Origin of the sequence: Streptococcus sp. HMSC074F05 (genome assembly GCF_001808725.1) — a bacterium.
GTDB lineage: Bacteria > Bacillota > Bacilli > Lactobacillales > Streptococcaceae > Streptococcus > Streptococcus parasanguinis_I.
In genome coordinates this window covers 19,866-77,536 of sequence record NZ_KV794404.1, presented here as the reverse complement: position 1 = coordinate 77,536, position 57,671 = coordinate 19,866, and the positions used below count along the sequence as shown (strand labels likewise).

Annotated in this window: 51 protein-coding genes, 1 other RNA gene and 4 pseudogenes (1 of these 56 only partly in view); 44 read left to right on the top strand and 12 right to left on the bottom strand. The window is 41.6% G+C overall.

The features are described 5' to 3' along the window. Both accD and HMPREF2685_RS01800 read left to right on the top strand, forming a co-directional pair. Positions 1-238 carry the 3' end of an acetyl-CoA carboxylase, carboxyltransferase subunit beta gene (accD, locus tag HMPREF2685_RS01805; RefSeq protein WP_061591172.1) on the top strand. The gene continues 629 nt to the left of window position 1, outside the view, so the window shows 238 of its 867 coding nt (coding positions 630-867); its start codon lies beyond the left edge, outside the window; the stop codon is at positions 236-238. Then, complete coding sequence (locus HMPREF2685_RS01800) at positions 231-1,001, top strand: acetyl-CoA carboxylase carboxyl transferase subunit alpha (protein ID WP_023920222.1); 771 nt, start codon at positions 231-233, stop codon at positions 999-1,001. Before accD ends, HMPREF2685_RS01800 begins: the two co-directional genes overlap by 8 nt. Positions 1,002-1,043: 42 nt before the next feature. On the opposite strand, the gene serS is transcribed toward HMPREF2685_RS01800, so the two are convergent. The 7 genes and pseudogenes from serS to HMPREF2685_RS01765 form a co-directional block, all read right to left on the bottom strand. Beyond that, positions 1,044-2,321 carry a serine--tRNA ligase gene (gene serS, locus HMPREF2685_RS01795; protein WP_070464915.1) on the bottom strand — a complete coding sequence of 426 codons (1,278 nt, stop codon included), beginning with the start codon at positions 2,319-2,321 and terminating at the stop codon, positions 1,044-1,046. Between the two features lie 217 nt (positions 2,322-2,538). Next, a complete protein-coding gene (locus HMPREF2685_RS01790; protein ID WP_003003958.1) occupies positions 2,539-2,907 on the bottom strand; it encodes a DUF956 family protein in 369 nt (122 codons plus the stop codon). 80 nt (positions 2,908-2,987) lie between these two features. Then, positions 2,988-3,888: pseudogene (locus HMPREF2685_RS01785) on the bottom strand (PTS system mannose/fructose/sorbose family transporter subunit IID). 18 nt (positions 3,889-3,906) lie between these two features. Beyond that, positions 3,907-4,710, bottom strand: coding sequence for a PTS mannose/fructose/sorbose transporter subunit IIC (locus tag HMPREF2685_RS01780; protein WP_048789380.1), 804 nt, complete (start codon positions 4,708-4,710; stop codon positions 3,907-3,909). Between the two features lie 27 nt (positions 4,711-4,737). After that, positions 4,738-5,727 carry a PTS sugar transporter subunit IIB gene (locus HMPREF2685_RS01775; protein ID WP_003010431.1) on the bottom strand — a complete coding sequence of 330 codons (990 nt, stop codon included), beginning with the start codon at positions 5,725-5,727 and terminating at the stop codon, positions 4,738-4,740. Between the two features lie 374 nt (positions 5,728-6,101). After that, entirely contained in the window at positions 6,102-7,124 is a 1,023-nt protein-coding gene (gene adhP / locus HMPREF2685_RS01770) for an alcohol dehydrogenase AdhP (protein ID WP_003003874.1), read from the bottom strand. 188 nt (positions 7,125-7,312) lie between these two features. Beyond that, positions 7,313-8,125, bottom strand: coding sequence for a Cof-type HAD-IIB family hydrolase (locus HMPREF2685_RS01765; RefSeq protein WP_070464912.1), 813 nt, complete (start codon positions 8,123-8,125; stop codon positions 7,313-7,315). A gap of 175 nt (positions 8,126-8,300) precedes the next feature. Between HMPREF2685_RS01765 and HMPREF2685_RS01760 the strand changes: the two genes are divergently transcribed. The 4 genes from HMPREF2685_RS01760 (at position 8,301) to brpA (ending at position 12,084) form a co-directional block, all read left to right on the top strand. Then, positions 8,301-9,722, top strand: coding sequence for an NCS2 family permease (locus HMPREF2685_RS01760; protein WP_070464909.1), 1,422 nt, complete (start codon positions 8,301-8,303; stop codon positions 9,720-9,722). Positions 9,723-9,898: 176 nt separating this feature from the next. Continuing rightward, positions 9,899-10,354, top strand: a complete 456-nt coding sequence (gene tsaE, locus HMPREF2685_RS01755; RefSeq protein WP_045760248.1) for a tRNA (adenosine(37)-N6)-threonylcarbamoyltransferase complex ATPase subunit type 1 TsaE — start codon at positions 9,899-9,901, stop codon at positions 10,352-10,354. Further along, on the top strand, positions 10,347-10,877 hold the full coding sequence (locus HMPREF2685_RS01750) for a GNAT family N-acetyltransferase (protein WP_045760249.1): 531 nt from the start codon (positions 10,347-10,349) through the stop codon (positions 10,875-10,877). The genes tsaE and HMPREF2685_RS01750 overlap by 8 nt, the downstream gene beginning before the upstream one ends. 13 nt (positions 10,878-10,890) lie before the next feature. After that, the gene (gene brpA, locus HMPREF2685_RS01745; protein ID WP_049490982.1) at positions 10,891-12,084 is read left to right on the top strand and encodes a glycopolymer--peptidoglycan transferase LytR; all 1,194 of its coding nucleotides are present in this window, start codon (positions 10,891-10,893) and stop codon (positions 12,082-12,084) included. Positions 12,085-12,105: 21 nt separating this feature from the next. Here brpA and HMPREF2685_RS01740 read toward each other — a convergent pair whose 3' ends face one another. Together HMPREF2685_RS01740 and HMPREF2685_RS01735 are read right to left on the bottom strand one after the other, a co-directional pair. Further along, positions 12,106-12,396, bottom strand: a complete 291-nt coding sequence (locus HMPREF2685_RS01740; protein ID WP_049472476.1) for a hypothetical protein — start codon at positions 12,394-12,396, stop codon at positions 12,106-12,108. 12 nt (positions 12,397-12,408) lie between these two features. Next, positions 12,409-12,822, bottom strand: coding sequence for an HIT family protein (locus HMPREF2685_RS01735; RefSeq protein ID WP_003012582.1), 414 nt, complete (start codon positions 12,820-12,822; stop codon positions 12,409-12,411). A 67-nt stretch (positions 12,823-12,889) separates the two neighbouring features. Between HMPREF2685_RS01735 and HMPREF2685_RS01730 the strand changes: the two genes are divergently transcribed. The 20 genes and pseudogenes from HMPREF2685_RS01730 to HMPREF2685_RS01640 all read left to right on the top strand — a co-directional run bounded on the left by HMPREF2685_RS01730 (position 12,890) and on the right by HMPREF2685_RS01640 (position 36,282). Further along, a complete protein-coding gene (locus HMPREF2685_RS01730; RefSeq protein ID WP_021154515.1) occupies positions 12,890-13,621 on the top strand; it encodes an ABC transporter ATP-binding protein in 732 nt (243 codons plus the stop codon). Beyond that, a complete protein-coding gene (locus HMPREF2685_RS01725; RefSeq protein WP_031575219.1) occupies positions 13,618-14,673 on the top strand; it encodes an ABC transporter permease in 1,056 nt (351 codons plus the stop codon). The genes HMPREF2685_RS01730 and HMPREF2685_RS01725 overlap by 4 nt, the downstream gene beginning before the upstream one ends. 40 nt (positions 14,674-14,713) lie before the next feature. Further along, positions 14,714-15,508, top strand: coding sequence for a cell cycle regulator CcrZ (gene ccrZ / locus HMPREF2685_RS01720; RefSeq protein ID WP_023920250.1), 795 nt, complete (start codon positions 14,714-14,716; stop codon positions 15,506-15,508). Next, on the top strand, positions 15,505-16,140 hold the full coding sequence (trmB, locus tag HMPREF2685_RS01715) for a tRNA (guanosine(46)-N7)-methyltransferase TrmB (protein WP_023920251.1): 636 nt from the start codon (positions 15,505-15,507) through the stop codon (positions 16,138-16,140). The genes ccrZ and trmB overlap by 4 nt, the downstream gene beginning before the upstream one ends. Before the next feature lie 97 nt (positions 16,141-16,237). Continuing rightward, positions 16,238-16,717 (top strand): ribosome maturation factor RimP, encoded by a 480-nt coding sequence (gene rimP / locus HMPREF2685_RS01710; protein WP_070449014.1) that lies wholly within the window; start codon positions 16,238-16,240, stop codon positions 16,715-16,717. Positions 16,718-16,761: 44 nt separating this feature from the next. After that, positions 16,762-17,904 carry a transcription termination factor NusA gene (nusA, locus tag HMPREF2685_RS01705; RefSeq protein ID WP_031575236.1) on the top strand — a complete coding sequence of 381 codons (1,143 nt, stop codon included), beginning with the start codon at positions 16,762-16,764 and terminating at the stop codon, positions 17,902-17,904. 14 nt (positions 17,905-17,918) lie between these two features. Further along, positions 17,919-18,215 carry an RNase P modulator RnpM gene (gene rnpM, locus HMPREF2685_RS01700; RefSeq protein WP_003010401.1) on the top strand — a complete coding sequence of 99 codons (297 nt, stop codon included), beginning with the start codon at positions 17,919-17,921 and terminating at the stop codon, positions 18,213-18,215. Beyond that, positions 18,208-18,507 carry a YlxQ-related RNA-binding protein gene (locus tag HMPREF2685_RS01695; RefSeq protein WP_045760253.1) on the top strand — a complete coding sequence of 100 codons (300 nt, stop codon included), beginning with the start codon at positions 18,208-18,210 and terminating at the stop codon, positions 18,505-18,507. The genes rnpM and HMPREF2685_RS01695 overlap by 8 nt, the downstream gene beginning before the upstream one ends. Before the next feature lie 16 nt (positions 18,508-18,523). Next, positions 18,524-18,647 (top strand): annotated as a pseudogene (locus HMPREF2685_RS10945) (translation initiation factor IF-2 N-terminal domain-containing protein); the annotation flags it as partial. A gap of 95 nt (positions 18,648-18,742) precedes the next feature. Then, positions 18,743-21,238: pseudogene (gene infB / locus HMPREF2685_RS01690) on the top strand (translation initiation factor IF-2); the annotation flags it as partial. A gap of 73 nt (positions 21,239-21,311) precedes the next feature. Further along, entirely contained in the window at positions 21,312-21,662 is a 351-nt protein-coding gene (gene rbfA / locus HMPREF2685_RS01685) for a 30S ribosome-binding factor RbfA (protein ID WP_003003976.1), read from the top strand. A gap of 177 nt (positions 21,663-21,839) precedes the next feature. Then, entirely contained in the window at positions 21,840-23,471 is a 1,632-nt protein-coding gene (locus tag HMPREF2685_RS01680; RefSeq protein WP_049498095.1) for a Na/Pi cotransporter family protein, read from the top strand. A gap of 153 nt (positions 23,472-23,624) precedes the next feature. Further along, a complete protein-coding gene (nagA, locus tag HMPREF2685_RS01675) occupies positions 23,625-24,782 on the top strand; it encodes an N-acetylglucosamine-6-phosphate deacetylase (RefSeq protein WP_037608475.1) in 1,158 nt (385 codons plus the stop codon). Positions 24,783-24,954: 172 nt separating this feature from the next. Further along, complete coding sequence (locus HMPREF2685_RS01670) at positions 24,955-25,173, top strand: hypothetical protein (RefSeq protein WP_003018530.1); 219 nt, start codon at positions 24,955-24,957, stop codon at positions 25,171-25,173. After that, positions 25,170-26,012, top strand: a complete 843-nt coding sequence (locus HMPREF2685_RS01665) for an aldo/keto reductase (RefSeq protein WP_070464903.1) — start codon at positions 25,170-25,172, stop codon at positions 26,010-26,012. Before HMPREF2685_RS01670 ends, HMPREF2685_RS01665 begins: the two co-directional genes overlap by 4 nt. A 269-nt stretch (positions 26,013-26,281) precedes the next feature. After that, positions 26,282-30,700 carry a S8 family serine peptidase gene (locus HMPREF2685_RS01660; RefSeq protein ID WP_070464901.1) on the top strand — a complete coding sequence of 1,473 codons (4,419 nt, stop codon included), beginning with the start codon at positions 26,282-26,284 and terminating at the stop codon, positions 30,698-30,700. Between the two features lie 509 nt (positions 30,701-31,209). Then, entirely contained in the window at positions 31,210-32,127 is a 918-nt protein-coding gene (gene glyQ / locus HMPREF2685_RS01655) for a glycine--tRNA ligase subunit alpha (RefSeq protein WP_002886077.1), read from the top strand. Positions 32,128-32,409: 282 nt separating this feature from the next. Further along, positions 32,410-34,446 (top strand): glycine--tRNA ligase subunit beta, encoded by a 2,037-nt coding sequence (gene glyS, locus HMPREF2685_RS01650; protein ID WP_070464898.1) that lies wholly within the window; start codon positions 32,410-32,412, stop codon positions 34,444-34,446. 32 nt (positions 34,447-34,478) lie between these two features. Continuing rightward, positions 34,479-34,736, top strand: a complete 258-nt coding sequence (locus HMPREF2685_RS01645) for a DUF896 family protein (RefSeq protein ID WP_003010384.1) — start codon at positions 34,479-34,481, stop codon at positions 34,734-34,736. A gap of 163 nt (positions 34,737-34,899) precedes the next feature. Continuing rightward, positions 34,900-36,282: an amino acid permease gene (locus HMPREF2685_RS01640; RefSeq protein WP_049485559.1), complete on the top strand. Its 1,383-nt coding sequence runs from the start codon at positions 34,900-34,902 to the stop codon at positions 36,280-36,282. Between the two features lie 101 nt (positions 36,283-36,383). Here HMPREF2685_RS01640 and HMPREF2685_RS01635 read toward each other — a convergent pair whose 3' ends face one another. Further along, positions 36,384-36,563 carry a hypothetical protein gene (locus tag HMPREF2685_RS01635; protein WP_042759811.1) on the bottom strand — a complete coding sequence of 60 codons (180 nt, stop codon included), beginning with the start codon at positions 36,561-36,563 and terminating at the stop codon, positions 36,384-36,386. Between the two features lie 150 nt (positions 36,564-36,713). Here HMPREF2685_RS01635 and rsmH point away from each other — a divergent pair, with 150 nt between their 5' ends. The 13 genes and pseudogenes from rsmH to pepC all read left to right on the top strand — a co-directional run bounded on the left by rsmH (position 36,714) and on the right by pepC (position 50,368). After that, complete coding sequence (gene rsmH, locus HMPREF2685_RS01630) at positions 36,714-37,664, top strand: 16S rRNA (cytosine(1402)-N(4))-methyltransferase RsmH (protein ID WP_024054758.1); 951 nt, start codon at positions 36,714-36,716, stop codon at positions 37,662-37,664. An 11-nt stretch (positions 37,665-37,675) separates the two neighbouring features. Further along, entirely contained in the window at positions 37,676-38,011 is a 336-nt protein-coding gene (ftsL, locus tag HMPREF2685_RS01625) for a cell division protein FtsL (RefSeq protein ID WP_003003929.1), read from the top strand. Then, on the top strand, positions 38,004-40,286 hold the full coding sequence (gene pbp2X / locus HMPREF2685_RS01620) for a penicillin-binding protein PBP2X (RefSeq protein WP_070464895.1): 2,283 nt from the start codon (positions 38,004-38,006) through the stop codon (positions 40,284-40,286). The genes ftsL and pbp2X overlap by 8 nt, the downstream gene beginning before the upstream one ends. Before the next feature lies 1 nt (position 40,287). Further along, positions 40,288-41,289 carry a phospho-N-acetylmuramoyl-pentapeptide-transferase gene (gene mraY / locus HMPREF2685_RS01615; RefSeq protein WP_070464892.1) on the top strand — a complete coding sequence of 334 codons (1,002 nt, stop codon included), beginning with the start codon at positions 40,288-40,290 and terminating at the stop codon, positions 41,287-41,289. Between the two features lie 126 nt (positions 41,290-41,415). Continuing rightward, positions 41,416-42,759 carry a DEAD/DEAH box helicase gene (locus tag HMPREF2685_RS01610; protein ID WP_070464890.1) on the top strand — a complete coding sequence of 448 codons (1,344 nt, stop codon included), beginning with the start codon at positions 41,416-41,418 and terminating at the stop codon, positions 42,757-42,759. Positions 42,760-42,955: 196 nt separating this feature from the next. Further along, positions 42,956-43,760 (top strand): annotated as a pseudogene (locus tag HMPREF2685_RS01605) (amino acid ABC transporter permease). After that, entirely contained in the window at positions 43,760-44,503 is a 744-nt protein-coding gene (locus tag HMPREF2685_RS01600) for an amino acid ABC transporter ATP-binding protein (RefSeq protein ID WP_003003991.1), read from the top strand. The pseudogene HMPREF2685_RS01605 and the gene HMPREF2685_RS01600 overlap by 1 nt, the downstream one beginning before the upstream one ends. 81 nt (positions 44,504-44,584) lie before the next feature. Further along, the gene (locus HMPREF2685_RS01595; RefSeq protein WP_003003995.1) at positions 44,585-44,812 is read left to right on the top strand and encodes a DUF4059 family protein; all 228 of its coding nucleotides are present in this window, start codon (positions 44,585-44,587) and stop codon (positions 44,810-44,812) included. Positions 44,813-44,870: 58 nt separating this feature from the next. Continuing rightward, the gene (trxB, locus tag HMPREF2685_RS01590) at positions 44,871-45,782 is read left to right on the top strand and encodes a thioredoxin-disulfide reductase (protein WP_070464887.1); all 912 of its coding nucleotides are present in this window, start codon (positions 44,871-44,873) and stop codon (positions 45,780-45,782) included. Positions 45,783-45,920: 138 nt separating this feature from the next. Further along, on the top strand, positions 45,921-47,381 hold the full coding sequence (locus HMPREF2685_RS01585) for a nicotinate phosphoribosyltransferase (RefSeq protein WP_023920286.1): 1,461 nt from the start codon (positions 45,921-45,923) through the stop codon (positions 47,379-47,381). Next, on the top strand, positions 47,378-48,202 hold the full coding sequence (nadE, locus tag HMPREF2685_RS01580; protein WP_049474367.1) for an ammonia-dependent NAD(+) synthetase: 825 nt from the start codon (positions 47,378-47,380) through the stop codon (positions 48,200-48,202). The genes HMPREF2685_RS01585 and nadE overlap by 4 nt, the downstream gene beginning before the upstream one ends. Before the next feature lie 212 nt (positions 48,203-48,414). Beyond that, the gene (locus HMPREF2685_RS01575; RefSeq protein WP_070464884.1) at positions 48,415-48,966 is read left to right on the top strand and encodes a GNAT family N-acetyltransferase; all 552 of its coding nucleotides are present in this window, start codon (positions 48,415-48,417) and stop codon (positions 48,964-48,966) included. A 67-nt stretch (positions 48,967-49,033) separates the two neighbouring features. Continuing rightward, entirely contained in the window at positions 49,034-50,368 is a 1,335-nt protein-coding gene (gene pepC, locus HMPREF2685_RS01570; RefSeq protein WP_049474365.1) for an aminopeptidase C, read from the top strand. Between the two features lie 432 nt (positions 50,369-50,800). Here pepC and pbp1a read toward each other — a convergent pair whose 3' ends face one another. Continuing rightward, entirely contained in the window at positions 50,801-52,918 is a 2,118-nt protein-coding gene (gene pbp1a, locus HMPREF2685_RS01565; RefSeq protein WP_070464882.1) for a penicillin-binding protein PBP1A, read from the bottom strand. After that, the gene (recU, locus tag HMPREF2685_RS01560; RefSeq protein WP_021154546.1) at positions 52,919-53,512 is read right to left on the bottom strand and encodes a Holliday junction resolvase RecU; all 594 of its coding nucleotides are present in this window, start codon (positions 53,510-53,512) and stop codon (positions 52,919-52,921) included. It lies immediately after the preceding gene. Between the two features lie 64 nt (positions 53,513-53,576). On the opposite strand from recU, the gene HMPREF2685_RS01555 reads away from it, so the two are divergent. The 5 genes from HMPREF2685_RS01555 (at position 53,577) to HMPREF2685_RS01535 (ending at position 57,557) form a co-directional block, all read left to right on the top strand. Further along, on the top strand, positions 53,577-54,104 hold the full coding sequence (locus HMPREF2685_RS01555) for an SLOG family protein (RefSeq protein ID WP_070464879.1): 528 nt from the start codon (positions 53,577-53,579) through the stop codon (positions 54,102-54,104). A 69-nt stretch (positions 54,105-54,173) separates the two neighbouring features. Further along, entirely contained in the window at positions 54,174-54,515 is a 342-nt protein-coding gene (gene gpsB, locus HMPREF2685_RS01550; protein ID WP_049473359.1) for a cell division regulator GpsB, read from the top strand. Positions 54,516-54,531: 16 nt separating this feature from the next. Beyond that, positions 54,532-54,897: RNase P RNA component class B (rnpB, locus tag HMPREF2685_RS01545), an RNA gene on the top strand. Positions 54,898-54,963: 66 nt separating this feature from the next. After that, the gene (locus HMPREF2685_RS01540) at positions 54,964-56,121 is read left to right on the top strand and encodes a THUMP domain-containing class I SAM-dependent RNA methyltransferase (RefSeq protein WP_070464873.1); all 1,158 of its coding nucleotides are present in this window, start codon (positions 54,964-54,966) and stop codon (positions 56,119-56,121) included. Positions 56,122-56,132: 11 nt separating this feature from the next. After that, a complete protein-coding gene (locus HMPREF2685_RS01535) occupies positions 56,133-57,557 on the top strand; it encodes a cell division site-positioning protein MapZ family protein (protein WP_049482720.1) in 1,425 nt (474 codons plus the stop codon). Positions 57,558-57,671 lie beyond the last annotated feature (114 nt).

Here is a 57,671-nt window from a genome sequence, read left to right as displayed (position 1 = left end):
TGGGGTAACGGCTTCATTTGCTATGGAAGGTGATATTATCATGGCAGAGAGTCAGGCCTTGGTTGGTTTTGCTGGTCGACGCGTGATTGAGTCTACTGTACGTGAACAATTGCCAGATGATTTCCAAAAAGCAGAATTTCTACAAGAACATGGATTTGTAGACTTGATCGTGGAGAGAAGCCAAATCCGAGCAACAGTTGGACAATTATTGGCCCTTCATGGAGGTAAACATGAGTAAAATAACACAGATTATTAAAGAGGCACGTGACCAAGGAAGATTGACTGCGCTTGATTTTGCTCAAGGAATTTTTGATGATTTTATCGAATTACATGGAGATCGAAACTTCCGTGATGATGGTGCGGTGATTGGTGGGATTGGACGCTTAGGCGATCAAACGGTTACAGTCGTTGGGATCCAAAAAGGAAAAAATCTTCAAGATAATCTAAAACGTAATTTTGGGCAACCCCATCCAGAAGGCTATCGAAAAGCTTTGCGTCTCATGAAGCAAGCGGAGAAATTTGGTCGTCCAGTTGTGACCTTTATCAATACAGCGGGTGCTTATCCTGGTGTTGGTGCTGAAGAACGAGGACAAGGGGAAGCCATTGCCCGTAACCTCATGGAAATGAGTGATTTAAAAGTTCCGATTATCGCGATTATCATCGGAGAAGGTGGTTCTGGTGGTGCCTTGGCTCTTGCTGTAGCAGATAAGGTCTGGATGCTTGAGAACTCCATCTATGCGGTCTTGAGTCCAGAAGGTTTTGCCTCTATTCTTTGGAAAGATGGAAGCCGTGCAATGGAAGCAGCAGAGTTGATGAAGATTACTTCTCACGAATTGTTAAATATGGAAATTGTCGATAAGGTGATTCCCGAGCATGGATTTTCAAATGGAGAACTACTGGCTCAAGTGAAGAAGGAATTACAGGAAGAGTTAAAGGTTTTACAAGCCTTGCCTCTCGAAGATCTTTTGGAGCAACGCTACCAACGTTTTCGTAAATATTAAAAAACTGAGCTTGCAATTTGCAAGACTCAGTTTTTTTAAACTTTATTTTGGTGCGATGACTTCTGCGCCACCCATGTATGGGCGAAGGACTTCTGGAATGGTCACAGAACCGTCTTCGTTTTGATAGTTTTCAAGAATAGCAGCAACGGTACGTCCGACAGCCAACCCAGAACCGTTCAAAGTGTGAAGGAGTTTTACCTTGCCATCTGCTTCATCACGGTAGCGGATTTGCGCACGGCGAGCTTGGAAATCTTCTGTATTGGAACAGCTTGAGATTTCACGGTAGGTGTTTTGCGCTGGAATCCATACTTCTAAGTCGTAAGTCTTGGCAGCTGAGAAGCCCATGTCTCCCGTTGAGAGAGCTACTACACGGTATGGAAGGTTCAGTTTTTGAAGGATATTTTCAGCATTGATAACCATTTTTTCCAATTCACCATATGAATCTTCTGGTTTGGCAAATTTCACCATTTCAACCTTATGGAATTGGTGCAAACGGATCAATCCACGAGTATCACGACCAGCTGAACCAGCTTCTGAACGGAATGATGGACTCATAGCGGTGAAGTAGATTGGAAGGTCTTTCCCATCAAGAATTTCATCGCGGTAGTAGTTTGTCAAAGGAACTTCAGCAGTTGGAATGAGGACATAATTAGTATCGCTAAGTTCAAAAGTATCTTCCTTGAATTTTGGATATTGTCCAGTACCAAACATAGAATCATGGTTGACCATGTAAGGAGGGATGACTTCAGTGTAGCCTTCCTTGCCATGTTCGTCCAACATGAAGTTGTAGATAGCGCGTTCTAAGCGAGCTCCAAGTCCTTTGTAAAAGAGGAAACGAGCACCAGTAACTTTAGCCCCGCGTTCCCAGTCAAGGATATCAAGGTCTTCACCTAAATCCCAGTGAGCTTTTGGTTCGAAGTCAAACTCGCGAGGAGTTCCCCAACGGCGAACTTCAACGTTGTCATCCTCATCTGCTCCAACAGGGACACTATCAGCAGGGATATTTGGAAGGGTAGTAGTGAATTCAGTTAATTTGGCATCGATTTCAGCCAATTCTGTATCCAATGCTTTGACTTCTGCAGAGAGGGTTTGCATGGCAGCAATCTTATCATCTGCATTTTCCTTGTTGCGTTTAGCTTGTGCGATTTCAGCAGATACAGTGTTACGCTCTGCTTTAAGATTTTCTACTTTGACTAAGATATCTCGACGTTTGGCATCGATTTCTTTCATTTCATTCAAAATAGCTGCATCTACGCCACGTGTTGCCAATTTTTTAGCAACCGTATCAAAGTCTGTACGAATCCGTTTAATATCTAACATAGCTTCTCCTTTAACAAAAAACACACCTGTTACAGTGTTGGAGTGGCAGAGCCACGGTTCCATCCAACTTCACAGGTGTGCACTTGATTCGATATTGTATTTTAAAGAAACGGTAGAATTTCAATTAAGATTTCTATCTGCTCGCAGCAACCGCAGACTTTCTGAAAGAACCTCTTAACTTACTTATCCGTTTGCGTCTATTATACAAGAAAAGATCCTATTTTGCAAATAGATTTTTAATTTTAGCTGTGATGATTTGGATCAACGTAGGAAGTTTGACAATTTTATCATTTCCTAGATGTTCCCGAGCAATCTTTAAAATTTTTCCAGAGTCTTTTGAAGCAAAGAGAAATTTTGATTCTCTGGTATAGATTTCAAAATGACGGCTAATTTTACGTCCGGATACATTGGCTCCGATTTGTTCAATTTCTTGCCAGGGAATTTGGATGTAGTCTTCTACATTTGCATCCGCATAAAATTCAAAAGCGGCATTCCCTACTAGGATTTTTCCAACCTTTCCCCCCACTCCAAGGTAAGAAACCCCTGTAGTATGGAATTCAACGGTTTTATTCAATGATTGAGCCATGAGATCCTCCTGTATTGCTATTCATTCCATTATATCATAATAAAAAGAAGGCCGAAACCTTCTTTTAAGTTGATCTTTGCTTACATCAAGCCAGCAACGTGTGCTAATACACCGATTACAAAGAGGGCGATGATGATGGCGATTGGAGATACTTTTTTCTTCAACAACCACATACAAGCAAAAGTAAGAAGCAATCCCATCAAACCAGGAATCAATGAATCCAAGTTTTGTTGGAAAGTTGTAACTTTTTCAGGTGTTTGAGATAGGCCTGAACCAACTTGAGCGAAGGCTTCTTGGATACCCTTGTATCCTTCAGGAAGTTTATCCCAGTGGATATAAGCTTTGTCGTCTAATTTGACAGAAGAAACATTAAAGATAAATTTAATAGATACCCAACGTTCTACCAAGACAGCGAGGATGAACATCCCAAGGATAGAAGCTCCTTTAGTGATGTCTTGCAAGATCCCACCAGACATATCTTTGGTAATTTCAGAACCTGCTTTGTAGCCAAGTTCTTGCGTGTACCACAAGAAGGCCATACGAATCGCATTCCATGCGATAAAGAAGATGAGTGGGCCAAGGATGTTACCAGACGCAGCAAGTGATGCACCAAGAGCCCCAAGAATTGGACGTACTGTAAACCAGAAGACTGGATCTCCGATACCCGCCAAAGGACCCATCATACCAATTTTAACCCCTTGGATAGCAGCATCGTCAATAGCAGCACTCTTCTTCAAGAGCAAGCGTTACCCCGATGATAGGAGCGGCAACGTATGGGTGAGTGTTAAAGAATTCCATGTGACGCTCAAGAGCAGCCGCTTGGTCTTCTTTCTTTGTGTAGAGTTTTTTGATAGCTGGGATCAATGAGTATGCCCAACCCAAGTTTTGCATCCGTTCATAGTTCCAAGAACCTTGCAAGAAGGTTGAACGCCACCAAACTTTTTGACGATCTGATTTAGATAATTGTAATTTTTCAGTCATGATAGTGTCACACCTTTCTTAATAGTCTTCGAGAATGTCGCCAATTGGATCGTTAGAAGTAGCGGCACCGCCACCTCCATTGCCACCTTTCTTAGAAAGAGTAAGGTAGATCAAGGCAAGGGCAACACCAATTGCTCCAAGAGCGATCAAAGTTAATTGGCTAACGGCTGCAAGAGCAAAACCGATGGCAAAGAATGGCCATACTTCACGGCTCGCCATCATGTTGATAACCATGGCATAACCAACGGCTACAACCATACCACCACCGATTTGCATTCCATCAGAGAGCCATTTTGGCATTTGTTCAAGAGCAGTTTTGACAGTTTCAGCAGGAATCATCAACAAGAGGGCTGCAGGAATGGCGATACGAAGACCTTGAAGAAGAAGGGCCACAAAGTGAGCGCGTTCTACACCTTTGATATCCCCTTTTCTAGCAGCAGCGTCGGCAGTGTGAACCAAACCAACGGAAAGGGTACGGACGATCATGGTCAAGAAAAGACCAGCAACTGCAAGTGGAATAGCGACACCTTGAGCGACAGCGATTCCTTTTGTACTGAAGTCTCCCCCAAGTACCATGATGATGGCAGCAGCGACAGATGCAAGGGCAGCATCGGGTGCAACTGCGGCACCAATGTTTGCCCAGCCAAGTGCAATAAATTGAAGTGAACCACCAAGCATAATGCCAGCAGTCAAATTACCTGTTACCAAACCGATTAAGGTACAAGCAACAAGGGGTTGGTGGAATTGGAATTGGTCAAGGATACCTTCAAGACCTGCTAAGAAGGCAACAACGACCACTAATACCATAGAAATAATAGACATGTTTAAAATCCTTTCGTAAGTAATCGATTATTGAACGTTAGCTTTGTTAATTAAGTCAAACAAATCTTTCTTAGAGTCATTTGGCACTTTACGGACGTCAAATTCTACTCCAAGATCACGCATTTTTTCAAATGTAGCCACGTCATCTTTATCCATTGACAACACATTGTTCACCATGGTTTTACCAGTTGAGTGGGCCATTGAACCAACGTTCAAGGTTTTAATCGGAACACCACCTTCAATGGCGCGAAGAGCATCTTGAGGTGTTTCAAATAAGATCAAAGCATGGGTATTTCCAAAACGTGGATCTTTTGCAACGTCGATCAATTTTTGAATTGGGACAACGTTTGCTTTCACACCATTTGGTGCCGCTTGTTTGATCAATTCCTTACGGAGTTCATCTTTGGCAACAGAATCTGAAGCAACAATGATCCGATCGGCTTTTGAATCAGGTGTCCAAGCAGTTGCGACTTGTCCATGAAGAAGACGTGTATCTAAGCGGGCAAGGTTAATCTTGAGTTTTCCATCTCCGATAACTGTTCCTTCTGGAATAGCAGCTTGGGCTACAGGAGCAGCAGCGGCTGTACTAGCTTCTTCAACAGGATTCAATTCTTCTGGAAGGGCTTTGACACCGTCTTTTGCTTCCTTGATGATGTTTGCAGCGACTTGATCAACGCCGGCATTTGCATCCATCAAACGTTCTGTATAAGCTTGAATCAACATCGGAAGGTTCAATCCTGTGATGATCGCAAATTTACGATCTGGATTTTCTCCCATGACGCGACTTGCTTGGTTAAATGGAGAACCACTCCAAAGGTCAGCCAAAACCAAGACTTCATCTTCTGCATCAAATGCGGCAACAGCTGCATTAAATTTAGCATAGAGATCATCCGGGCCTTCACTTGGCATGAACGTAACCACTTGAACTTTCTCTTGATCCCCAAAGATCATCGAGCCGGATTGGTGGATTCCAGCTGCAAATTCACCGTGGCTAGCAATAATGATACCAATACTCATTATTGACATTCCTCCTTATAAAATTTGTTTGACTTTCAGTTTAAGAAAACTTTAAGCTACTTTATTATAAATCGTTTCCACACTTAAGTCAATTTTTCTATCAAAATCTCGATGTAAAAACATTGATTTATTATATTAAATTATCGTTAGATAGAAAAAGAATGCTCTTGAATGCATTTTGTTTATTACTTGTTGATGCTTAAAAAATCAATAATAGATATGTTTTATAGGATTTTGTTCTCAATGAAAAGATTCCGACAATCAAACGATATTCTCGAAAACAAAAATAAATATATAATAAATTGTAAAATAGAGTGATTGAGAGCACTCAAAAAAGACTAGCCCAGTTGGGCTAGTCCTGTAGGTTCAGTTGTTTAGTTTGTAAAGTCAAGTACCATACGTCCTTGAATGGTTCCGGCTTCCATTTCGTCAAAGACTTTGACAGCATCTTCTACTGGACGTTTTTGAACGACAGGGACTACCAAGCCTTCTGCACCAAATTGGAAAGCTTCTTCCAAGTCTTTACGAGTTCCTACAAGAGAACCAATGACTTGGATACCATCTAATACAGTTTTCACAATGCTGAGGTCCATCATTTCAGAAGGAAGACCAACTGCGACAACGCGGCCACCAGCACGAACAGAATCTACTGCTTGGTTGAAAGCTACTTTAGAAACGGCTGTTACGACAGCAGAGTGAGCTCCACCGTTTGTTTTTTCTTTGATCAATCCTGGGACATCTTCGACTTCGCGACCGTTGATGACAAAGTCTGCACCAACTTCTTTCGCCAATTCTAGTTTATCATTGTTGATATCGACAGCGATGACATGTGCGTTGAAGACTTTCTTAGCATATTGAACAGCCAAGTTTCCTAGTCCACCAGCTCCATAGATAACGATCCATTGTCCTGGTTCAGCTTTGGCTTCTTTGATAGCTTTGTAAGTGGTAACACCTGCACACGTAATAGAAGAAGCTTGGGCTGGATCTAATCCTTCAGGTACTTTCACTGCGTAATCTGCAGTAACGATACATTGTTCAGCCATTCCTCCATCAACAGAGTAACCAGCATTTTTTACAGTACGACAGAGAGTTTCACGACCAGTTGTACAGTATTCACAAGTTCCACATCCTTCGAAGAACCATGCGACACTGACACGATCCCCAACCTTTAGGCTCTTAACATCTGGAGCAACTTCTTTAACAATACCGATTCCTTCGTGTCCAAGAACACGGCCTGGAACTTTACCGAAGTCCCCGTGAGCAACGTGCAAGTCAGTGTGGCAGACACCACAGTATTCGATTTGAACAAGAGCTTCCCCTGTTTCAAGTGGACGCATGTCTTTGTTTGCAACGATTTCAACACCAGTACCTTCTGGATTTACAACAACAGCTTTCATTTTGTTCCTCCTTAAGTGAACGAGAAGCGAATTAGAATTTTTGAAAGCGCTTCTTTAATAACTATGTTAATAATATCACAAACTTATCTATTGAACAATAAAAAAATGGAAAAAAAGGGGGGTATTGATTAACCGATTAAGGATTTAGGGGAAAAAAGACATGAGGGCGTAACTCATGTCTTTTTCTATTATAAGAATAATTGAATTAATTGGCGCGCGACACCATCTTCATTATTCGTGAAATCAGTGATGGAGTCTGCATAAGGAATTAGGATAGAGCTCGCGTTTTTCATAGCATAACCATGACCAGCAAGAGTTAGCATCTCAGTATCATTGTGCTCATCTCCAAAAGCAATCAAATCTTTCTGATCCATATTGAGTTTATCTAGAAGGTAGGTCAGAGCGGATGCTTTGGTTACATTTTTGGGATTGCATTCCAGAATATTTAAAGGACCACCCCAAGTATTAATAGACAGATTGTAGTCATAATGCCGATTCATTTCATCTGCCAGAGCATATTTGTCTTCCGCTTTCGTTTGAAAAAGGATACAGTTTGGGTCACTTGTTACCCGTTCTGGATTAAATTGATTTTCTGGTTGGAAAGCCTCGATACCGAATAATTTAGGGTCTGCGACTTGCTCATTTGGATCGGTAATATAGAATTTATTGCGGTATTCGCCAGCTATAAAGTCCGCTTGGATGGTATCCCGGTTGGCGACCATATCTAGGAGGTATTTTTTATCTAAGGTTAAACATTGTTCATCTGCCCATTTTTTCTCAGGCAGATGGGTGAGGGAGCCATTGAAATTGATCATCGGAGTATCAAGCTCTAGTTGTTTGTAATAGGTATGGGCCATACGGTAGGGACGTCCTGTTGTAATAATGATTTTATGGCCAAGAGCGCTAATTTTTTTAATGGTATCAATCGTAAAGTCGCTCAATTTGCTTTCGGAATTTAAGAGAGTGCCGTCTAGATCTAGAGCGATCATCTTTTTATGCATATTTCAGTTCCTTTCGAGAAGAATGAGACCATTATATCAGAAAAATCGGAAAAGCGCTCAAAAATCGAGAAGAGAAGTAGGATTTCTTGAAAGGCGAAAGATCTTTTGGTAAAATAGAAATAACGTTCGCAAATTGATTGGGAGCGAGAATGATGAAAAAGGAGTTTATTCTGAAATGGATAAGTTTTTTAAACTTTCAGAACATGGAACCACTGTTCGAACAGAGGTTCTTGCTGGTTTGACAACCTTTTTTGCGATGAGTTATATCCTCTTCGTAAACCCTCAAATGTTGTCACAAACAGGTATGCCAGCTCAAGGAGTCTTCCTTGCAACGATTATTGGATCCGTTGTCGGGACCTTGATGATGGCTTTTTATGCCAATTTACCTTATGCACAAGCACCTGGGATGGGCTTGAATGCCTTCTTTACCTTTACCGTTGTATTTGGTATGGGCTACTCATGGCAGGAAGCTTTGGGGATGGTCTTCATTTGTGGAGTGATTTCATTGATTATCACATTGACAAATGTTCGGAAGATGATCATCGAATCGATTCCGACAGCTCTTCGCTCTGCTATTTCAGCGGGGATCGGGATTTTCTTGGCCTATGTTGGAATTAAGAATGCAGGATTTTTGAAATTCACGATTGACCCTCATACCTATACAGTGGTCGGAGAAGGAGCAGATAAGGCGAATGCAACGATCTCAGCAAATGCATCTGCTGTTCCTGGATTGGTTGATTTTAACAATCCAGCTGTCCTCTTGGCTCTTGTTGGTCTTGCGATTACTATTTTCTTTGTTGTCAAAGGGATTAAAGGTGGGATTATCCTTTCCATCTTAGCAACGACTGTTCTTGGAATTCTCATCCATGTTGTTGATATCACTAAAATTGACTTTGCAAGTAACCATCTAGGAGCTGCCTTTAATGATTTAGGCACGATCTTTGGTCAAGCTTTAGGATCGAAAGGATTGGGTTCTTTGATTTCCAATACGTCTCGTTTGCCTGAGACCTTAATGGCCATCTTAGCCTTCTCCTTGACTGATATTTTTGATACAATCGGAACTTTGATCGGTACGGGTGAAAAAGTTGGGATTGTTGCGACAAATGGGGAAAACCATCAATCAGCGAAATTAGATAAGGCCCTCTATTCAGACCTTGTAGCGACTTCAGTCGGAGCTATTGCAGGAACTTCAAACGTAACGACGTATGTTGAATCTGCAGCTGGTATTGGAGCTGGTGGACGCACTGGTTTGACAGCCTTGGTTGTAGCGATCTGTTTTGCTATTTCAAGTCTCTTTAGTCCTTTGTTGGCGATTGTACCGACCGCTGCTACAGCCCCAATTTTGATTGTTGTTGGGATCATGATGTTGAGTGGCTTGAAAAATATCCATTGGGAAGATATGTCAGAAGCAGTTCCTGCTTTCTTCACCTCTATCTTTATGGGCTTCAGCTACTCGATTACACAAGGGATCGCTGCTGGATTTATCACCTATAGCTTGGTGAAAGTGGTTAAAGGACAAGCCAAAGAAGTGCACAGCATGATTTGGATCCTAGATGTTCTCTTTATTTTAAACTACGTTAGCATGGCCTTGAATTAAGTATCAGAAAAGTGCCAAAAAGGAATGGGAGTTGTCTCCCATTCCTTTTTAGATGGATTGAGGGAATGAATGGGAGAATTTCCTGTATTTCCTGATTTTTTTCTCAAAAACAAACCGGAGTCGAACAATTTCTAAAAGAAAGAGCAGATTTTTAAAAAGTTTGGTATAATAGAGAAATGATTAGTCACAATGAAACGGAGCTGATCGCTCTAGGAAAACAGCTAGGAAAACTCTTAGAAAAGCAAGACGTGATTATCTTATCAGGTGATCTAGGGGCAGGAAAAACGACCTTTACCAAAGGAATTGCAAAGGGGTTAGGGATTGATCAGATGATTAAAAGCCCGACCTATACCATTGTTCGTGAATACGAAGGTCGCTTGCCTTTATACCATTTGGATGTTTACCGGATTGGGAATGATCCAGATTCTATTGATTTAGATGATTTTCTATTTGGAAATGGTGCTACCATTATTGAATGGGGAGAGCTGATTGAGCCGAGTCTCTCGGATGCTTATCTTAAAATTTTTATCCGAAAATTAGAAGATGGGCGAGAGTTAGCTTTTGAAGCTCATGGAGCGCGTGCAAAAGCTTTGCTAGCATCCTTTGAGCAGGTGGAAAAAACGGATGACTAAGGAAAAGGAAGTAACAGTAGAAATTCGGCAAGCTGACAGTGCAGATGCGGCTCTTGTCGTTGATTTCTTAAATCAAGTTGGGAAAGAGTCAGATTACATGACGCTAGATGAAGCTGGGATTGGCATGTCTCCAGCAGACATGGAGCAATTTCTGATGGTGCAAGAGATGGCGGAAAACCGGATTTGCCTCTTGCTATTTCTAGATCAGGAACTGGCAGCTTTGTTAAATATCACTGCAGCTTCTCAACGGTCCATTCGGCATATTGGTGATGTCTTTATTGTGGTTCAAAAAGCTTATTGGAATCAAGGACTTGGACAGATCTTGTTGGAAGAAGGGATCGAGTGGGCGCACTCGACCGGTGTTCTTCGCAAACTAGTCTTGAATGTCCAAGTGCGCAATAAACGAGCAGTTCACCTGTATAAAAAGTTAGGTTTTGAGATCGAAGGTTGCCAAGCTCGTGGAGCTTGTTCAGCTGAAGGAGAATTCTTAGATGTTTACCTTATGGGGAAACTGATAGATTAGAGAGAGATTCTATATGGTTAAAAAAATTATTTTGATGTTTTTGAGCTTATTGACGGTAACAGTGATTGGGATTGGGGCCTATGGCCTTACCATCCTAAACCAAACGACTGGGACTCTCAGTAAGACCTATAAAGGCTTTGGGAATGAGACCAATGTTATTGCAGAAAACAAGCCGATGACCATCCTTTTGATGGGGGTTGATACAGGTAGCGGTTCTCGGGAAGATCCTTGGGCCGGAAATAGTGATACCATGATTTTGGTGACTGTCAATCCTCAAACAAAAGAAACAACCATGACGAGCTTGGAAAGAGATATCCTAACCAATATTACTTCAGATGGCGAAACGGTCCAAGCAAAATTGAATTCGGCTTATGCTCAAGGTGGTGCCAAGTTAGCCATTAAGACCATTCAAGATCTTTTGAATATCCATATTGACCGCTATGTCATGATCAATATGAAGGGATTGGTTCAATTAGTGGATAAGGTTGGTGGCATCACGGTCAACAATCCATTTGACTTCGATATCTCGATCGAGGAAAATGAGCCAGAATATACGGCTAAGATCGCACCAGGACGTCAGGAGATTAATGGGGACCAAGCTCTCGTTTATTCACGCATGCGCTACCAAGACCCAGAAGGAGACTACGGACGTCAAAAACGCCAACGTGAAGTGATCAAAAAGATTGTTGAGAAAGTTTTAAGCCTCAATAGTTTGAGTCACTACAAAGGAATCATTGAGTCTGTTAGTGACAATATGCAAACCAACATTTCACTTGATAGCAACAGTCTTCTTCAATTGTTAGGATATAAAGATGCCCTTTCAACGATTCATCAGTACCAGTTGAAAGGAGAAGATGCCACCTTAGCAGATGGCGGAAGTTATCAGATTGTCACTTCAAAACATCTCTTGAAAATTCAAAATATCATCCGCAAAGCTTTGGGGATGAAAGAAATTAAAACATTGAAAACCAATGCTTACCTATTAGATGGAGATGAAGAGTTGAAGAATACTTCTTCTCAAAATGATACGCCAGCGGCATCATCTGAGGAAGCACCTGTTTACCAAGAGTTTAACCAACTACCAGTTGTACCATCGACCCAGGATACGGGAGTGGTGACGCCTCAAAGTTCTGTTGCACCAGTGACACCAGTTGCTCCTGCAGCTACAGAGTCGAGCAGTGTGACACCTACGGTACCTTCAGAATAAGAAAAAAACGATTGAGTTTTCTCAATCGTTTTTACTTGGTTGCCAGATGTCTTGAATTTCTTTTAGAGAGGCTGTTGCTTGTTGACTAAATAGTTTGGTCTTGTATTGGAAATCCGTTACCAATTCTTGAAGATTGGTCTGTTGGGCTTGGATAATATCCAGATTGCGTTGGATTTTTGCTAGGTTATCTTGAATTCCCTTAACCAATTGGCTGGATTCAGTCACCTCTGTTTTGATTTCTTTGCGGTTTTTAACCAGGTGGTAGCTAATGCTAGCTCCTGTTGCAAACCAAAAGAGATTTTTGAGTTTCATATGGCCTCCTTTTTAACTGTTTTTGATGGTTTCTGCGAGAACTGCTAGTTGTTCAAAATTAGGCTCGTGTTCAGTAAAAGAAATGGCAAGCTCATCTTGATCGGAATAGCGAGGGATAATGTGGACATGTGTGTGAAAAACGGTTTGTCCAGAAACTTCTTCCATGTTGCTGATGATATTCATTCCCTTAGCTTGGGTAGCAGCTTCTACTTTTTTAGCAACTTTAGAAACACGTGCAAATAGTTGAGCTGTGGCGGTTTCGTCCATCTCTAAAAGGTTGCGAGCGTGTTTTTTTGGAACCACTAACGTATGACCTGGTGTAACCTGAGAGATGTCCAAAAATGCGAGGACTTCCTCGTCCTCATAGACTTTGGAGGAAGGAATGTCGCCAGCTATAATCTTACAAAAAATACAATCGTCAACCATAAATACACCTCATTTAGACTAAATTTTGTTATAATATAAGAACATTATACCAGAAATCGGAGAAAATATGTTAGAAATCAACAAGTTGACAGGGGGCTATGTCAACATCCCTGTCCTGAAAGAGGTGAGTTTTTCAGTTCCGGATGGCCAACTGATTGGTTTGATTGGACTAAATGGAGCTGGGAAGTCAACCACTATTAATGAAATTATTGGTCTCCTGCATCCTTATGCTGGGGAAGTACGGATTGACGGCTTGAGTCTTCCAGAAGCTCCAACAGACTATCGTAAAAAAATCGGCTATATTCCAGAAACTCCTAGTCTATATGAAGAATTAACCTTGAGAGAGCATATCGAAACTGTAGCTATGGCCTATGATTTAGACATGGATCAGGTCATGGTGCGCGTCCAGCCTTTATTGGAACGATTCCGTTTGGCTGAAAAATTAGATTGGTTCCCGACCCAGTTTTCAAAAGGGATGAAGCAAAAGGTCATGATTATTTGCGCCTATGCAGTGGATCCAAGTCTTTATATTGTCGATGAACCCTTTTTGGGATTGGATCCTGTTGCGATTGCAGATTTGATTCAGTTATTGGCCGATGAGAAAGCAAAAGGAAAATCGATTTTGATGAGTACCCACGTTCTGGATTCGGCTGAAAAGATGTGTGATGGTTTTGTGATCCTCCATAAGGGTCAGATCCGAGCAAAAGGGACCTTGGACGAGCTGCGTTCAACTTTTGGGGATGAGAAAGCAAGTCTAAATGATATCTACATGACCTTGACAGAAGAGGAAACAGCATGAAAGAGTTGATGAAAAAACGGCAACAAACGTTTCGAACTCAATGTGTAAAATATAGCCGCTATGTTCTCAATGATCATTTCGTCCTCTTTATGTTGATTTTCATAGGATTTTTGGCGGTTCAATACAGCCAATTCTTACAAGATCTACCCAAAGATACAAGCCTGATCCGCTGGAGTCTCATGATTGGTTTGCTCCTCTTGGTTCCGATTGGCTCCATTGCGACCTACTTAGAGAAACCCGATGCTTTATTCCTTTTAGTAAAGGAAGAGGAAGTGAAACGTTATATCAAAGGGCAGGCCAAGAAGTCTTTTGTGTTTTGGTTTTTGATTCAAAGTTTTGTCCTTCTATTATTTGTGCCTCTTCTTCTGGCAACGGGGCTGGATAACCTTGCTATTGTAGCTTATATCCTTGTCTTAGGAGTGGCTAAATGGGCTGTTTTTAGCTGGAAGGAAGCGCGCTTCTACCAGGATGGAAATTTGAATTGGAACTTGGCCATTGCTCGTGAGAATGCAAGGAAACAATTGATTCTTCGCTTTTTTGCCTTGTTTACAACGGTGAAAGGGATCACTAACAGTGTTAAAAGAAGAGCTTACTTGGATGGTTTCTTAGGGCTTCTTCCCAAAACACATGGCAATACGTGGCTTCACTTATATATGCGCTCCTTCCTACGGAATGGAGATCTTTTCTCTATGACTCTCCGACTCTTGGCTCTTTCCATTCTCGCTATCATCTTTATTCCCCAGCCTCTCGTAGTGATTGCCCTTGTAGCCTTGCTCAATTACTTGGTTATTTTTCAATTACTGGGGCTTTACAGTGCTTTTGATTACCAACCCTTGACCCTCCTTTTCCCGATGAAAAAGGGCAGTAAAAAGGCAGGGTTGAACAAAACGATTCAGCTGGTCATGGGGATGATAACGGTGATAGAAGGGGGGATTGGTCTGGTCTTTATTTCAGATAAAGTCCTGTTGTTAGGCTTACTGGCTTACACAGTTGCTTTAATCCTACTCTATCTTCCATTTAAGATGGCGCGCTTGGTTGACGAAAGTCGTTAAAATTAGTAAAATAGATTGGAAACTTTTTACGGAGGAAAAGATGGACTCGAATGAAAAAGAGCTAAGCCTCACCCCAATTCCTGGGAAGAGTGGGAAGGCCTACATGGGGACCTACCCAGATGGTGGGCGCGTTTTTGTAAAAATGAATACGACCCCAATCCTTGCGGGTCTAGCAAAAGAACAGATTGCTCCTCAATTATTATGGAGTCGACGATTGCCAGATGGAAATGTGATGAGTGCCCAAGAATGGTTGAATGGGGAAATTCTCACGCCAAATGGGATGTCGAAAAAACAAGTCGTCAATATTTTAACGAGATTGCACCGTTCTAGACCTTTGATGACCCAATTGAAAAAACTTGGCTATCCTGTGGAATCTCCATTAGAATTGCTCAATTCTTGGAGCAATCGGTTGCCAATTGCCCTACGTCAGAACCACTATATCCAATCAGTCGTAAAGAATTTACGGAAGACAGTGCCAGCCTTTCGGGAGGATTATGCGACGATCGTCCATGGGGATGTCCGTCATAGTAACTGGATTGAGACAGAGAGCGGCTTGATTTATCTAGTCGATTGGGATTCCGTTCGTTTAACTGACAGGATGTTGGATGTGGCGCATATCTTGAGTCACTATATTCCAGATTCCAATTGGCGCGATTGGTTAGGTTATTATGGTTACAAGTACAACCAAAAGGTGTTTGATAAACTCTATTGGTTTGGTCAATACTCCTTCTTGTGGCAAATTGCTAAATACTATGAAAATAATGATTTAGAAAATGTCAATCGCGAGATCTATGCTCTGCGCAATTTCCGGTTGAAATATGGAAAGGAAATATGAGAGTTAGAAATCGTAAAGGAGCGACAGAATTACTAGAAGCCAATCCACAATATGTGGTCCTAAATCCAGAAGATGCTAAGGGAAAATGGCATGGGATTTTCGGAAATGACCACCCCATCCATATTGAAGTGGGAAGTGGAAAAGGAGCCTTTATTACTGGGATGGCTAAGGCCAATCCAGAGATCAACTACATCGGAATTGATATTCAAAAATCGGTCTTGAGCTATGCTTTAGATAAGGTCTTAGAAGCTGATGTTCCTAACATTAAATTGCTTTGGGTAGATGGGGATAGCTTGACCAACTATTTTGAAGATGGTGAAATTGATCAACTCTATCTGAATTTTTCAGATCCATGGCCAAAGAAACGTCATGAAAAACGTCGCTTGACTTACAAGACCTTCCTAGACACCTTTAAACAAATTCTTCCAGAACATGGGGAGATTCACTTTAAAACAGACAACCGAGGTTTGTTTGAATACAGTTTGGTGAGCTTTTCGCAATATGGAATGACTTTGAAGGGAGTCTGGTTGGACCTTCATGCTAGTGATTTCGAGGGGAATGTCATGACCGAATATGAGAAGAAGTTCTCAAGTAAAGGTCAGGTCATTTACCGTGTAGAAGCACAGTTTTAGCATATTCCTTGCAATCGTTGGGGAATCGTGCTATAATACACTAAATGAATAGAAAAGGAGAGGCGGGGAAATATCTTCGCCTCTTATCTATGAGGAGGTGGCAACCATCGCAACGATTGTTGACTTAGTAACAGAAGTGATTCAGCCAGCTATAAAGGAACCATTTGAATTGGTCGATGTTGAATATGGCAAAATGGGTGGTGACTACGTCTTAAGCATTTTCGTAGACAAACCAGAAGGAATCACACTGAATGATACAGCGGATTTGACAGAAATCATCAGTCCGCTATTGGATCAAATCAAACCAGACCCATTTCCAGAACAGTACTTTTTAGAAGTCACCAGTCCTGGCTTGGAGAGACCTTTGAAAACCAAGGAAGCACTCGAGGGAGCTGTTGGTAAGTACGTCAATATTAGCTTGTACAAGGCTGTTGAAAAGCAAAAGGTCTTTGAGGGGAACCTAATAGGTTTTGAAGAGGATGTTTTGACCATTGAGTATATGGATAAAACACGAAAGAAAACAGTGGATATTCCTTATAACCTTGTGTCCAAAGCAAGGTTGGCTGTAAAATTGTAACAGAATGAAAGAAAGGATGCCTTTATAGTAGAGGCAAGAAAAACATGAGTAAAGAAATGCTAGAAGCCTTCCGCATTTTGGAAGAAGACAAAGGGATCAAAAAAGAAGATATCATCGAAGCCGTCACAGAATCATTGCGTTCAGCTTATCGCCGTCGTTATGGACAATCAGAAAGTGCAGCGATTGAATTCAATGAAAAAACTGGAGATTTCCGTGTTTATACGGTTCGTGAAGTGGTGGATGAAGTCTTTGATAGCCGTTTAGAAATCAGCTTGAAGGATGCCTTGGCCATTAGTTCTGCTTATGAGTTGGGGGATAAGATCAAGTTTGAAGAAGCACCAGCTGAATTTGGTCGTGTAGCAGCTCAATCTGCTAAACAAACGATCATGGAAAAAATGCGTAAACAAACGCGCACCATCACCTATAACACTTATAAAGAACATGAAAATGAAATCATGAGTGGAACGGTGGAGCGCTTTGACAATCGATTTATCTATGTCAATCTTGGTTCGATCGAAGCTCAATTGTCTAAGCAAGACCAAATTCCAGGAGAAGTGTTCCAATCTCATGATCGGATTGAAGTCTTTGTCTACAAGGTAGAAGATAATCCACGTGGTGTCAATGTCTTTGTTAGTCGAAGCCATCCTGAAATGATCAAACGTTTGATGGAACAAGAAATTCCTGAAGTCTATGATGGAACTGTTGAGATTATGAGTGTAGCGCGTGAAGCTGGAGATCGTACAAAAGTTGCGGTTCGTAGCCATAATCCAAACGTAGATGCGATTGGGACTATCGTTGGTCGTGGTGGATCGAATATTAAAAAGATTACCAGCAAGTTCCACCCAGCTCGATACGATCAAAAATTAGACCGTATGGTTCCGACAGAAGAAAATATCGATGTCATCGAGTGGGTTCCAGATCCAGCTGAATTTATCTACAATGCGATCGCTCCTGCAGAAGTGGACCAAGTTATTTTTGATGATGAAGATAGCAAACATGCTCTCGTTGTGGTCCCAGACAACAAATTATCTCTTGCCATTGGTCGTCGTGGTCAAAACGTTCGTTTAGCAGCTCATTTGACTGGTTACCGCATCGATATCAAATCTGCTAGTGAGTTCGAAGAAATGGAAGCAGCTCAGGAAACTTTTGAAGACCAAGTAGAAAGTGACGAAGAGCAAGTCGATTAAGAGAGGGAGGGAAAATGGTAAAAACAAGAAAAATCCCTTTAAGAAAATCTGTCGTTTCAAATGAAATTATTGATAAGCGCGATTTGCTCCGCATTGTCAAAAATAAAGAAGGACAAGTCTTTATCGATCCAACTGGCAAAGCCAATGGTCGAGGTGCTTACATCAAGCTAGACAATGAAGAAGCGGCACTTGCTAAGAAAAAGAAAGTTTTTAATCGTAGCTTTAATATGGAAGTGGAAGAAGCTTTCTATGATGAATTGATCGCTTATGTAGATCATAAGGTGAAGAGAAGAGAGTTAGGCCTTGAATAAGCAAAAGATAAGTAATTTGTTGGGTTTGGCGCAAAGAGCAGGAAAACTCATTTCTGGAGAAGAACTCGTGATCAAAGCAATCCAGGAAGAAAAAGCAAAATTAGTTTTTCTGGCAAATGATGCAGCTAGTAACCTGACAAAAAAGGTGACAGATAAGGGTCACTATTATGAGGTTCAAGTATCTACCGTGTTTTCAACACTAGAATTAAGCACTGCAATTGGACGTTCTCGTAAGGTCGTCGCTGTTGTAGATGCTGGATTTTCAAAGAAAATGAGGTCTCTTATGGAATAGAAGAGGAGGACAGCAATTGTCTAAGAAAAGATTATACGAAATTGCCAAAGAATTGGGCAAGGAAAGTAAGGAAGTCGTCACTCGTGCGAAAGAATTAGGTTTTGACGTCAAGAGTCATGCATCTAGTGTCGATACTGATGTTGCTGAAAAGCTGATCAAGAGCTTTGCAGCGAAAAAAGAAACAGTCGAAAAGAAAGTAGCAGAAGTGGCTGCCAAGACAACGGCTGTCGCAGAGAAAAAAGAAGCAGCGCCTGTCAAAAAAGAAGGAGCAACTGAGACAAAATCAGTAACGCCAGCTGCTAAACCAAAGAGTCGTAACTTTAAAGCGGAACGAGAAGCGCGTGCAAAAGAACAGGCTGAACGTAGGAAACAACAAGACAATCGTCCAAAACGTGATCGCAAAGATAATCAGCGTCATGGTGACAACCGAAATCAACGACCACAAGAGCGAAATGAACAGCGAAATCAAGGTTCTGAGCGTCGTAATAACCGACCAGATCAAAGACGTAGTGCACAACCCCAAGTGGCACCAAAAGTTGATTTCAAAGCGCGTGCAGCAGCACTGAAAGCTGAACAAAATGCTGAATACGCACGTGGAAGTGAAGATCGCTACAAACAACAAGCTGCAAAAGCAGAACAAGAACGTCAACAGCGCCGGAAACGGGTAGAAGCACCAGAAGTGAAAGCACCTGTACAGGAGCCAGCTGTTGAGAACCATACAAAACCAGCTGTTGCTGCTGCTCCAGCTCAAGTCGATACACGTCGGAAGAAACAAGCGCGACCAGATAAGAAACGCGATGATTTTGATCGTGAAGAAGATGGTCCAAGAAAACAACAAAGGAATCGAAATAGTCAAAATCAAGTGAGAAATCAGAGAAATAGTAACTGGAATAACAATAAGAAAAATAAAAAAGGAAAGAACAACCGTAATGATGCTCCAAAACCAGTAACAGAGCGTAAATTCCATGAATTACCAAGTGAATTTGAGTATACGGATGGAATGACGGTTGCCGAAATCGCAAAACGCATCAAGCGTGAACCGGCTGAAATCGTCAAGAAACTCTTTATGATGGGAGTCATGGCGACTCAAAATCAATCGCTGGATGGAGATACGATTGAACTCTTGATGGTGGATTATGGAATTGAAGCCAAGAAAAAGGTTGAAGTGGACAATGCCGATATCGAACGCTTCTTCGTTGAAGATGGTTATTTGAATCCAGATGAGTTGGTAGAGCGTCCACCAGTTGTCACCATCATGGGACACGTTGACCACGGTAAAACTACCCTTTTGGATACTCTTCGTAATTCACGTGTAGCAACAGGTGAAGCGGGAGGAATCACCCAGCACATCGGTGCCTACCAAATCGTGGAAAATGGTAAGAAGATTACCTTCTTGGATACACCTGGACACGCGGCCTTTACTTCTATGCGGGCGCGTGGTGCATCTGTTACGGATATTACCATCTTGGTCGTAGCGGCAGATGACGGGGTGATGCCTCAGACTATCGAAGCTATTAACCACTCAAAAGCGGCGAATGTCCCAATCATTGTGGCTATTAACAAGATTGATAAACCAGGTGCCAACCCAGAACGTGTCATCGGTGAATTGGCGGAACATGGGGTTATGTCAACTGCCTGGGGTGGCGATTCTGAGTTTGTAGAAATCTCAGCTAAGTTCAACCAAAATATCGATGAACTCTTGGAAACGGTCCTTCTTGTGGCTGAAATCCAAGAACTCAAGGCAGATCCAACTGTTCGTGCCATCGGTACCGTTATCGAAGCGCGTTTGGATAAAGGAAAAGGTGCAGTGGCAACCCTCCTTGTTCAACAAGGTACCTTGAATGTCCAAGACCCAATCGTTGTCGGAAATACCTTTGGACGTGTCCGTGCCATGACCAATGACCTTGGACGTCGTGTGAAGGTTGCAGGACCATCTACTCCGGTTTCTATCACTGGTTTGAACGAAGCGCCAATGGCGGGTGACCACTTCGCGGTTTACGAAGATGAAAAATCTGCGCGTGCGGCGGGTGAAGAACGTGCCAAACGTGCTCTGATGAAACAACGTCAAGCAACCAACCGCGTCAGCCTTGAAAATCTCTTTGATACCTTGAAGGCTGGGGAAGTGAAATCTGTTAATGTCATCATTAAAGCCGATGTACAAGGTTCGGTTGAAGCCCTTGCTGCTTCCCTTCAAAAGATTGAAGTAGAAGGTGTGAAAGTGACCATCGTTCACTCAGCAGTTGGTGCCATCAACGAATCAGACGTGACCCTTGCAGAAGCTTCAAATGCCTTCATCATCGGATTTAACGTCCGCCCTACGCCACAAGCACGTCAACAAGCTGAAGCTGATGAGGTAGAAATCCGTCTTCACTCAATTATCTACAAAGTGATTGAAGAAATGGAAGATGCCATGAAGGGTATGTTGGATCCTGAGTTCGAAGAGAAAGTCATCGGGGAAGCAGTTATTCGTGAAACCTTTAAGGTCTCTAAAGTGGGTACCATCGGTGGATTTATGGTCCTCAGTGGTAAGGTCACTCGTGATTCCAAGGTTCGTGTCATTCGTGACGGTGTCGTGATATATGACGGTGCTCTTGCAAGCTTGAAACACTTCAAAGATGATGTCAAAGAAGTGACAAATGGTCGTGAAGGTGGATTGATGATTGAAGGCTACAATGATATCAAGACAGACGATACCATTGAAGCCTACATCATGGAAGAAATTAAAAAATAAGAGGCTGACTAGGAAAAAAGAGGAATTTTCTCTGATTTCCTAGTTTTTAAACACAAAGCAGAAAGGAGTTCCTATGGCAAGTCATTTTCGGACAGATCGAGTAGGGATGGAAATCAAGCGTGAAGTCAATGAGATTTTACAAAAGAAAGTCCGTGACCCGCGTGTTCAAGGCGTTACTATTACGGATGTTCAAATGCTAGGTGATTTGTCTATGGCCAAAGTGTATTATTCAATTATGAGTGATTTGGCTTCAGACAATCAAAAGGCTCAGACAGGCCTTGAAAAAGCAACAGGAACCATCAAGCGTGAATTAGGTCGGAATTTGAAACTGTACAAGATTCCGGATCTTACTTTTGTCAAAGACGAGTCTATCGAATACGGTAACAAGATCGATGAGATGTTACGCAATTTGAACAAAGACTAGAGAGGTTGGAAATTTTCCACCCTCTTTTTTTGGCTCTTAAAACGAGGAAAATAAAACAGAAGGAAAAACGGTTTCAAAAAATAATAGAAATTTACAGAAATCTCTTGTGTGATTGGAAATTATCCTTTACAATAGGAGAGGAGTTTTATTTCTGATCTCAAATTTGGAGGAATGAACATGTCGATTAACTGGCAGGAAATTGTATTTAACTTTTTGGGAGGCCTGGGGCTCTTTCTCTATAGTATTAAAACCATGGGAGAAGGCTTGCAACAGGCTGCAGGAGATCGACTTCGATACTATATTGATAAATATACGAGTAATCCCTTTCTAGGGGTTCTAGTAGGGATTGGGATGACTGCCTTGATTCAGTCGAGTTCAGGGGTTACAGTGATTACGGTCGGTCTGGTGAGTGCAGGACTTCTAACCCTCCGTCAAGCTATTGGTATTGTTATGGGGGCCAATATTGGAACGACTATTACCTCCTTTATCATTGGTTTTAAATTAGGAGACTACGCTCTTCCCATGCTCTTTATCGGAGCGGTTTGTCTCTTCTTTACCAAAAATCGTTTGGTTAATAATGTTGGACGAATCGTTTTTGGTGTCGGTGGTATCTTCTTTGCCCTCAACTTGATGAGTGGGGCTATGGAACCTCTTAAAGATTTGCAAGTCTTTCGTGACTATATGGTGCAGTTAAGTAAAAGTCCTATCTTGGGTGTCTTTGTTGGATCAGGCTTAACACTTTTGATTCAGGCCTCTTCTGCAACCATTGGTATCTTGCAAAATCTCTATGCTAGTCATTTGATTGACCTGAAAGGAGCCCTCCCAGTTCTCTTTGGTGATAATATCGGAACGACCATTACAGCTATCATTGCTTCCTTGGGAGCTAATATTGCGGCCAAACGTGTGGCAGGTGCCCATGTAGCCTTTAATGTTATCGGAACCATTATCTGTCTTGTCTTCCTTGTTCCGTTTACCTCTTTGATTCAATGGTTTGAAACGACTCTTCATTTATCCCCAGAAATGACCATAGCCTTTGCTCACGGAACCTTTAATATAACCAATACCATCATCCAGTTCCCATTCATTGGAGCTTTGGCATACTTTGTGACCAAGCTGATTCCTGGTGAGGATGAGGTTGTCAAATATGAACCGCTCTACTTGGATGAAAACTTGATCACCCAAGCGCCTTCGATTGCTCTTGGAAATGCGAAAAAAGAGTTGCTTCATTTAGGTGGATATGCAGATAAAGCCTTTAGCCTCTCTTATGATTATATTGTTCATCAAAATGAGAAAACAGCTGAAAAAGGTCATAAGACAGAAGAAGCCATCAATACCATCGATGATGATTTGACTCGCTACCTGATTCGTTTGTCAAGTGAAGCCTTGAGTCCGAGAGAAAGTGAAGTTCTCACCAATATCTTGGATTCTTCACGGGATTTGGAGCGGATTGGAGATCACGCGGAAGCCTTGATCAATCTGACCGATTATTTAATTCGTAAGAAAGTGGTCTTTTCAGAAGCGGCCTTGGCTGAATTGGAAGATATTTACAACCAAACCCATCAATTTGTAGAGGATGCTTTGAAAGCTATCGAGCACAATGATGTGAGTCTTGCAAACCAATTGGTAGCACGTCACGAGGCAATTGAAAAATTGGAGAAAAGACTTCGGAAAACTCATATTCGTCGTTTGAACCAAGGTGAATGTACGCCACAAGCCGGAGTGAACTTTATTGATATCATTTCTCACTATACACGTGTTGCAGACCATGCCATGAATCTAGCTGAAAAAGTACAAATCGAGCAAATTTAAGGAACGTCAAACAGAGTAAGTAGGAAGCTTACTCTGTTTTTTGTTGGATTCTATTCAAAAATAGGTCTAGACCATTTACAAATGGAAGTGAAAGCGTTATAATATGTATGAATATAAATGGAACACAGTTCCTACAATGGAAAGGACGATTTTATGTCTACATATATTAAAGCAGATCAATTTTATTACCCACATGGGGTTCGCCGCGGAGGCTATTTGGAACTCGTTGATGGCAAGTTTGGAAAACATGTGGAAAGCTTGCCAGAAGGTGCGGATGTGCTGGATTATTCTGGTTACAGCATTGCGCCTGGCCTCGTAGATACCCATATTCACGGATTTGGTGGGGTAGATGTGATGGATAACAATATCGAAGGCACTCTCCATACCATGAGTGAAGGTCTCTTGAGTACAGGGGTTACGAGTTTTTTGCCTACGACCTTGACTTCCTCTTACGAACAACTTTTGGCAGTAACGGAAAATATCGGTGCACGATACAAAGAAGCAACAGGAGCCAAGATTCGCGGGATTTATTTTGAAGGACCTTATTTTACAGAAAAATACAAGGGAGCTCAAAACCCATCTTATATGAAGGATCCAAGTATGGAAGAATTCCGGGCTTGGCAAAAAGCTGCCAATGGTCTGTTGAATAAGATTGCCCTTGCTCCCGAGCGTGAAGGGGTAGAAGACTTTGTTCGGACCATTACAGGAGAAGGGGTGACTGTCGCTTTGGGACACTCCAATGCTACTTTTGAAGAAGCTAAAAAAGCGGTTGATGCAGGTGCGAGTGTCTGGGTGCATGCCTACAATGGTATGCGTGGTTTGACACACCGTGAACTCGGTATGGTTGGTGCTATGTATGAGTTGCCTCATACTACAGCAGAGTTGATCTGTGATGGCCATCACGTGGATCCGCTAGCGTGTGATATCCTGATGAAACAAAAAGGAAAAGAAAATGTTGCCTTGATTACTGACTGTATGACAGCTGGGGGCTTAGAAGACGGGGACTACATGCTTGGGGAATTCCCGGTTGTGGTCGCTGAAGGAACTGCTCGCTTGAAATCAACTGGTAATCTAGCTGGCTCAATCTTGAAATTGAAAGATGGATTAAAAAATGTTGTAGAGTGGGGAATTGCTAACCCTCACGAAGCAGTGATGATGGCCAGCCTCAATCCGGCAAAATCAGTCCATATTGATGATGTTTGTGGTCAAATCCGTGAAGGATATGATGCGGACTTCATCGTGCTTGATCAAAATTTGGATCTGGTTGCGACCTATCTCGATGGGGTCAAACGTTACCAAGCTACCAATTAGATTCAAGAATCGCAGATAGAATACTCCCTCTCTAGGTCATACCTAGAGAGGTTTTTGTGACGTATTCAAGGGGTTAAACAGTCTTGAGTGGCTTTTTGTTTACCGATGGTAGTGCAATTTTGTGAATGCTGTCTTTTCATGCTATAATGGGAATTGAAATGTGAGGTAGCTTATGAAGGCAATTGATATACGTTTTTTATTGATGGGAATTTTTTTCTTGCTCTATGGGATTGTAAGAAAAAATATCTTTATTGTGATTGTTGGTGGGGCATTTTTACTCTATAGTTTTTATAGCAAGAAGATGGAGCCAACCAAGAAAAATATTTTTAAGCCAGAGCTCAAGCTTCGAGGGCCTAAGAAACCGAAATCGAAGAAAGGAAAGAAAAAATGAATCATTATCGTTTAAATAATGGGGTGGAGATTCCTGTATTGGGATTTGGAACTTGGAAAGCAGCGGATGGAGAAGAAGCCTATCAAGCTGTGTTAGCTGCTTTAAAAGCAGGTTATCGCCATATCGATACAGCTGCGATTTATCAAAATGAAGAGAGTGTGGGTCGTGCGATCAAGGATAGTGGTCTTAAGCGCGAAGACTTGTTTATTACTACCAAACTTTGGAATACGAATCATACTTATGAAGAGGCCCAAGCTGCTTTGGAAGTGTCTCTTGAAAAACTGGGCTTAGATTATGTCGATCTATATTTGATTCATTGGCCAAATCCAAAGCCCCTTCGAGAAAATGATGCTTGGAAAAAACGAAATGCTGAGGTTTGGCGAGCCATGGAAGATATGCTAGCTGTTGGTAAGGTTCGGGCTATTGGCATTAGCAATTTTCTTCCTCATCATTTGGAAGCGCTCCTTGAAACAGCTCGGGTCATCCCGTCTGTGAACCAAATTCGTCTAGCACCTGGGGTTTACCAAAGCGAAGCCATCGCAGCGAGTCGCAAGCATGGCATTTTACTAGAGGCTTGGGGACCTTTTGGCCAAGGAGAATTGTTCCAAAATGAACAAGTAAAAGAAATGGCTACTAAATATGGAAAGACCGTCGCCCAACTAGCCCTGGCTTGGAGTTTACAAGAAGGTTTCCTTCCATTGCCCAAATCGGTTACGCCTGAGCGGATTGCGAGTAATTTAAATTGCTTTGATTTTGAATTGACGGCAGATGATATGGAACTCCTTCGCCATCTTCCGGTTGAAGCAGGTGCACCAGATCCGGACACCAAAGATTTTTAAGAGAGAATTTCTATTTATTAATGAAAACCGAGGACAGTTTCGTTCTCGGTTTTTAAGATCCTTTCAATGATTAAATAATTTTAAAAATCCAATAAAAACAGATGTTCTATAATACTTTCCCATACTAATTTACATTTTTCCGAACGAAAATAAATTAATAGTTAGTAATATTCGTAAATGTTACATTTGTGTTACATTTTGTTTTTTGAATGAATTTTCAGATAATTTTGCGTTATAATAGTTACTATTAAAATAAAAGGGGAGTTTCTATGAATAGACAAGAACGTTTTTCATTAAGAAAATACAAATTTGGTGTAGCCTCAGTTTTATTAGGGGCTGTTTTGGTATTTGGATCTGCACAAGCGAGTGCTGAAGAACAAGCGGCCAGCCAAACGAGTGCTGGAACACAGCTTGTAGCCACTACTCAACAGGCACCTGCTGAAGAAGAGCATTCACAAGCAACAGAAGCAAGTAAAGCAGTTGCTAGTGAGAAAGTAGAAGTTGCAAAAGAAGCAACAGTTGCTGATAAGACAACGAATACAACAGAAGCAGCTCTTGTTGAAAAAGCAGAAGCTCCGAAAGAGGTAGCTGCTGTTTCTGAAACAAAACCGGAAGTAGCGGAAAAACCTGTAGAAAAAGCAACAGCAGTGGCTACTGCGACAAGTTCGGAAACAACGAATCGTCATGAGGCAGCTGAAAAACCTCAAAGCATCGAAAGTGACGAAATTATTACTGTTCCCCAAACCTGGAAGCAAGGCTATAAAGGGGAAGGGATGGTTGTCGCCGTCATCGACTCTGGCTTGGATGTGAACCATGAGGTTCTTCGGATTACCGATCCTTCAAAAGCTAAGTTTAAAAACCAAGAAGAAATCGAAGCTGCTAAGAAAGCGGCAGGAATCGATTATGGTAAATGGTACAACGACAAGGTTGTCTACGCTTATGACTACTTTGATGGGACCGACAATATCAAAGAGGCTGAAAGAGATTCCCATGGGATGCACGTTACAGGGATTGCAACAGGGAATCCTGATAAAGCAGCAGGAAACGGAGAAAAGATCTATGGTGTAGCACCAGAAGCGCAAGTTATGTTTATGCGTGTCTTCTCAGATCGCCAAAAAACAACGGGATCTGCTCTTTATGTAAAAGCAATTGATGATGCTGTAGCTCTTGGTGCAGATACTATCAACATGAGTCTTGGTTCTACGACTGGTTCTACGGTCAATGCGGATTCAGATATTGTGGATGCCATTAAACGGGCGCGCGCTAAAGGCGTATCTGTCTTAATTTCTGCAGGAAATAGCAATAGCTTTGGAAATGGTTACTCAAGACCTTCTGCTGAAAATCCAGATTATGGTTTGGTCGGAAATCCTTCAACAGTAGAGGACTCCATCTCTGTTGCTTCTATCAATAATAATGTTATTACGACAGAAGTGTTTGAAGTCAAAGGCCTTGAAGGCAATGCGGAAGCGGATAACGGTAAGTTTGATTACAGTAAATCTGCTGCAGACGCTGATTTTGAAAAAGGCAAAGAGTACGAATATGTGTCAGTTGGTCTTGGAAAAGAAGATGATTTCAAAGATCTGGATCTTACCGGTAAATTAGCCTTAATCCAACGCGGGGAAATTCCATTCTCAGAAAAGATTGCGAATGCCTTCCATCATGGTGCAGCAGGAGCTTTGGTCTACAATAATGTGGAAGGATCGAACCTTGGAATGGCAATTGAAGGAGATGCGAAAAAGATCCCATCTGTCTTTATTTCAAAACGTTATGGGGAAGCTCTTAAGGCAGGTTCCTACAAAATTGTCTTTAACAATACTATGGCCAACCGTCCATCTCCAGAAGCAGACCAATTGTCTGATTTCTCAAGCTGGGGAGTGACAACCGATGGTCAGTTGAAACCAGATGTCACAGCACCTGGTGGGAATATCTTCTCTTCTTTAAATGACAATACCTACGGGGATATGAGTGGTACTAGTATGGCTTCACCTCACGTGGCAGGTGTCGCCGCCTTGGTCAAAGAATACCTTGTGAAGAACCATCCAGAATTGACTCCTGAACAAGTTTCTGCAACTGTGAAAGCCTTGATTATGTCTACGGCTAAACCACATGTTAACAAAGAAACCGGTGTCTATACGTCTCCACGCCAACAAGGAGCAGGGGTTGTAGACACAGCCGCAGCCGTTTCAACAGACTTGTATGTGACTGGTGAAAACAACTATCCAAGCGTTACTCTTGGTAATGTTGGAGATAGCTTTACCTTTGATGTCACAGTCCACAATATTTCAGATACCGATCGTACCTTGAAAATGTTGGTGAATACTGACACAGATGAAGTGAAGGATGGTAAATTTACCCTACGTCCACGTAAATTAACAGAAACTGCTTGGCCTGAAGTAACCGTGAAAGCACATAGTTCTGAAACAGTTACAGTGAAAGTCGACACAAGTAAATTCACAGAAGAATTAAGCAAAGAAATGCCAAATGGCTATTTCCTTGAAGGATTTGTTCGTTTTGTCGATCCAGCAGATGATGGGGATGTAGTTAGCTTGCCGTTTATGGGATTCAAGGGAGAATTCCAAAACCTTCCAGCTGTTGAAAAACCAATCTATGATTTGGTTCGCGAAGGAAAAGATGGCTTCTACTATCATGTTCCAAAAGATTTGAATATCTCCTCTAGTGCCAATGTTTCTGCGCTTGTTACCCTGCAAAATGACCTTCTCCTCACACAAGGAAAACGAGATGGTCGTCGGATTACAGTTCTTGGTATTGAAGAAAATGCGGAAGGTACACATTCTCTTCAATTAGATGAGAATGGGAATGTTCGCATTGCCATTTCGCCAAATGAAGATGGAAATAAAGACCTCGTTGAATACAAGACAGTCGCTCTTCGAAATATTGAAAACCTTCGTGCAACTGTTTATGCAGCAAGTGATACGGAACATAAAAATCCATTGTGGGAAGGAACTCCATCTGACCATCGTAAGAACTTCTTCAACGGTGACCAAAAGAACCCACGCAGCTACACATTAGCTAATACTACTTGGAATGGTATTGATGCGAATGGGAATGCAGTAGCAGATGGTCTATATGATTATGTCATTCGTTACACACCAATGGTTCCTGGTGCTGAAGAGCAATCAACGACCTTTAAGGTTCAAGTTGATACTCAAAAACCAGTGATCACATCTGGATATATTCGCTTTAAAGATGGGGCACAACAGTTTGTAGCTCGTAAAGCCAAAGATGTTGGAGACGGCGGAATCTTATCTGAAAAACTCGTTTACGTCACACCATTTGATGATAAGGGAACAATGGTCCAAACTAGTGATGATAAGAATGGTACTCGTGCGCTTGAAAATTATCATGTGATCAAGGCCAATGCAGATGGTAGCTTCGATCTTCCTGAAAACATCGATAAGAAGAATATCTACTACTATGTAGAAGACTTTGCGGGGAACGTAGACTATGTTTCACTAGCTGATTTAGTTCGGGATCAAAATAGTGGTCGTATTCAAATTGCAGTGCGTGATGCTAAGACAAACAAAGATATAGATACCATGTATGTGTATCGTATCAAGGACAGCAATGGTCAATATGTAACGGTTGATAAAACAAAAGATATTAACTTCTTGAACTTTGGTCATTATACTGCAGAAATCTTTACGTATGATCGTACAGAAGTGAAATTTGTCAGCAGCTTGACCCAAGAATTTGATTTGACAGAGGATAATAGTTTCCAAACGATTGCTTTTCTTGCCAATACTTTAGAATATGCACCAGTTAGCATCAGCTTTGATCAACCGGTTTCAAAAGCAGCTACGATCGTATTAAAAGGGGCAGATGGTGAAAACTTTGTCTTGCCTGCTGAAAAATATGGTAAAAATGGCTTTGGTAAATCTGTAGCAACTGGTCAATATACCTTGGTTGCAACTCTTCCTACAGGCTATGAACTAGCTGAGGAAGCACCAGTGATTTCAGTTGTCGCAGGGCGCAACAACAATTACCGTATTGGAGTGATCTCAAAAGTGGATCTCTTAGCTGCTTTGAACAACCAAGCAGATGTTACAAAGACAGCGCAATACTTCAATGCCAGTGCGGATAAGAAGGAAGCCTATGATCAAGCCTTGCAAGCGGCCCAAGCAGCCTTGACCAACAAGGTTAGTCAAGAGCAAGTCAACCAAGCTCTAGCTAGTCTTGAAGCTGCCAGCCAAGCTTTGGATGGGAAAGATTCAAACGTTGCGGCCTTGAAAGAAGCGATGCAGGCTTACGATGCTACGACAAAAACTGGTCGTTATGCCAATGCCAAAGAAAAAGTACGTCGCGACTACGATCGTGCTTTCCAAACAGTAGCCTTGCTTGCAGTTGATCCAACTGTGAAACAAGAACAAATCAATCAAGCACTTGCTGAGCTTAGCCGTGCAGAAGGAAAATTAAACGGGAAAGCAACTGATTTTTCAAGTCTTGAAAAATACATCAAGGAAGAATTGAAGTTCCAAGAAAAGAATGCGAAATTCATCTATGCTGGAAATGAAGAAAAAGAAGCTTACCTAGTAGCCTTCAAGGATGCACAAACCATCCTTTCAAATCCAGGAGCAAGCCAACAAGATGTGAAAGATGCTTTGACAGCCTTGAAGAATGCCAAGAAAAAACTTCATGGTAAAAAACCAAAAGCTGCAAGACGTCCATAAGAAAAACAACATTGTTTGTTAGCCTAAAATCCGTATGAAACGATTGTTTCATGCGGATTTTAATTTACAAGTCACTAAAAATCTGCTATAATACTAGTCAAGAAAGAAGGGCTTACGGCGTTTTTCTAGCGAGCTTGGGATAGTGAGAGCCAAGTAGAGCAAGGTAAGCAAGTGGCGCTTTCTCTCAGTAAAAAGCTGAGTAAAGTAAAATAAAATGAAGTAATAAATTAGGGTGGAACCGCGTTTCTAACGCCCCTAGGTCATAGACTTAGGAGCAGAGATACGGTTCTTTTTGTATCCTAAGTCACAAGAAACTTTATGAATAAGGAGTATTCAATGTCAAAAAAACTAACCTTTCACTGCGTTAGTGGCAGATACCTCCTTACAGTCGGACTGCCCAACGCTCAGCATTAAGGTGCCTGAGCTAGACGCAGTACTAACTCGTCTTGCCTCGTATGATCAACGAGACAGACTCGTGTCGCAAGAAATTATAGAAAAAGGAGTAAATAATGTCTAAAAAATTGACTTTCCAGGAAATCATCCTTACTTTGCAACAATACTGGAATGACCAGGGTTGTATGCTCATGCAGGCTTATGATAATGAAAAAGGTGCGGGAACCATGAGTCCTTACACTTTCCTTCGTGCCATTGGTCCTGAGCCATGGAATGCGGCTTATGTAGAGCCATCTCGTCGTCCAGCGGACGGTCGTTACGGGGAAAACCCAAACCGTCTTTACCAACACCACCAATTCCAAGTGGTGATGAAACCATCACCATCAAACATCCAAGAGCTCTACCTTGAGTCATTGGAAAAATTGGGGATCAATCCTTTGGAGCACGATATCCGTTTCGTTGAAGATAACTGGGAAAATCCATCAACTGGTTCAGCTGGTCTTGGTTGGGAAGTTTGGTTGGACGGTATGGAAATCACTCAGTTCACCTACTTCCAACAAGTTGGTGGTTTGGCAACTGGCCCAGTAACTTCTGAGGTCACTTACGGATTGGAACGTTTGGCTTCTTACATCCAAGAAGTAGACTCAGTTTATGATATTGAGTGGGCTCCAGGCGTTAAATACGGAGAAATCTTCCTTCAACCAGAATATGAACACTCAAAATATAGCTTTGAAGTTTCTGACCAAGATATGCTTCTTGAAAACTTCGAAAAATTTGAAAAAGAAGCAGGGCGTGCTTTGGAATTAGGCCTTGTTCACCCTGCCTATGACTACGTTTTGAAATGTTCACACACCTTCAACTTGCTTGATGCACGTGGAGCAGTATCCGTTACAGAACGTGCCGGTTACATTGCCCGCATCCGTAACTTGGCCCGTGTCGTAGCCAAGACCTTCGTTGCAGAACGTAAGAAACTCGGTTACCCACTTCTTGACGAAGCCACACGCGCCAAACTCCTAGCAGAAGAGGAAGAATAAAGAGAGTTACAAGAATGGAAAATGGGCAAACAAAGTGAGCCCGTACGGCTACCCAGAGGCAAGTCGGAGACTTGCTAAAGGGATAGGCACCGCCGTACTGCTTGATGGGGATTTTTGAAACGTTAGGTTCAAAAATCAGTTGGCTAAATCCACTTTGATGAGACTGTTGGAAATCGATGTCAAAGAGACAGAAGATTTCCCTACAGCCTCACAAAGTTAGTTAGCGACGTCCCCGGTACCTAAGGTGCCTATCAAAAAGAAGAATTTTGTAAAGGAAAAAACATGACAAAAAACTTATTAGTAGAACTTGGACTTGAAGAGTTGCCAGCCTACGTTGTCACACCAAGTGAAAAACAACTCGGTGAGAAAATGGCAGCCTTCTTGGATGACAACCGACTTTCATACGAAAGCATTCAAACCTTCTCAACACCACGCCGTTTGGCTATCCGTGTGATTGGTTTAGCAGATCAACAATCTGATTTGACCGAAGATTTTAAAGGACCTTCTAAGAAAATCGCCTTGGATGCAGATGGAAACTTCTCAAAAGCGGCTCAAGGATTCGTTCGTGGGAAAGGCTTGACGGTTGATGATATCGAATTCCGTGAAGTCAAGGGTGAAGAGTACGTTTATGTTACGAAACATGAAGCTGGAAAACCTGCCAAAGAAGTCTTGGCTAGCGTTCCAGAAGTGCTTGCTTCATTGACCTTCCCTGTCAGCATGCACTGGGCTAACAACACCTTTGAATACATTCGCCCAGTTCACACCTTGATCGTTCTTTTGGGCGACGAAGCACTCGACCTTGATTTCTTGGATATTAAGTCGGGTCGTGTGAGTCGTGGGCACCGTTTCCTTGGACATGAAGTAGAAATTACCAATGCGGATTCGTATGAAGAAGACCTTCGCACGGTTTACGTGATTGCGGATAGCAAAGAACGTGAAAACATGATTCGTGAGCAAATTAAGGCTATCGAAGCAGAACAAGGTGTTCAAGTTCAAATCGAAGAAGGACTTTTGAACGAAGTCTTGAACTTGGTCGAATATCCAACTGCCTTTATGGGAAGTTTTGACACTAAATATTTGGATGTTCCAGAAGAAGTTTTGGTGACCTCAATGGAAACGCACCAACGTTACTTTGTTGTACGTGACCTTGATGGTAAGCTGAAACCAAACTTCATCTCCGTCCGTAATGGGAACGCTGAGCACTTGGAAAATGTTATCCGAGGAAATGAAAAAGTCTTGGTGGCACGTCTTGAAGATGGTGAATTTTTCTGGCGTGAAGACCAAAAACTTAAGATTGAAGACCTCGTTGCTAAATTGGCGAACGTGACCTTCCATGAAAAAATTGGTTCTCTTTCAGAACACATGGCGCGTGCGGGTGTTATTGCAGCGTCACTAGCTGAGCAAGCTGGTTTGACTGCAGAAGAAACGGCAGCCGTCGCTCGTGCAGCTGAAATCTACAAATTTGACCTCTTGACGGGTATGGTCGGTGAGTTTGATGAATTGCAAGGAATCATGGGTGAAAAATACGCCCTTCTCGCTGGTGAAGATGCTGCGGTTGCGAGAGCTATCCGTGAGCACTACCTTCCTGATTCAGCAGACGGAGCCCTTCCAAAGACTAAGGTTGGTGCCATTCTTGCCCTTGCAGATAAATTGGATACCCTTCTTTCCTTCTTCTCAGTTGGCTTGATTCCATCAGGTTCCAATGACCCTTATGCACTTCGTCGTGCAACACAAGGGATTGTTCGTATCTTGGATGCCTTTGGTTGGCACATCCCTATGGATGAGTTGATTGACAGCCTTTACGGACTTTCATTTGATAGCCTTTCCTATGACAATCAAGCAGAAGTGCTCAACTTCATCAAGGCGCGTGTGGACAAGATGATGGGACGCACACCAAAAGATATCAAAGACGCTGTTCTTGCTGGTTCAAACTTTGTCGTGGCTGATATGCTGGAAGCAGCTGAAGCTCTTTCAGAAGCTGCGAAGACCGATGGTTACAAGGCAGCTGTTGAATCCCTCTCACGTGCTTTCAACTTGGCAGAAAAAGCAGATGCTTCAGTAGCAGTCGACGCTAGTCTCTTTGAAAATGATCAAGAAAAAGCCCTTGCTAAAGCGTTTGAAGAGCTTGAATTGACCGGTTCAGCTAGCGACAAATTGGCTCAACTCTTTGCTCTGAGCCCAGTCATTGATGCTTTCTTTGACAATACCATGGTGATGGCAGAAGATGAGGCTGTTAAAAACAACCGTTTGGCCCTTCTTGCAGGTCTTGTAGCGAAAGCTAATAATGTTGCAGCCTTCAACCAATTGAACACAAAATAATTACTGATAACAGGTAGAAAGTAGGTCTTATTATGACACCTGAAAAAATCGCTCGAATCAATGAGCTGGCTAAAAAGAAAAAAACAGAAGGTTTGACTCCAGAAGAAACAGTGGAACAAGCAAAACTTCGTGAAGAATACATTGAAGGTTATCGTCGCTCCGTTCGTCACCACATTGAAGGTATCAAAATTGTGGATGAAGAAGGTAACGATGTAACACCTGAGAAACTACGGCAAGTGCAACGGGAAAAAGGTTTGCATGGCCGTAGTCTCGATGATCCTAATTCATAATCAAAAGAGTGCTGGAATAGACTCCAGCACTCTTTTGTATCTTTAAAATTCAGAATATTCTGGACCAGATTGACCAATTTTTAAAAACATGGTATAGTAGATTGTGTGAAAATTTGAAGTATACTTTTCTGAAAATGTACAGAAAAAGAATTGGAGTAATCATATGTCAAAAAAACATCATCCTGGTGAAGAAAACGAAAATGGGATGGTTCGTGGTCTGCAAAATCGGCATGTTCAGCTGATCGCTATTGCAGGAACCATCGGGACAGGACTCTTTCTTGGAGCCGGTCGTTCCCTTTCTTTGACAGGTCCCTCTATTATTTTAGTCTATATGCTAACTGGCGCCTTCATGTACTTGATGATGCGGGCGATCGGAGAGATGCTTTATATGGACCCTGATCAACACACCTTTATCAACTTTATCACCAAGTATCTAGGAAAAGGTTGGGGTTATTTTTCAGGATGGTCCTATTGGGTCTCCTTGGTATTTTTGGGAATGGCAGAGATCACGGCTGTTTCCAACTATGTCCAGCTTTGGTTTCCAAATTGGCCAGCCTGGCAGATTCAAATTATCTTTTTAGCGCTTTTAAGTTGTGTAAACTTGATCGCTGTGAAGGTTTTTGGAGAGGTTGAATTCTGGTTTGGAATGATCAAGATTGTCACGATTTTAGCCCTGATCGCAACAGGGATCTTTATGGTGACGACGAACTTTGAAACACCAGCTGGACACGCTAGTTTAACTAATATTACTAGTGGTTTTCAAATGTTTCCAAATGGTTGGGTCAAGTTCGTCATGGCCTTCCAAATGGTCTTCTTTGCTTATCAAGCGATTGAGTTTGTTGGGATTACCACTTCTGAAACAGCTAATCCTCGCCAAGTATTGCCAAAAGCTATTAAAGAAATTCCAATCCGAATTGTAATTTTTTATGTAGGGGCTTTGTTAGCGATTATGGCTATTTTCCCTTGGCAACAGCTTCCTGTCAATAAGTCACCGTTTGTAACGGTCTTTCAGATGGTAGGAATCAAGTGGGCAGCAGGATTGATTAATTTTGTTGTACTGACAGCTGCGGCATCTTCCTTGAATTCTACTCTCTATTCAACAGGGCGTCACTTGTACCAGATTGCAAAAGAAACACCAAACAGTAAAGTGATGAATCGTTTGAAACTGAATAGCTTATCTCGTATGGGAATTCCAAGTCGGGCGATTATTTTTTCTGCGATTGTGGTTGCTGTTTCAGCCTTTATCAATGTGTTGCCAGGTGTCTCAGATGCCTTTGCCTTGATTACGGCATCTTCTTCTGGTGTCTACATTGCTATTTACATTTTGACTATGCTTGCCCATCTTAAGTACCGTAAATCGAAAGAATTTATGCCAGATGGTTTTGTCATGCCAGCCTATAAAGTGTTGAATCCATTGACCATTGTTTTCTTCCTATTCGTATTCGTTTGCCTCTTCTTGCAAGAATCAACATACATTGGAGCGATTGGAGCAACCATCTGGATCATTCTTTTTGGGATTTACAGCAATTGGAAACATAGTAAATAAACCGCAAAACTCACCCGTAGGTGAGTTTTTATTTCTGAGCTAGTTTGCTTTTTTTAAGAAATTTCTTGGAGTGATTAAAAGAAAAACAGAGATGGAAGAAATTATTTTTCTTCCATCTCTGTTTTTTGTCCTTGAATGGCTTTTTTGAACCACCAAAGTGAGCCGACTAGGATCAGGGCAGCAAGCCAAAAAATCCAAGCCTCAATAGTGGTTAGAAAAAAGTAGAGAGCGATAGCATCGACCAATAAAAGTGGGATGAGAATCTGTTTTCTTATTTTCATAAGAATATTGTATCATAAATCCTAGAGGAAACAAGTGAAATCAAGCCTTTCTAGGTATTTTGTAGGATCCGAAAAGGTCCGATAGGATTAGTTAGTGAATTTTCTTTCAGGAGTGCATCTTGGTCCCATTTGTGGTAAAATAGTAAAGATATGAGTAAAGAATTTCATCATGTAACGGTTTTGCTTCATGAAACGATCGATATGCTGGATGTTAAGCCAGATGGGATCTATGTAGACGCCACATTGGGTGGGGCAGGCCACAGCGAATATTTGTTAACAAAATTAAATGAATCGGGCCATCTTTATGCCTTCGACCAAGATCAGCATGCGATTGAGAATGCTAAGATTCGTTTGGCACCTTTCATCGAGAAAGGCATGGTGACCTTCATTAAGGATAACTTTCGTCATTTGAAGGAACGTCTAAACGAATTGGGTGTGACTGAAATTGATGGAATCTGTTATGACCTAGGTGTGTCTAGTCCTCAGTTAGATGAACGGGAACGCGGATTTTCTTACAAGAAAGATGCGCCACTGGACATGCGGATGAATCAAGAAGCTTCCTTGACAGCCTATGAGGTCGTAAATAGCTACGATTACCATGATCTAGTCCGTATTTTTTTCAAATATGGAGAGGACAAATTTTCCAAGCAAATTGCGCGGAAAATTGAGCAAGCACGAGCAATTAAACCGATTGAAACGACGACTGAATTAGCAGAGATTATTAAATCTGCTAAACCAGCTAAGGAGCTCAAGAAAAAGGGCCATCCTGCTAAACAGATTTTCCAAGCCATTCGTATCGAAGTCAATGATGAACTGGGAGCTGCAGATGAATCAATTCAGCAAGCCATGGATTTGTTGGCCCTCGATGGTCGTATTTCTGTGATTACCTTTCATTCGTTAGAGGATCGATTGACCAAACAATTGTTTAAAGAAGCTTCGACAGTTGAGGTTCCAAAGGGGCTTCCCTTTATTCCAGATGATTTGAAACCAAAGATGGAGTTAGTCAACCGGAAACCTATTTTGCCAAGTGATGAAGAGCTTGAGGATAATAATCGATCCCATTCAGCAAAACTACGGGTTGCTCGAAAAATACACAAGTAAGAGGAATTGATATGGCAGCAAGAGATGAGAGAACAAGAACACAGGTACTGCAAGATCGCTTTCGCCGTTTCTCTAGAGTAGAAAAGGCTTTTTATGGGTCGATTGTCCTAACAGCTGTGATTTTAGCCATTAGTATCGTCTTTATGCAGACACGAATTTTACAAGTACAGAGTGAGTTGACTGATTTGAATACGGAACTAGAAGCCAAAAAGACGGAATTGGCAGATGTTCGTCAAGAGGTCAATGAATTAACACGTTATGACCGCTTATCACAGTTGGCTAGCTCCCAAGGAATGAAGCTGCAAAAAGAAAATCGAAAAACAGTGAGTGCAAGTAGTGATGAATAAATTTAAAAAATTTTTAATCAGGTATTCGATAAAGAAACGTCGCTTGCCGGATCAGAATCGAAAACAAGTTGGGAAAAATCTCAGTGTACTGGCGATTTTCCTCTTTTTTCTCTTTCTGATTAATTTTGCAATGATTATTGGGACTGACAAAAAATTCGGTGTGACCTTATCGGATCAAGCAAAAAAAGTCCATGAGGAGACGGTTATTGTTCCTGCAAAACGTGGAACGATCTATGACCGAAATGGAGCAGTAATTGCTGAAGATGCGACGACCTATAACGTTTATGCTGTTATTGATAAAAAGTACAAATCAGCAACCGGAAAAATCCTCTATGTAGAAGAGAGCCAATTTAAAAAAGTAGCAGAAATCTTTAAGCAGTACTTAGGGATGGATGAGGATTACGTCATTCAACAGTTGTCGCAAAAGAAATTGAAACAAGTTTCTTTTGGATCGAACGGAAACGGCATTACTTATAGTAATATGACAGCTATCCGTGAGGCCATGGAAGCAGCGAAGATTGAAGGGGTTGCCTTTACAACTAGTCCAAATCGAAGCTATAAAAATGGAGTTTTTGCCTCTCAATTTATAGGGCAGGCCTCTCTTCAAGAAGATAAAGAGGGGAATAAAACCTTGAAGGGGCAATCAGGAATGGAGAAATCCCTCGATCGTATTCTCGCTGGTCAAAATGGGGTTATCACCTATGACAAAGACCGAAACGGGAATATCGTTCCTGGTTCAGATAAGGTTTCTGTCAAAACAGAAGATGGGAAGGATGTATACACAACCCTTTCTGCGGAACTTCAAACCTATCTCGAAACCCGAATGGATGTTTTCCAAGAAAAAGTAAAAGGAAAGTATGTTAGTGCGACTCTTGTGAGTGCAAAAACTGGAGAAATCCTGGCGACAACGCAACGTCCATCCTATAATGCGGATACCAAACAAGGGTTGGATCTGAAAAACTTGAAAACCTGGAATACCATCCTTTATCAAGGTCAATATGAACCGGGTTCAACGATGAAGGTCATGTTATTAGCTTCGGCGATTGATCATGGAACCTTCCCAGCCTATAATGAAGTATACTACAGTAACGAACTACAAGTAAAAGATGCGACGATTCGTGACTGGGATGTCAATATGGGCTTGATGGATGGACGCTATATGAACATTGCTCAGGGCTTTGCCTATTCTAGTAATATTGGGATGACCAAGCTAGAGCAGAAGATGGGAAATAACGTCTGGATGAATTACCTCCACCGCTTCAAATTTGGTCTCTCTACCCGTTTTGGCATGGGCGATGAGAGTTTTGGAAGCCTTCCGGGTGATAACTATGTTACTCAAGCTATGTCTGCCTTTGGACAAGGGATATCTGTCACCCAAACGCAGATGTTGCGGGCCTTTAGTGCCATCGCTAATGATGGGCAAATGTTGGAGCCGAAGTTTATTAGTGCTATTTACGATAAAAAATCAGACACAGCCCGCAAATCAAAAAAAGAAGTTGTTGGAAAACCAGTTTCAGGATCAGCTGCACAACAGACACGGAACTATATGATCACCGTCGGAACAGATCCAGAGTATGGAACCTTGTACAGTGATGGACCCATCATTCAGGTACCCGGTCAAAACGTTGCGGTGAAATCAGGGACTGCCCAAATGGCGACAGATCAAGGATACTTGCAAGGAGAAAATGATTATATCAACTCGGTTGTAGCCATGACACCTGCAGAAGATCCTGAATTCATTATGTATGTGACGGTCCAACAACCAGAAGTGAAATTCTCAGCGACCAGCTGGGAAGAGCTGGTTAATCCTATTTTGGAAGATGCAGTTGCTTTGAAGGATGAATTGAATCTAGTAACGGAAACCAAGGCCTTGGATGGGGTCACCAAAGAGGCCACCTATAAGATGCCGTCGGCAGAATCCTTGTCGAAAGAATTGAAGTTGAAGCAGACCATCAGCCCAGGTGGCTTCGCAGATGAACTGCGGCGCAATCTGATCCAGCCTGTCGTCCTAGGTACTGGAAAAAATATTAAAAAGATGTCTGTTTCAGCAGGAACGAAATTAAAAGCAAATGAGCAAGTGTTATTGTTGACAGATGATTTGGATTCAGTTCCGGATATGTACGGATGGACCAAGGAAAATGTTGATAAATTTGCAGAATGGACGGGCATTGAGATCACCTATAAAGGGGAAGGTTCTCGTGTGAGCAAACAAAACGTCAAAGTAGAAACTGCTTTAAAGAAGACGAAGAAAATAACAATTACATTAGGAGATTGATATGTTACTTGCTACCCTAGTAGTATCATTTATACTGACGGTTATTGGCATTCCGGCCTTCATCCGTTTCTATCAACGAGCCCATATTTCAGGGCAACAAATGCACGAAGATGTGAAGCAACACCAAGCCAAGGCGGGCACTCCTACCATGGGTGGAGTGGTCTTCTTGATCACTTCTGTCTTTGTCACCCTGGTTTTTAGCTTTTTAACTGGGAACTTTACGCGACCTGTTCAATTGATTCTCTTTATTTTGGTCTTGTACGGAATCGTCGGTTTCTTGGATGACTTCTTAAAAGTTTTCCGTAAGATTAATGAAGGATTGAATCCTAAGCAAAAATTAGCCTTGCAATTGGTGGGAGGAATCATTTTCTATCTCTTTTCTGAACGCCATGGAGCCGGTAGTCTTCTCAATGTCTTTGGTTGGGATCTTTATTTGGGGCATTTCTACATTGTCTTTGCCTTGTTCTGGTTGGTTGGTTTTTCAAATGCTGTCAACTTGACGGACGGGATTGATGGGTTGGCAAGCATTTCGGTGACGATCAGTTTAATCGCTTATTCCATCATCGCTGTTTGGCAAAGACGAATCGATATCCTCTTTGTGACCATCAGTATGATTGGAGCTCTATTAGGTTTCTTCGTCTACAACCACAAGCCGGCCAAGATTTTCATGGGAGATGTTGGAAGTCTAGCCCTAGGTGGGATGCTTGCAACTCTATCCATGGCTCTCCACGTAGAGTGGACCTTGCTCTTGATTGGGATTGTCTACGTCTTTGAGACTAGCTCGGTCATGCTCCAAGTGTCCTATTTCAAATGGACCAAGAAACGGACAGGAGAAGGGCGCCGGATTTTCCGCATGACGCCTTTCCATCATCATTTAGAATTGGGTGGTTTATCTGGGAATGGACCTAAATGGTCTGAGTGGAAGGTCGATGCCTTTCTTTGGAGCGTCGGTGCAGGAATGAGTGCCTTGACTCTCTTGATCTACTTTTTGACCAATTCATAAGTCGTGAATCATAAAAGGTTGGGATGCTATCTCAACCTTTTTCGCTGGCTAGGAATTGCTGTCCAAAAGAAGAGCGGGAAGAGGACTTTTTTGATATAATAGTAGAGATGATGAAAGGATAAGAGAATGAAATTTACAGATTTTAAGTTTAAGGACTATATCCAAGAGGCCTTAAAAGAGATTAATTTTATCGAAGCCACAGAAGTTCAAGAAAAACTGATCCCGATTGTTTTAGCAGGTCGAGATTTGGTCGGTGAATCCAAAACAGGATCAGGGAAGACCCATACCTTCCTCTTGCCAATTTTTCAAACCTTAAATGAGGATAGTAGCCATGTCGAAGTGGTCATTACAGCGCCTAGTCGGGAGTTGGCCACACAGATTTACCAAGCGGCTCGTCAGATTGCTAGCCACTGTGAAAAGGAAATCCGGATTGCTAACTATGTTGGCGGAACTGATAAGGCCCGTCAGATTGATAAGCTCCAAGTGGCTCAACCGCATATCGTGATTGGGACACCAGGACGCATCTATGATTTGGTCGCTTCTGGAGACTTGGCTATTCATAAGGCTCACACTTTTGTGGTTGATGAGGCGGATATGACTCTCGATATGGGCTTTTTGACGACGGTAGACAAGATTGCATCCAGTCTTCCCAAGAAGCTTCAGTTTTTAGTCTTCTCAGCAACGATTCCACAAAAGTTACAACCCTTCTTGAAGAAATATTTGTCTAACCCTGTCATGGAGCAGATCAAAACCAAAACGGTAATCTCGGACACCATTGATAACTGGTTGGTATCGACAAAGGGGCGTGACAAAAACGAGCAGATTTATCAACTGACGCAGGCTCTTCAACCTTATCTGGCTATGATTTTCGTTAATACCAAAACGAGAGCAGATGATCTCCATGCCTATTTAGTGGCTCAAGGATTAAAAGTGGCGAAGATTCACGGAGATATCCCACCACGTGAACGGAAACGGATCATGAATCAGGTTAAAAATCTTGATTTTGAGTATATTGTGGCCACAGATTTGGCGGCGCGTGGAATTGATATCGAAGGGGTGAGTCATGTCATCAATGATGCTATTCCACAAGATCTTTCATTCTTCGTTCACCGTGTCGGTCGGACAGGACGCAATGGTCTACCGGGTGTCGCTATTACTCTTTATCAACCGAGTGATGATTCAGATATCCGTGAACTAGAAAAAATGGGAATTCGTTTCGTACCGAAAGTGTTGAAAAATGGGGTTATTGAAGATACTTATGATCGGGACAGACGAGCGAATCGTGAGAAAAAGCAAGAGAAACTCGACATTGAAATGATTGGTCTGGTGAAGAAGAAAAAGAAAAAAATCAAACCAGGCTACAAGAAAAAAATCAAATGGGCAGTTGATGAAAAGCGGAGAAAAGCTAAGCGAGCTGAAAACCGTGCGCGTGGCCGGGCGGAACGAAAGGCCAAACGCCAAACTTTCTAACCCCTTCTTTCACATGTTCAGAAGAAAACATAGATTTTCTTTAGGAACTCCATAAAGAAAAACTATTAGGAACTTGTCTAAAATTATGATAGACTAAATTTGAGTAGTCTATCATTTTTCTATTTCTGTAGCAATTTTTGGAATTCCGATAGTGAATATGATAGAATGTTTATGTTCGAGAAAGGAAGTAACAAAAATGTTTACAACTAATCTTTTAGCTGCCAACTGGTATGCTGACTTTTTAAAACACGTTCCAGATAGCAAGCTGTTTAGTTTGAGAGCCGTATTGGATGCATTTCCGGCAGTCATAGGAAAATTGCCTGTGACGATTTTATTAGCCCTAGGAGGCGCATTTTTTGGGATTGTTTTTGCTATGATTTTTGCTCTGGTCAAAATTAATCGTGTACGAATTCTTTACCCGATTCAAGCTGTTTTTGTCAGTTTTTTACGTGGGACTCCTTTGTTGGTTCAGCTGATGTTGACTTACTTATTATGGGATTCCTCTTATTTTAAAAGCGATCAATCAGTCTTATGGAACAGCTTTTAATATTAATGCCATTCCAGCTGAGTTATTTGCAATTGTGGCTCTTGCCTTTAATGAGGCGGCTTATGCGAGTGAGACCATCCGGGCAGCCATTTTATCAGTGGATCCTGGTGAAATTGAGGCAGCGCGTAGTCTTGGAATGACCAACCGTCAAGTTTATCGCCGGATTATTATTCCCAATGCAGCAGTCGTTGCAACTCCTACTTTAATCAACTCTCTCATTGGCTTGACCAAGGGGACCTCGCTAGCCTTTAGTGCCAGTGTAGTTGAAATTTTTGCCCAAGCACGGATTATTGGGGGGAGCGATTTGAAGTACTTTGAACGCTTTATCACGGTATCGATTGTTTACTGGATTGTGAACATTCTCATTGAAATACTAGGCCGTCACATTGAACGTCGACTGGATATTGAGACTCCCGTAGCAATTGATTTACCAGATCAGGAGGTCCGGATCTAATGATTTATATTTCAGAATTATCAAAGACATTTTCAGGTCAAAAGGTTTTAAATAATCTAAGTTTGGAAATTCAAAAAGGGGAAGTCGTGGCCCTAATCGGGTCTTCGGGAGCTGGTAAATCAACCTTCTTACGCAGTTTAAACTATTTGGAAGCACCAGATAGTGGTAGAATTAAGATTGATGATTTCGAAGTTGATTTTGAGCACATTACCCAAGATCAAATCTTAACCTTAAGAAGAAAATTGGCCATGGTGTTCCAACAGTTTAATTTGTTTGGTAGAAAAACAGCCCTTGAAAATGTGAAAGAAGGGCTCATTGTTGTGAAGGGCCTATCCGATCAAGAAGCAACGAAAATTGCTCGAGAAGAACTGGCAAAAGTAGGTTTATCGGATCGTGAAAATCACTATCCTCGTCACCTCTCAGGTGGACAAAAACAACGGGTGGCTTTGGCACGTGCCTTGGCCATGAAACCAGAGGTTCTTTTGCTGGATGAACCGACTTCAGCCTTGGATCCAGAATTGGTTGGAGAAGTTGAAAAATCCATTGCCAATGCGGCAAAATCAGGACAAACCATGGTACTGGTCAGCCATGATATGTCTTTTGTAGCGCAAGTAGCAGATAAGGTCTTATTTTTGGATAAAGGACGGATTATTGAATCTGGAACACCAGAGGAAATCATGCAACATCCAAAAGAAGAACGGACAAAAGAATTCTTTGCTAGTTACAAACGGACCTATGTTTGATATAATAGAGGAGAGGTAAGACTCAGCTGGCGATGCTAGCTGGGTTTGTTTTCTGAAAATGTAAAAATATTTGGAGTCGTGATGTTAAATAAATTATTGTCCTTATATTTACAAAGTTTAGTGACGACAACGATTTTAGTTGGGATCGCTTCTTGTATTTGGATTGGCTACCGTGCCCTTAAGAAGAAAGATAAAACAGCCAAGCAACGACAAGCCCATTTGTATGATATCCTCTTAATTGATATCATGACGATTCCTATTTTAACCTTTGCGGTCATAGGGATTTTGTTTATCTTTCAAGCACGATAATTGCAAAAAGACCGTGTTAGAATTATAATGGTTACAACAAAACAGAAAGAGGTTGAGTATGTTTGATACAGTGATTATTGGGGCAGGTCCTGCAGGGATGACTGCTGCCCTTTATGCAGCACGAAGCAATTTAAAAGTCGCATTGATTGAGAGAGGAATTCCAGGCGGTCAAATGAACAATACGTCTGACATTGAAAACTATCCTGGCTATGCGAATATTAGTGGCCCAGACTTGGCTGAAAAAATGTTTGAGCCTTTGGAGAATCTTGGTGTGGAACATTTGTTTGGTCAGGTAGAGCGCATCGAAGACCACGGAGCAACCAAAAAGATTGTCACAGATGATGGGGAATTTGAAGCTAAAACCGTGGTGATTGCAACAGGGTCTAACCACCGTCCATTGAATGTCCCTGGTGAAGAGGAGCTGAACAGTAGAGGAGTTTCCTACTGTGCTGTTTGTGATGGAGCTTTCTTTAGAGATGAAAATCTCTTGGTCGTTGGTGGTGGCGATTCTGCGGTAGAAGAAGCTGTCTTTTTGACGCAGTTTGCAAAAACAGTGACTATTGCCCATCGTCGTGATCAGTTGCGTGCCCAAAAAGTTCTTCAAGACCGTGCCTTTGCCAATGATAAAATTCACTTTGCTTGGAATACGGTTGTTGAAGAAATTAAAGGTGAACAAAAAGTAACGTCTGTCCTTTTAAAAGATGTGAAGACAGGAGTGGTTAGAGAGCAGGCCTTCGGTGGTGTCTTTATCTATGTCGGTTTAGATCCTGTCAGTGATTTTGCGACGGAACTTGGTATTTTAGATGAAAATGGCTGGGTGGTGACGGATGATCATATGAGAACCAAAGTCCCAGGTATTTTTGCGGTTGGTGATGTTCGTCAAAAAGACCTACGTCAAGTGACGACAGCAGTCGGAGACGGTGCGATTGCTGGCCAAGAAGTTTATAAATATATCACAGAAAACTTTTAATCCAAAAAATCTGAGCTTCCTGTCTCAGATTTTTTTCATGCTTTCCTTTCAGTATTCAATAGAGCTGAAATGTGCTATAATGGTACTAATTTTATGGTAGGAATTCATAGAACAAATCAATAAAAAAGAGGTATACATATGTATCCAGATGACAGTTTAACTTTGCATACTGATTTATACCAAATCAACATGATGCAAGTCTATTTTGATCAAGGTATCCACAATAAACATGCTGTATTTGAAGTGTATTTTCGTCAACAGCCTTTTAAAAACGGTTACGCTGTATTTGCTGGCTTAGAGAGAATTGTGAAATACTTGGAAAACTTGAGTTTTTCTGAGAGCGATATTGCCTATTTAGAGTCACTTGGTTATCATGGGGCCTTCTTGGAATATCTTCGTGATCTCAAGTTGGAATTGACGGTACGATCGGCTCAAGAAGGAGACTTAGTCTTTGCGAATGAACCAATTGTTCAGGTAGAAGGTCCTTTGGCTCAGTGTCAATTGGTGGAAACAGCCCTTTTGAATATCGTCAACTTTCAAACCTTGATTGCAACAAAAGCTGCTCGTATTCGTTCGGTCATTGAAGATGAGCCTTTGATGGAATTTGGAACACGTCGTGCGCAAGAAATGGATGCGGCCATTTGGGGAACTCGTGCAGCAGTCATCGGAGGGGCCAATGGAACTAGTAATGTTCGTGCAGGAAAACTCTTTGGAATCCCAGTTTTAGGAACCCATGCCCATTCTCTTGTACAAGTATATGGGAATGACTATCAAGCCTTTAAAGCTTATGCGGAAACCCATAAAGATTGTGTCTTCCTCGTCGATACCTATGATACGCTTCGTATTGGGGTACCAGCAGCTATTCAGGTAGCGCGTGAAATGGGAGAGAAGATCAATTTCCTAGGCGTCCGGATTGACTCAGGAGATATTGCCTATATTTCTAAAAAAGTTCGCCAGCAATTAGATGAGGCTGGGTTTACAAATGCTAAAATCTACGCTTCTAATGACTTGGATGAAAATACCATCCTCAACTTAAAAATGCAAAAAGCAAAAATTGATGTTTGGGGTGTAGGAACCAAGTTAATTACAGCTTACGATCAACCAGCACTTGGAGCGGTATACAAAATTGTCTCTGTTGAAAATGAAGCAGGAGAGATGATTAATACTATCAAGCTTTCCAATAATGCAGAGAAAGTTTCTACTCCAGGTAAAAAGCAAGTCTGGCGGATTACGAGCCGTGAAAAAGGTAAGTCAGAAGGGGACTACATCACTTATGATGGAGTAGATGTTTCACAACTGACAGAACTTAAAATGTTCCATCCGACTTATACCTACATCAATAAAACGGTCCGAAACTTTGAGGCTATTCCTCTTTTAGTGGATATTTTTAAAGAGGGTCAATTGGTTTATCAACTACCACCATTATCAGAAATTCAAGAATATGCTCGTAAAAATTACGATCAATTGTGGGATGAATACAAGCGTGTCCTCAATCCACAGCATTACCCAGTTGACTTGGCAAAAGATATTTGGCAGGATAAGATGGATCTAATCGAGGAAATGCGTAACAAGGCCAATGGAGAAGGAGAAGCAAAATGAGTTTGCAAGAAGAGATTATCCAACAATTGGGTGTCAAGCCTAGCATTGATCCTCAGGAAGAGATTCGCCGCTCGGTTGATTTCTTAAAAAGATATCTAAAAAAACATCCCTTCTTGAAAACATTTGTATTAGGGATCTCAGGAGGACAAGATTCGACTCTTGCTGGACGGTTAGCTCAATTAGCCATGGAAGAAATGCGCGCAGAGACAGGAGATATCTCCTATCAATTTATTGCTGTTCGCCTTCCTTATGGGGTACAGGCAGATGAAGAAGATGCTCAAAAAGCTTTGGCCTTCATCCAGCCAGATGTCAGCCTAGTCGTTAACATCAAGGAATCGGTTGATGCCATGGAACGCGCTGTCGAAGCAACAGGAACGGATATCTCCGACTTCAACAAGGGCAATATCAAGGCACGTAGCCGCATGATTGCGCAATATGCTCTAGCAGGAGCACATAGCGGAGCAGTGATTGGGACGGACCATGCAGCGGAAAACATTACAGGTTTCTTCACAAAATTTGGAGATGGTGGTGCAGATATTTTACCCCTTTTCCGTTTGAACAAGCGCCAAGGAAAACAATTGCTTAAAACCTTGGGAGCTGATCCTGCTCTCTATGAGAAAATCCCAACTGCAGATTTGGAAGAAGAAAAACCAGGTGTTGCTGATGAAGTAGCGCTGGGTGTCACCTATAATGAAATCGATGATTACCTAGAAGGCAAACAAGTGAGCCCAGAAGCTCAAGCAACTATTGAAAATTGGTGGTACAAAGGCCAACACAAACGCCACTTGCCAATCACAGTATTTGATCATTTCTGGGAGTAAAAAGGTCCAGTAGACCTTTTTAGCCAGAGTCTTAACATAGGAGAACGAGGTAGAAATCGGTAACTCGTGGAGTTCGATTTCGTAGTCTTCTTACCATATTATATTGTGAAAAGCATCAAAAAGAAGGGCGGTTTCATCCGTCCTTTTCTTCTAGATTAAAGTAAAAAACTTGCAGAATTCAAGTTGCATGGAAAAATGAAGGGAGACAACATATGAATCATCTTGGTAGTCTTGTTATGGAGACAGAGCATTTATACTTGAGGCCTTTCGTTTTGGAAGATGCACCAGCGATGTATGAAAATTGGGCTTCTGATCCTGAAAATCTGAAATATGTCACCTGGGATGCCCATACATCTTCTGAGAGGACCAGAGAATCAATCAAAAGATGGGTCGAACAGTATCAAAAACCAGATACTTATAAATGGGCGATCTGTTTGAAAACATCACCGGATCAGGTAATTGGAGATATTAGTGTGGTTTCCCAAGACCAGGAAAGTCAATCTTGCGAGCTGGGTTATATCCTTGGCAAGAAATTCTGGGGGCGGGGATTCATGACAGAAGCCGTCATAGCTGTTTTGGATTTCTTATTGAACGAAGTCGGATTTAAAGAAATCAAAGCTTCCTATGTTAGTTTAAATCCTGCTTCTGGAAAAGTCATGGAAAAGGCCGGAATGCAATATGTAGAAACCATCCCTAAAGCCATTCAACGCAAAGGATACTGCGGGGATAAAATTATTTATTCCATACAGAACCCCTCTCTATAGGGTGATTTTTACTTGAAGATTCTGCTCAAAGGATTATAATAGTAGGTAACGAAAAAAGGAGATTGCTATGTCAGAATTAACGAAAGAATTTACAGACCAGCTCTATGCCAATTATGAAGCAAACGTGAAATATGCGGCTCTTGAAAATGCTGTTACCCATAATGGGATTCATGCATCGCTTGAAACGCGCAAGAGTGCAGTAGAACATACACCAGTCTTTTCACTTGATTTGACCAAGGACAAGGTGACAAACCAAAAAGCATCTGGACGTTGTTGGATGTTTGCGGCTTTAAATACCTTCCGTCACAAGATGATTTCAAGCTTCCAATTGGAGGATTTTGAATTGTCTCAAGCACATACTTTCTTTTGGGATAAGTATGAAAAATCAAACTGGTTTTTGGAGCAAGTGATTGCTACAGCGGACCAAGAGTTGACCAGCCGTAAGGTGGCTTTTCTCCTACAAACCCCACAACAAGATGGTGGTCAATGGGATATGGTGGTATCCCTCTTTGAGAAATACGGAGTGGTTCCAAAATCAGTTTATCCAGAATCGATTTCTTCAAGCAATAGCCGGGAATTGAACACCTACCTCAATAAACTCTTGCGTCAAGATGCGCAAATCTTGCGTGACTTGATTCACTCAGGCGCAGATAGTGAGGCAGTTGCGAGCAAGAAACAAGCGCTGTTGCAAGAAATTTTTAACTTCTTGGCTATGTCTTTAGGATTGCCTCCACGTGAATTTGACTTTTCATACCGTGATAAGGACAACCAATTCCATAGTGAAAGTGGCTTAACTCCACAAAGCTTCTACAAAAAATATGTAGACCTTCAATTAGACGATTACGTCTCTATTATCAATGCCCCAACTACAGACAAGCCATATGGAAAATCTTACACCGTAGATATGCTGGGCAATGTGGTTGGTAGCCGTCCAGTCCGCTACCTAAATGTTCCAATGGATCGATTGAAAGAATTAGCTATTGCTCAAATGAAAGCAGGAGAAACTGTCTGGTTTGGTTCAGATGTAGGCCAAGTCAGCAACCGTAAAGCGGGAATCCTGGCAACAGATGTCTACGATTTTGAAGCAGGCATGGACATTCATTTGACACAAGACAAGGCGGGTCGCTTGGACTATGCAGAAAGCCTCATGACACACGCTATGGTCTTGACAGGGGTTGATTTAGACGAAGCAGGTCAGTCTCGTAAATGGAAGGTTGAAAATTCATGGGGAGACAAGGTCGGTACAGATGGTTACTTTGTGGCTTCTGATGCTTGGATGGATGAATATACCTATCAAATCGTGGTTCGTAAAGAATTCCTAACAGCAGACGAATTAGCAGCCTATGAAGCAGAACCAATTGTCCTAGCACCGTGGGATCCAATGGGAGCTTTAGCAAAATAATGATATAGAAAAGAGCCGAAAGGCTCTTTTCAGATTGAAGACAAAATATCTTAAAAACTTTCCTTAGGTGAGTACGGACGTCAGCGAACTTCTTTAAAGTTCCATGACTAATTATTGAGTCTAAGGTCTCAATAATTCCGAGTGCCTGAAACAATAACGTTTCAAGCACTTTTCTCACAGCGGAAAGTTTCAGTATTTTCTTAAATCGATTTAAATATTGGAACTCAATTTTGTTTTTTGCAGAATCACTTAACTTATTTTGCTTTAAAATAGTTTGTCTACATTCTAATAAGAGCCGAAAGGCTCTTTTTTTTATATACTCAAAAATAAAAAAGCTGGGAAGTCTAACTAAATAAATCAGATTTTATTCGTTCTGGTTTTTTAACCATTGTTTTAAAAAAAGCCGGGCAAAAGCCCGACTTCTCCATTCTATTATTCGTTATGATTGTTAGAGTCTTGCGAAGAAGGCTCAGATGGTTTAGATTGATTTTCTTCGTTCGAAGAGCTAGACGATGGTTCTTCATACGAATACTGATCAGTGGAATAACTTGGCTCATAGTAGTAGTTATTGTAGTTGTTCTTACCATTGTTTAAGTAGAGATAAGAACCACTTCGATACAGTCCACTTGGTTGCGTCCAATCCGTATGACCAGAGTTATTATTATTAGCAAGATAGAGCATCATTTGACGGTAGACATCCGTTGCGACCTGTATTCCATTATCCAATACTGGTGTAAAGCGATTGGAATAACCCGTCCAGACGGCCATAGCATATTCAGGTGTGTATCCTACGAATAATTCATCTGGTGTCACAATACTTGAATAACCTGTATTTTTTGTTAACTTATTGACCTCGTTATCATCATAGTTTGATGTACCAGTCTTACCAGCTTGGTAGATTCCCGAAATGGCAGCATTTGTACCGGTACCAGACAAGAGAACTGTCTTCATCATATCTGTCATCATGTAGGCAGTTGTTGCTTTCATTGCACGAGTTCCTTCGGACTCAAATTCCTTGGTTGTGCCATCACTAAAGACAACCCGACTAACATAGGATGGTTTGTAATAGGTACCGCCATTGGCAAAAGCAGCATAGGCAGCTGCCATTTTCTCACTGCTGGCTCCGTATTTGTTGCTAGAATCGCTAGTGTTACTCGAGATAGCGTTGGCGTAAACCATTTCTGGGTAATCGATCCCTAATCCATTGAGGAATTTCTTAGCTTGTTTAAGACCAACTTTTTCCAGGGCCTTCACCGCAGGCACGTTACGAGATTGTTGAATTGCGTAGGTAATGGACATGCTACCATAGTATGAACGGTCCCAGTTGTAGACAGGCGTTGATGAATGAGGGAAGTTGTATGGCGCATCTGTTGTAGTAGCTGCTGTAGAGGTATATTCCTCATGTTCAAGAGCTGGTGCGTAATCTGTGATTGGTTTCATTGATGAACCCCAGTCACGGTTAGTCTCAACGGCTTGGTTTGTACCAAAGGAAACGTTGCTAGATTGGTGACGAGAGCCAAGTTGTGCAATGACTTTACCAGTATTGACATCAATAACAGTAGAAGCTACTTGCAACTCATCATCTGGATAGTTGACATATTCATCTGTATTGTAGATATCCCACAATTTCTTTTGGGCTTCAGTGTCAACGTTAGTATAAACATCCATCCCTGTCGTCAATACATTGTAGCCCGTTTCTTCTTCGACCTGTTCGATCACTTCTTTCAGGTAATTATCCATATAGGCGGGATAACTGCTTGAAGAACTAAGACTTTGTAGACCATCTGTAACAGGTGTGTTGACCGCTGCTTCGTATTGTTTATTAGAAATGGTCTTCATATCGAGCATTTCTTTTAATACTAAGTTTCGGCGCTGTTGCGCTGCTTCAGGGTGGGAGTATGGGTCGTATTGGTTTGGTGCTTGGGGCATTCCTGCAAGGAGTGCTAATTGAGGGAGCGAAAGATCTTTTAGATCTTTTCCGTAATAACTTTTCGCAGCCGTCTGCATTCCGTAGTTCCCATTCGCCATAAATACTTTATTGACGTAATAGGTCAATATTTCTTGTTTGGTTGCTTTCTTTTCCAGTTGAGTTGCTAACCAAGCTTCTTGGATCTTACGAGAGAGGGTACGGTCAGAGGCTGAAGTGGAGAAATAGGTTAACTTGATCAATTGTTGCGTCAAGGTTGAACCACCCTGACTTCCTCCTCGCAAGTTGTGAAGGAAGGAACCGCCGATCCGAATAATATCGACCCCACGGTGATTGAAGAAACGGTGGTCTTCAATCGCTACGATAGCATTGACCAAATCAGTAGGGATTTCATTGGCAGAGACGTTGATCCGTTTCTCAGCCCCCAAATCCGCAATCAAGTTATTTTGGTTGTCATAGATCTTACTAGATGTTGTTGCAACCAAATCTTTTTCAGACAAGGTTGGTGCTTTCATAGCATAGTAACCAAATATCAGTCCACCGAGGACAAATAAAAGTAAGAAAAATGAAATGGCTGCGATGGCAACATATTTCAACCATTGAATGACTGTTTGTTTATTCATTTAAATACCGCCTAGAAGTTTCTGTTCGATAATATCAAGATAAGGAACGCTTGGAAGACGATTCTTATCTACTAGAAAGCCGTGCTCCTGAATATAGGAGAGGGGCATGGATTTACTACCATGATCGATGTTGTAATAGTGAATTAATGCAGGAGCAGGAAGTAAGTAGGTTTCACTCAACTTTGCAAAATGCAAGAGAACGAAACAGATACCGCCTTGCTGGACAACTGCCTCCATATGATCGATTTGATGTTGATGAAAATTTTTCATCGGCATGGACTGTTTTTGCTGTGTTTCCTTAGCTTCAAAATCGATATAGCGTCCCTTGTATACTCCAGAGTAGTCCGTCGTTGAGGCTTGCCTGAAATAGGCTTCAACAATCTTTGCCCGACTGCGACGTGGATAATCTACTTTCACGATTTGAATCGGGGTTGGTTTTTTATGGATGACTGCTAGACCTCGAGAAAGATAGTATTGATTGCTTTCGTTGATCATTTTTTCAAATGTCATCCCACGATTCGCAAAGTCGATCGGATGTTTCTTTTGTGTAGAGACCAAGGTTTTTTTGGCTACTTTATGTGGATAGTTGACCATAGTTCTCCTTATTGGTACAATTACATCACTCTATTATATCATAAATTAGAATAATGAGGAAAAAATGAATACCATACTTGTTGCAGGTTATAAGAGTTTTGATGTGGGAGTCTTTTCCGATAAAGACCCTCGACTGCCCATCATTAAAAAAGCTATTGAAAGAGATCTTCGTCGTCTATTTGAAGAAGGAGTGAAATGGCTGGTCTTTTCTGGTAATTTGGGATTTGAGGCTTGGGTACTAGAAGTTGCTTTTGAGTTAAAAGAAGATTACGATTTTCAAATGGCGACGATCTTTCTATTTGAGAACGTTGGCGAAAATTGGAATGAAGCCAATCAGGAAATGTTGGCACGTTTCAAACAGGTGGATTTCGTGAAATATGCCTATCCACACTATAGCAATCCGGGTCAATTAAAAGAATACAATCAGTTTTTGATAGATAATGCGGATGGAGCTTACCTTTTTTACGATCCAGAAAATGAAACCAATTTAAAGTATCTTTACAAAATGATGCAAGAAAAAGAACTATTTTATATCAAACAATTAAGTTTTGATGACTTAAATGAACTTGCTGAAAATTTTTACGAAAACTAAGTGTTATACCTTGATTTTTCTTACCAATTTTTTATATAATTGAGATGATGAACTAGATTGGAGAGAGTAATGGCAAGTATTATTTTTACTGCGAAAGATATTTTTGATCAAGATTTCAAACGAGAAGTTCGTGGTTATAGTAAAGATGAAGTAAATGAATTTTTGGATGATGTTATAAAAGACTATGAAACCTATGCTGCTTTGGTGAAGGAATTGCGTGAAGAAAACGCACGCCTTCGTGAAGAACTTGCCCAAAAAGCACAGGAAACACCACAAACATCTCCAATTGCTAGTACAGCTACGCAAGAATTCCCGCAAGTGACAACAGCGACGAACTTTGATATTCTTAAGCGACTCAATCGTTTGGAAAAAGAAGTTTTTGGGAAACAGATCGTAGATCGCGATTATTAATCACATAGATCGTGCAATTTTTGGATAATCGCGTGGGAGAATGCTCTCATGAGGAAAGTCCATGCTAGCACAGGCTGTGATGCCTGTAGTGTTTGTGCTAGGTGAATCCATAAGCCTAGGGACTTGGTATTCAAGTTACGGCGAGTGAAGGAGCTAAGTCTAAGGATAAGCTCTAGTAGCTCTGAAAGTGCCACAGTGACGTAGTTTTTAGGGAAACCTAAAAAGTGGAACGCGGTAAACCCCTCAAGCTAGCAACCCAAACTTTGGTCGGGGCATGGAATGCGTGGAAACGAACATAGCATTCTGACTGGAAACAGTAGACAGATGATTATCGAAGGAAATGGTACCTAGTCATTTCTGGAACAAAACATGGCTTATAGAAAATTGCATATAGGTTGATGAGGTAGAGAGAGATCTCAACCTCCTTTTTTAAAGTGATAGGAATAAGATGAAAAAACAATTTGAATTGATTGCAACGGCAGCTGCTGGTCTAGAGGCAGTTGTTGGTCGAGAACTACGCGATCTTGGCTACGATTGCCAGGTTGAAAATGGACGGGTTCGATTTCAAGGAGACCGTCGAGCAATCATCGAGACAAATCTCTGGTTGCGCGTGGCTGATCGAGTGAAAATTGTGGTTGGGACTTTTCCAGCCAAAACATTTGAAGAACTCTTTCAAGGTGTCTTTGCTTTGGATTGGGAAAATTATTTGCCTTTAGGAGCACGTTTTCCTATTTCTAAGGCTAAATGTGTCAAATCAAAACTGCATAATGAACCTAGCGTTCAGGCCATTTCGAAAAAAGCAGTTGTTAAAAAGTTACAAAAACACTATGCCCGACCAGAAGGGGTTCCCTTGATGGAAAATGGGGCAGAGTTCAAGATTGAAGTATCGATCCTTAAAGATCAAGCCACTGTCTTGATTGACACCACTGGTAGTAGCCTCTTCAAACGTGGTTATCGGACTGAAAAAGGGGGAGCCCCTATTAAGGAAAATATGGCAGCAGCAATTCTTCTGCTGTCAAACTGGTATCCAGATAAACCCTTGATTGACCCGACATGTGGTTCTGGAACGTTTTGTATTGAGGCGGCGATGATTGCGAGAAATATGGCACCTGGTTTACGTAGGACCTTTTCTTTTGAAGAATGGAACTGGATGGATGATCGCTTGATTCATGAAGTCCGTCAAGAAGCAAGCAGAAAAATCAATCGCGAGATCGAATTGGATATTATGGGAACTGATATCGATTCACGGATGGTTGAGATTGCCAAAGAAAATGCACAGAAAGCGGGCGTTAGCAGTGATATTACTTTCAAACAGATGCGAGTCCAAGATCTTCACTCAGATAAGATCAACGGGGTGATTATCTCCAACCCTCCATATGGAGAACGCTTATCTGATGATGAAGGTGTGACGAAATTGTATACTGAAATGGGGCACGTATTTGCACCTCTCAAAACCTGGAGTAAATTTATCTTAACCAGTGATGAAGGTTTTGAATCTAAATTCGGTGGTAAAGCAGATAAAAAACGAAAACTTTATAACGGAACCCTAAAAGTTGATCTCTACCAATATTTTGGGGAACGAGTAAAACGGCAGATTAAGGCATAGAAAGGATTTTTATGACAGAGAAGGATAAAAAGCCATTAGAGCAAGAAACAGAATCAATTTTAGATTTTGAAGATGCTAAAGAGATGACGATTGGGCAGGCCAATCGAAAGGCAGAAGAAATCGAAGCAGGTGTAACTGAAGGTGATAATGTCTTAGACAAATACATCAAACAACACCGAGCAGAAATTGAAGCTGAAAAATACGACACAAAGATTTTGGCCAAAGAAGAATTGGCTAAAGCTGAAGAGTTGGCAGCTACAGAAACAGTTGCTGAAGTAGCTGAAGCAGTGGAGGCGCCGGAAGTGACGGAAACGGTCTTGGAACAAAGGCCTGAAATGGATGCTATCTCAACTGAATTACCTGCTAAGATTAAATTTGGTCCCACACCAACTGAACCAATTGTAGAAGCTGAGGAACTTCCTGAGGAAACACCAAGCAATGCGGGTAAACGAATCAAAGCGGTTCTATACTCTGCATTAGGTCTTGCGATTGTCGGTTCGGCCATTTTTGTGACCTATAACTGGATGCACAGTCGTGGAAAATCTGGTGGTACAACTGTTGTGTCGTCTTCATCTAGCAAGTCATCTTCTACTTCTAAATCAAGTAGCAGTGAAACACAAGCTCAAAAATTGGAAGAGTTTACCAAAGCCTACGATGCCTTTTTTGTAGATGAATCAAAAAGTGCTCTTAAAAATGATAAATTCGGAGACTTGGAAAATCTGAAGAAACTGCTGGACAAATTAGAAGGAAGCAGTGATTATAATGCGGCTAAAACAAAATATGAAGACCTTGTAAAGCAAGTTTCTGCTATTCAAAAAGTGAATTCTCAATTTAGTTCTCCAGTCATCAAAGATGGAGTTCTTGATGCAACTGCCAAAGCGAAAAGTGATGCGACCTTTGCAGAAACAAAGACAGGCAATGAAAAATTAGATAGCTTATTGAATGAAGCGGTTGCGCAAGGACGTTCACAACAAGTTGCGACACCGGCACCAGTGACTGGAACAGGTGGTACAGATACTTCTAATGCAACCCCAGCCCCAGCTCAAGCAGCAACACCTACGGCCCCAGCTGTCAATGCTGCTACAGGTAGTGCAGGAACGGCAAGTCCAGGCTATTCAGGGTACGGTCTTCCAAGTGATGGTGTCCCACTTCAGCGGAACTTGAGTCGTGTGCCATATAACCAAGCAGCTATCAATGATGTCAATAACCCAGCTTGGGTATTTGGTGATGGGATCCTTGAAAAAGTATTGAATATTGCTCGTAAACGTGGACATATCACTGGCAATCAATACATTTTAGAGCGTGTCAATATCATTAACGGTAATGGCTATTACAACCTCTTCAAACCAGATGGAACCTATCTCTTTAGTATCAATGCCAAGACTGGTTATTTCGTAGGAAACGGAAAAGGTCATTCAGATGCTCTGGATTATTAATGCTTGATCAGACATCCCCTTTTTGGGAAAAATGACAATAAAAAAGGATGAACCAGAGGTTCATCTCAGATTGAAGACAAAATCATCTTAAAAACTTTCCTTAGGTGAGTACGG

Excerpts from the sequence above, each read along its gene's own strand:
- HMPREF2685_RS01740 (WP_049472476.1), bottom strand. The coding sequence starts at position 12,396 with ATGAAACTCAAAAATCTCTTTTGGTTTGCAACAGGAGCTAGCATTAGC.
- HMPREF2685_RS01670 (WP_003018530.1), top strand. The coding sequence starts at position 24,955 with ATGAAGGCAATTGATATACGTTTTTTATTGATGGGAATTTTTTTCTTG.
- ccrZ (WP_023920250.1), top strand. The coding sequence starts at position 14,714 with ATGGACTCGAATGAAAAAGAGCTAAGCCTCACCCCAATTCCTGGGAAG.
- glyS (WP_070464898.1), top strand. The coding sequence starts at position 32,410 with ATGACAAAAAACTTATTAGTAGAACTTGGACTTGAAGAGTTGCCAGCC.
- HMPREF2685_RS01535 (WP_049482720.1), top strand. The coding sequence starts at position 56,133 with ATGACAGAGAAGGATAAAAAGCCATTAGAGCAAGAAACAGAATCAATT.
- HMPREF2685_RS01725 (WP_031575219.1), top strand. The coding sequence starts at position 13,618 with ATGAAAGAGTTGATGAAAAAACGGCAACAAACGTTTCGAACTCAATGT.
- ftsL (WP_003003929.1), top strand. The coding sequence starts at position 37,676 with ATGGCAGCAAGAGATGAGAGAACAAGAACACAGGTACTGCAAGATCGC.
- HMPREF2685_RS01730 (WP_021154515.1), top strand. The coding sequence starts at position 12,890 with ATGTTAGAAATCAACAAGTTGACAGGGGGCTATGTCAACATCCCTGTC.
- tsaE (WP_045760248.1), top strand. The coding sequence starts at position 9,899 with ATGATTAGTCACAATGAAACGGAGCTGATCGCTCTAGGAAAACAGCTA.
- HMPREF2685_RS01665 (WP_070464903.1), top strand. The coding sequence starts at position 25,170 with ATGAATCATTATCGTTTAAATAATGGGGTGGAGATTCCTGTATTGGGA.
- HMPREF2685_RS01760 (WP_070464909.1), top strand. The coding sequence starts at position 8,301 with ATGGATAAGTTTTTTAAACTTTCAGAACATGGAACCACTGTTCGAACA.
- HMPREF2685_RS01750 (WP_045760249.1), top strand. The coding sequence starts at position 10,347 with ATGACTAAGGAAAAGGAAGTAACAGTAGAAATTCGGCAAGCTGACAGT.
- glyQ (WP_002886077.1), top strand. The coding sequence starts at position 31,210 with ATGTCTAAAAAATTGACTTTCCAGGAAATCATCCTTACTTTGCAACAA.
- pepC (WP_049474365.1), top strand. The coding sequence starts at position 49,034 with ATGTCAGAATTAACGAAAGAATTTACAGACCAGCTCTATGCCAATTAT.
- nusA (WP_031575236.1), top strand. The coding sequence starts at position 16,762 with ATGAGTAAAGAAATGCTAGAAGCCTTCCGCATTTTGGAAGAAGACAAA.
- HMPREF2685_RS01800 (WP_023920222.1), top strand. The coding sequence starts at position 231 with ATGAGTAAAATAACACAGATTATTAAAGAGGCACGTGACCAAGGAAGA.
- HMPREF2685_RS01790 (WP_003003958.1), bottom strand. The coding sequence starts at position 2,907 with ATGGCTCAATCATTGAATAAAACCGTTGAATTCCATACTACAGGGGTT.
- HMPREF2685_RS01595 (WP_003003995.1), top strand. The coding sequence starts at position 44,585 with ATGTTAAATAAATTATTGTCCTTATATTTACAAAGTTTAGTGACGACA.
- HMPREF2685_RS01680 (WP_049498095.1), top strand. The coding sequence starts at position 21,840 with ATGTCGATTAACTGGCAGGAAATTGTATTTAACTTTTTGGGAGGCCTG.
- serS (WP_070464915.1), bottom strand. The coding sequence starts at position 2,321 with ATGTTAGATATTAAACGGATTCGTACAGACTTTGATACGGTTGCTAAA.
- pbp1a (WP_070464882.1), bottom strand. The coding sequence starts at position 52,918 with ATGAATAAACAAACAGTCATTCAATGGTTGAAATATGTTGCCATCGCA.
- HMPREF2685_RS01575 (WP_070464884.1), top strand. The coding sequence starts at position 48,415 with ATGAATCATCTTGGTAGTCTTGTTATGGAGACAGAGCATTTATACTTG.
- brpA (WP_049490982.1), top strand. The coding sequence starts at position 10,891 with ATGGTTAAAAAAATTATTTTGATGTTTTTGAGCTTATTGACGGTAACA.
- trxB (WP_070464887.1), top strand. The coding sequence starts at position 44,871 with ATGTTTGATACAGTGATTATTGGGGCAGGTCCTGCAGGGATGACTGCT.
- HMPREF2685_RS01780 (WP_048789380.1), bottom strand. The coding sequence starts at position 4,710 with ATGTCTATTATTTCTATGGTATTAGTGGTCGTTGTTGCCTTCTTAGCA.
- rbfA (WP_003003976.1), top strand. The coding sequence starts at position 21,312 with ATGGCAAGTCATTTTCGGACAGATCGAGTAGGGATGGAAATCAAGCGT.
- HMPREF2685_RS01735 (WP_003012582.1), bottom strand. The coding sequence starts at position 12,822 with ATGGTTGACGATTGTATTTTTTGTAAGATTATAGCTGGCGACATTCCT.
- rnpM (WP_003010401.1), top strand. The coding sequence starts at position 17,919 with ATGGTAAAAACAAGAAAAATCCCTTTAAGAAAATCTGTCGTTTCAAAT.
- mraY (WP_070464892.1), top strand. The coding sequence starts at position 40,288 with ATGTTACTTGCTACCCTAGTAGTATCATTTATACTGACGGTTATTGGC.
- pbp2X (WP_070464895.1), top strand. The coding sequence starts at position 38,004 with ATGAATAAATTTAAAAAATTTTTAATCAGGTATTCGATAAAGAAACGT.
- HMPREF2685_RS01585 (WP_023920286.1), top strand. The coding sequence starts at position 45,921 with ATGTATCCAGATGACAGTTTAACTTTGCATACTGATTTATACCAAATC.
- HMPREF2685_RS01765 (WP_070464912.1), bottom strand. The coding sequence starts at position 8,125 with ATGCATAAAAAGATGATCGCTCTAGATCTAGACGGCACTCTCTTAAAT.
- recU (WP_021154546.1), bottom strand. The coding sequence starts at position 53,512 with ATGGTCAACTATCCACATAAAGTAGCCAAAAAAACCTTGGTCTCTACA.
- rsmH (WP_024054758.1), top strand. The coding sequence starts at position 36,714 with ATGAGTAAAGAATTTCATCATGTAACGGTTTTGCTTCATGAAACGATC.
- HMPREF2685_RS01600 (WP_003003991.1), top strand. The coding sequence starts at position 43,760 with ATGATTTATATTTCAGAATTATCAAAGACATTTTCAGGTCAAAAGGTT.
- HMPREF2685_RS01640 (WP_049485559.1), top strand. The coding sequence starts at position 34,900 with ATGTCAAAAAAACATCATCCTGGTGAAGAAAACGAAAATGGGATGGTT.
- HMPREF2685_RS01540 (WP_070464873.1), top strand. The coding sequence starts at position 54,964 with ATGAAAAAACAATTTGAATTGATTGCAACGGCAGCTGCTGGTCTAGAG.
- HMPREF2685_RS01610 (WP_070464890.1), top strand. The coding sequence starts at position 41,416 with ATGAAATTTACAGATTTTAAGTTTAAGGACTATATCCAAGAGGCCTTA.
- nadE (WP_049474367.1), top strand. The coding sequence starts at position 47,378 with ATGAGTTTGCAAGAAGAGATTATCCAACAATTGGGTGTCAAGCCTAGC.
- HMPREF2685_RS01635 (WP_042759811.1), bottom strand. The coding sequence starts at position 36,563 with ATGAAAATAAGAAAACAGATTCTCATCCCACTTTTATTGGTCGATGCT.
- gpsB (WP_049473359.1), top strand. The coding sequence starts at position 54,174 with ATGGCAAGTATTATTTTTACTGCGAAAGATATTTTTGATCAAGATTTC.
- HMPREF2685_RS01645 (WP_003010384.1), top strand. The coding sequence starts at position 34,479 with ATGACACCTGAAAAAATCGCTCGAATCAATGAGCTGGCTAAAAAGAAA.
- HMPREF2685_RS01775 (WP_003010431.1), bottom strand. The coding sequence starts at position 5,727 with ATGAGTATTGGTATCATTATTGCTAGCCACGGTGAATTTGCAGCTGGA.
- nagA (WP_037608475.1), top strand. The coding sequence starts at position 23,625 with ATGTCTACATATATTAAAGCAGATCAATTTTATTACCCACATGGGGTT.
- adhP (WP_003003874.1), bottom strand. The coding sequence starts at position 7,124 with ATGAAAGCTGTTGTTGTAAATCCAGAAGGTACTGGTGTTGAAATCGTT.
- HMPREF2685_RS01555 (WP_070464879.1), top strand. The coding sequence starts at position 53,577 with ATGAATACCATACTTGTTGCAGGTTATAAGAGTTTTGATGTGGGAGTC.
- HMPREF2685_RS01660 (WP_070464901.1), top strand. The coding sequence starts at position 26,282 with ATGAATAGACAAGAACGTTTTTCATTAAGAAAATACAAATTTGGTGTA.
- trmB (WP_023920251.1), top strand. The coding sequence starts at position 15,505 with ATGAGAGTTAGAAATCGTAAAGGAGCGACAGAATTACTAGAAGCCAAT.